The organism is Lentibacillus persicus (assembly GCF_900112705.1).
GTDB classification, from domain to species: domain Bacteria; phylum Bacillota; class Bacilli; order Bacillales; family Amphibacillaceae; genus Lentibacillus; species Lentibacillus persicus.
This window is the reverse complement of sequence record NZ_FOMR01000007.1, coordinates 115,344-173,014: the sequence shown is the minus strand read 5'-3', so window position 1 is coordinate 173,014 and position 57,671 is coordinate 115,344. Positions and strand designations below refer to the sequence as shown.

63 protein-coding genes, 2 pseudogenes and 2 riboswitches (2 of these 67 cut by a window edge) are annotated in these 57,671 nt (G+C 42.9%); of the genes and pseudogenes, 52 read left to right on the top strand and 13 right to left on the bottom strand.

The annotated features are described in order from the left end of the window. On the top strand, positions 1–193 hold the final stretch of the coding sequence (locus tag BMZ22_RS10925; RefSeq protein WP_090085438.1) for a metallophosphoesterase family protein. It extends 530 nt beyond the left edge of the window; 193 of the gene's 723 nt are visible here — the last part of the coding sequence; its start codon lies off the left edge, out of view; it ends in the stop codon at positions 191–193. A 75-nt stretch (positions 194–268) separates the two neighbouring features. Here BMZ22_RS10925 and betA read toward each other — a convergent pair whose 3' ends face one another. Together betA and menC are read right to left on the bottom strand one after the other, a co-directional pair. Continuing rightward, on the bottom strand, positions 269–1,954 hold the full coding sequence (gene betA, locus BMZ22_RS10920; protein ID WP_090085436.1) for a choline dehydrogenase: 1,686 nt from the start codon (positions 1,952–1,954) through the stop codon (positions 269–271). A gap of 321 nt (positions 1,955–2,275) precedes the next feature. After that, positions 2,276–3,391 (bottom strand): o-succinylbenzoate synthase, encoded by a 1,116-nt coding sequence (gene menC, locus BMZ22_RS10915; RefSeq protein WP_090085433.1) that lies wholly within the window; start codon positions 3,389–3,391, stop codon positions 2,276–2,278. A 116-nt stretch (positions 3,392–3,507) separates the two neighbouring features. Between menC and BMZ22_RS10910 the strand changes: the two genes are divergently transcribed. The 5 genes from BMZ22_RS10910 (at position 3,508) to BMZ22_RS10890 (ending at position 6,610) form a co-directional block, all read left to right on the top strand. Further along, entirely contained in the window at positions 3,508–4,290 is a 783-nt protein-coding gene (locus BMZ22_RS10910; protein WP_090085431.1) for a TatD family hydrolase, read from the top strand. 64 nt (positions 4,291–4,354) lie between these two features. After that, positions 4,355–4,921 carry a Dph6-related ATP pyrophosphatase gene (locus BMZ22_RS10905; RefSeq protein ID WP_090085428.1) on the top strand — a complete coding sequence of 189 codons (567 nt, stop codon included), beginning with the start codon at positions 4,355–4,357 and terminating at the stop codon, positions 4,919–4,921. Positions 4,922–4,963: 42 nt separating this feature from the next. After that, positions 4,964–5,512 (top strand): SLOG family protein, encoded by a 549-nt coding sequence (locus BMZ22_RS10900; protein WP_090085426.1) that lies wholly within the window; start codon positions 4,964–4,966, stop codon positions 5,510–5,512. 121 nt (positions 5,513–5,633) lie between these two features. Further along, on the top strand, positions 5,634–6,290 hold the full coding sequence (locus tag BMZ22_RS10895) for a nuclease-related domain-containing protein (protein WP_090085424.1): 657 nt from the start codon (positions 5,634–5,636) through the stop codon (positions 6,288–6,290). After that, positions 6,287–6,610: a hypothetical protein gene (locus BMZ22_RS10890; RefSeq protein WP_218144047.1), complete on the top strand. Its 324-nt coding sequence runs from the start codon at positions 6,287–6,289 to the stop codon at positions 6,608–6,610. Before BMZ22_RS10895 ends, BMZ22_RS10890 begins: the two co-directional genes overlap by 4 nt. 130 nt (positions 6,611–6,740) lie before the next feature. Here the strand turns inward: BMZ22_RS10890 and betB are convergent, their stop codons facing one another. Then, positions 6,741–8,210 carry a betaine-aldehyde dehydrogenase gene (gene betB, locus BMZ22_RS10885; protein ID WP_090085420.1) on the bottom strand — a complete coding sequence of 490 codons (1,470 nt, stop codon included), beginning with the start codon at positions 8,208–8,210 and terminating at the stop codon, positions 6,741–6,743. Positions 8,211–8,455: 245 nt separating this feature from the next. Here betB and cudC point away from each other — a divergent pair, with 245 nt between their 5' ends. From cudC to BMZ22_RS10830, 12 genes are all read left to right on the top strand, one after another. Then, the gene (cudC, locus tag BMZ22_RS10880) at positions 8,456–9,016 is read left to right on the top strand and encodes a choline uptake/conversion transcriptional regulator CudC (RefSeq protein WP_090085521.1); all 561 of its coding nucleotides are present in this window, start codon (positions 8,456–8,458) and stop codon (positions 9,014–9,016) included. A gap of 17 nt (positions 9,017–9,033) precedes the next feature. After that, positions 9,034–9,945, top strand: a complete 912-nt coding sequence (locus BMZ22_RS10875) for a glycine betaine ABC transporter substrate-binding protein (RefSeq protein WP_090085417.1) — start codon at positions 9,034–9,036, stop codon at positions 9,943–9,945. Positions 9,946–10,092: 147 nt separating this feature from the next. Next, complete coding sequence (locus BMZ22_RS10870; protein ID WP_245745357.1) at positions 10,093–10,725, top strand: YczE/YyaS/YitT family protein; 633 nt, start codon at positions 10,093–10,095, stop codon at positions 10,723–10,725. Between the two features lie 52 nt (positions 10,726–10,777). Beyond that, positions 10,778–10,930 (top strand): small acid-soluble spore protein P, encoded by a 153-nt coding sequence (locus tag BMZ22_RS10865; RefSeq protein WP_090085414.1) that lies wholly within the window; start codon positions 10,778–10,780, stop codon positions 10,928–10,930. Between the two features lie 322 nt (positions 10,931–11,252). Further along, positions 11,253–12,173 (top strand): nuclease-related domain-containing protein, encoded by a 921-nt coding sequence (locus BMZ22_RS10860; RefSeq protein WP_218144046.1) that lies wholly within the window; start codon positions 11,253–11,255, stop codon positions 12,171–12,173. 209 nt (positions 12,174–12,382) lie between these two features. Continuing rightward, positions 12,383–13,168, top strand: coding sequence for an ABC transporter ATP-binding protein (locus BMZ22_RS10855; RefSeq protein ID WP_090085409.1), 786 nt, complete (start codon positions 12,383–12,385; stop codon positions 13,166–13,168). Continuing rightward, positions 13,168–14,919 (top strand): putative ABC transporter permease subunit, encoded by a 1,752-nt coding sequence (locus tag BMZ22_RS10850; RefSeq protein WP_218144045.1) that lies wholly within the window; start codon positions 13,168–13,170, stop codon positions 14,917–14,919. Before BMZ22_RS10855 ends, BMZ22_RS10850 begins: the two co-directional genes overlap by 1 nt. A 33-nt stretch (positions 14,920–14,952) precedes the next feature. Then, entirely contained in the window at positions 14,953–15,144 is a 192-nt protein-coding gene (locus BMZ22_RS10845; protein WP_090085405.1) for a hypothetical protein, read from the top strand. A gap of 20 nt (positions 15,145–15,164) precedes the next feature. Continuing rightward, positions 15,165–15,683, top strand: coding sequence for a GNAT family N-acetyltransferase (locus BMZ22_RS10840; protein WP_090085518.1), 519 nt, complete (start codon positions 15,165–15,167; stop codon positions 15,681–15,683). A gap of 60 nt (positions 15,684–15,743) precedes the next feature. Then, positions 15,744–16,124: a nuclear transport factor 2 family protein gene (locus BMZ22_RS10835; RefSeq protein WP_090085403.1), complete on the top strand. Its 381-nt coding sequence runs from the start codon at positions 15,744–15,746 to the stop codon at positions 16,122–16,124. Between the two features lie 31 nt (positions 16,125–16,155). Next, positions 16,156–16,305, top strand: coding sequence for a hypothetical protein (locus BMZ22_RS16950; RefSeq protein WP_177183421.1), 150 nt, complete (start codon positions 16,156–16,158; stop codon positions 16,303–16,305). Between the two features lie 352 nt (positions 16,306–16,657). Continuing rightward, positions 16,658–17,461 carry an HAD family hydrolase gene (locus BMZ22_RS10830; RefSeq protein WP_090085401.1) on the top strand — a complete coding sequence of 268 codons (804 nt, stop codon included), beginning with the start codon at positions 16,658–16,660 and terminating at the stop codon, positions 17,459–17,461. 106 nt (positions 17,462–17,567) lie between these two features. On the opposite strand, the gene serA is transcribed toward BMZ22_RS10830, so the two are convergent. Both serA and BMZ22_RS10820 read right to left on the bottom strand, forming a co-directional pair. Next, the gene (gene serA, locus BMZ22_RS10825; protein WP_090085399.1) at positions 17,568–19,151 is read right to left on the bottom strand and encodes a phosphoglycerate dehydrogenase; all 1,584 of its coding nucleotides are present in this window, start codon (positions 19,149–19,151) and stop codon (positions 17,568–17,570) included. Between the two features lies 1 nt (position 19,152). Beyond that, positions 19,153–20,304: a pyridoxal-phosphate-dependent aminotransferase family protein gene (locus BMZ22_RS10820; RefSeq protein ID WP_090085397.1), complete on the bottom strand. Its 1,152-nt coding sequence runs from the start codon at positions 20,302–20,304 to the stop codon at positions 19,153–19,155. Between the two features lie 160 nt (positions 20,305–20,464). On the opposite strand from BMZ22_RS10820, the gene BMZ22_RS10815 reads away from it, so the two are divergent. Continuing rightward, complete coding sequence (locus BMZ22_RS10815; RefSeq protein WP_090085395.1) at positions 20,465–21,382, top strand: ketopantoate reductase family protein; 918 nt, start codon at positions 20,465–20,467, stop codon at positions 21,380–21,382. A 61-nt stretch (positions 21,383–21,443) separates the two neighbouring features. On the opposite strand, the gene BMZ22_RS10810 is transcribed toward BMZ22_RS10815, so the two are convergent. Then, positions 21,444–22,934, bottom strand: coding sequence for a glycine betaine uptake BCCT transporter (locus tag BMZ22_RS10810; protein WP_090085393.1), 1,491 nt, complete (start codon positions 22,932–22,934; stop codon positions 21,444–21,446). 361 nt (positions 22,935–23,295) lie between these two features. Then, a complete protein-coding gene (locus BMZ22_RS10805; RefSeq protein ID WP_090085391.1) occupies positions 23,296–23,739 on the bottom strand; it encodes a DUF5392 family protein in 444 nt (147 codons plus the stop codon). Between the two features lie 232 nt (positions 23,740–23,971). Between BMZ22_RS10805 and csaA the strand changes: the two genes are divergently transcribed. The 7 genes from csaA to BMZ22_RS10770 all read left to right on the top strand — a co-directional run bounded on the left by csaA (position 23,972) and on the right by BMZ22_RS10770 (position 31,275). Beyond that, positions 23,972–24,304 (top strand): chaperone CsaA, encoded by a 333-nt coding sequence (gene csaA / locus BMZ22_RS10800; RefSeq protein WP_090085389.1) that lies wholly within the window; start codon positions 23,972–23,974, stop codon positions 24,302–24,304. 246 nt (positions 24,305–24,550) lie between these two features. Further along, positions 24,551–25,915: a sigma-54 interaction domain-containing protein gene (locus BMZ22_RS10795; RefSeq protein WP_090085387.1), complete on the top strand. Its 1,365-nt coding sequence runs from the start codon at positions 24,551–24,553 to the stop codon at positions 25,913–25,915. Between the two features lie 269 nt (positions 25,916–26,184). Continuing rightward, the gene (locus BMZ22_RS10790) at positions 26,185–26,961 is read left to right on the top strand and encodes a 3-hydroxybutyrate dehydrogenase (protein WP_090085385.1); all 777 of its coding nucleotides are present in this window, start codon (positions 26,185–26,187) and stop codon (positions 26,959–26,961) included. Between the two features lie 53 nt (positions 26,962–27,014). After that, positions 27,015–28,298, top strand: coding sequence for a GntP family permease (locus BMZ22_RS10785; protein ID WP_090085384.1), 1,284 nt, complete (start codon positions 27,015–27,017; stop codon positions 28,296–28,298). 133 nt (positions 28,299–28,431) lie between these two features. Next, positions 28,432–28,818: a VOC family protein gene (locus BMZ22_RS10780; RefSeq protein WP_090085382.1), complete on the top strand. Its 387-nt coding sequence runs from the start codon at positions 28,432–28,434 to the stop codon at positions 28,816–28,818. A 15-nt stretch (positions 28,819–28,833) separates the two neighbouring features. Next, positions 28,834–30,216 carry an FAD-binding oxidoreductase gene (locus BMZ22_RS10775; protein WP_090085380.1) on the top strand — a complete coding sequence of 461 codons (1,383 nt, stop codon included), beginning with the start codon at positions 28,834–28,836 and terminating at the stop codon, positions 30,214–30,216. 186 nt (positions 30,217–30,402) lie between these two features. Continuing rightward, a complete protein-coding gene (locus BMZ22_RS10770) occupies positions 30,403–31,275 on the top strand; it encodes a cytochrome c oxidase assembly protein (RefSeq protein ID WP_218144044.1) in 873 nt (290 codons plus the stop codon). Positions 31,276–31,323: 48 nt separating this feature from the next. On the opposite strand, the gene BMZ22_RS10765 is transcribed toward BMZ22_RS10770, so the two are convergent. After that, a complete protein-coding gene (locus tag BMZ22_RS10765) occupies positions 31,324–32,430 on the bottom strand; it encodes a 5-methyltetrahydropteroyltriglutamate--homocysteine S-methyltransferase (protein ID WP_090085377.1) in 1,107 nt (368 codons plus the stop codon). Positions 32,431–32,621: 191 nt separating this feature from the next. Continuing rightward, a riboswitch (SAM riboswitch) is annotated at positions 32,622–32,718 on the bottom strand. A 130-nt stretch (positions 32,719–32,848) separates the two neighbouring features. Between BMZ22_RS10765 and BMZ22_RS10760 the strand changes: the two genes are divergently transcribed. Further along, positions 32,849–33,769: a DMT family transporter gene (locus BMZ22_RS10760; protein WP_090085376.1), complete on the top strand. Its 921-nt coding sequence runs from the start codon at positions 32,849–32,851 to the stop codon at positions 33,767–33,769. A 28-nt stretch (positions 33,770–33,797) separates the two neighbouring features. Then, on the top strand, positions 33,798–34,070 hold the full coding sequence (locus BMZ22_RS10755) for a hypothetical protein (protein WP_090085374.1): 273 nt from the start codon (positions 33,798–33,800) through the stop codon (positions 34,068–34,070). 56 nt (positions 34,071–34,126) lie between these two features. Here BMZ22_RS10755 and BMZ22_RS10750 read toward each other — a convergent pair whose 3' ends face one another. Together BMZ22_RS10750 and BMZ22_RS10745 are read right to left on the bottom strand one after the other, a co-directional pair. After that, complete coding sequence (locus BMZ22_RS10750) at positions 34,127–34,315, bottom strand: aspartyl-phosphate phosphatase Spo0E family protein (RefSeq protein WP_090085372.1); 189 nt, start codon at positions 34,313–34,315, stop codon at positions 34,127–34,129. A 262-nt stretch (positions 34,316–34,577) separates the two neighbouring features. Then, positions 34,578–35,279 carry an NAD-dependent protein deacylase gene (locus BMZ22_RS10745; RefSeq protein WP_090085369.1) on the bottom strand — a complete coding sequence of 234 codons (702 nt, stop codon included), beginning with the start codon at positions 35,277–35,279 and terminating at the stop codon, positions 34,578–34,580. Positions 35,280–35,390: 111 nt separating this feature from the next. Between BMZ22_RS10745 and BMZ22_RS10740 the strand changes: the two are divergent. The 9 genes and pseudogenes from BMZ22_RS10740 to BMZ22_RS10700 all read left to right on the top strand — a co-directional run. Continuing rightward, positions 35,391–35,591, top strand: a pseudogene (locus tag BMZ22_RS10740) (ArsR family transcriptional regulator); the annotation flags it as partial. Between the two features lie 131 nt (positions 35,592–35,722). After that, entirely contained in the window at positions 35,723–36,082 is a 360-nt protein-coding gene (locus tag BMZ22_RS10735) for a PadR family transcriptional regulator (protein ID WP_090085364.1), read from the top strand. Then, positions 36,069–37,112 carry an HAAS signaling domain-containing protein gene (locus tag BMZ22_RS10730; RefSeq protein WP_090085361.1) on the top strand — a complete coding sequence of 348 codons (1,044 nt, stop codon included), beginning with the start codon at positions 36,069–36,071 and terminating at the stop codon, positions 37,110–37,112. Before BMZ22_RS10735 ends, BMZ22_RS10730 begins: the two co-directional genes overlap by 14 nt. A gap of 158 nt (positions 37,113–37,270) precedes the next feature. After that, a complete protein-coding gene (locus BMZ22_RS10725) occupies positions 37,271–37,573 on the top strand; it encodes a hypothetical protein (RefSeq protein WP_090085359.1) in 303 nt (100 codons plus the stop codon). Positions 37,574–37,628: 55 nt separating this feature from the next. Next, positions 37,629–37,925 (top strand): TIGR04104 family putative zinc finger protein, encoded by a 297-nt coding sequence (locus BMZ22_RS10720; protein WP_090085357.1) that lies wholly within the window; start codon positions 37,629–37,631, stop codon positions 37,923–37,925. Between the two features lie 193 nt (positions 37,926–38,118). Then, the gene (locus BMZ22_RS10715) at positions 38,119–38,484 is read left to right on the top strand and encodes a DUF3870 domain-containing protein (protein WP_425434281.1); all 366 of its coding nucleotides are present in this window, start codon (positions 38,119–38,121) and stop codon (positions 38,482–38,484) included. A gap of 144 nt (positions 38,485–38,628) precedes the next feature. After that, complete coding sequence (locus BMZ22_RS10710) at positions 38,629–39,792, top strand: DUF819 family protein (protein ID WP_090085353.1); 1,164 nt, start codon at positions 38,629–38,631, stop codon at positions 39,790–39,792. 51 nt (positions 39,793–39,843) lie between these two features. Next, a complete protein-coding gene (locus BMZ22_RS10705) occupies positions 39,844–40,911 on the top strand; it encodes a dipeptide epimerase (RefSeq protein WP_090085351.1) in 1,068 nt (355 codons plus the stop codon). 20 nt (positions 40,912–40,931) lie between these two features. Then, a complete protein-coding gene (locus tag BMZ22_RS10700) occupies positions 40,932–41,957 on the top strand; it encodes a C40 family peptidase (RefSeq protein WP_090085349.1) in 1,026 nt (341 codons plus the stop codon). 139 nt (positions 41,958–42,096) lie between these two features. On the opposite strand, the gene BMZ22_RS10695 is transcribed toward BMZ22_RS10700, so the two are convergent. From BMZ22_RS10695 to BMZ22_RS10685, 3 genes are read right to left on the bottom strand one after another with little or no spacing between them, the layout of a single operon-like run. Further along, complete coding sequence (locus BMZ22_RS10695) at positions 42,097–42,882, bottom strand: hypothetical protein (protein ID WP_090085345.1); 786 nt, start codon at positions 42,880–42,882, stop codon at positions 42,097–42,099. Then, the gene (locus BMZ22_RS10690) at positions 42,875–43,756 is read right to left on the bottom strand and encodes an ATP-binding cassette domain-containing protein (RefSeq protein ID WP_090085343.1); all 882 of its coding nucleotides are present in this window, start codon (positions 43,754–43,756) and stop codon (positions 42,875–42,877) included. The genes BMZ22_RS10695 and BMZ22_RS10690 overlap by 8 nt, the downstream gene beginning before the upstream one ends. Continuing rightward, on the bottom strand, positions 43,746–44,093 hold the full coding sequence (locus BMZ22_RS10685) for a GntR family transcriptional regulator (protein ID WP_425434283.1): 348 nt from the start codon (positions 44,091–44,093) through the stop codon (positions 43,746–43,748). Before BMZ22_RS10685 ends, BMZ22_RS10690 begins: the two co-directional genes overlap by 11 nt. A gap of 307 nt (positions 44,094–44,400) precedes the next feature. Beyond that, a riboswitch (TPP riboswitch) is annotated at positions 44,401–44,507 on the top strand. An 88-nt stretch (positions 44,508–44,595) separates the two neighbouring features. On the opposite strand from BMZ22_RS10685, the gene BMZ22_RS10680 reads away from it, so the two are divergent. The 15 genes and pseudogenes from BMZ22_RS10680 to BMZ22_RS10605 form a co-directional block, all read left to right on the top strand. Beyond that, entirely contained in the window at positions 44,596–45,189 is a 594-nt protein-coding gene (locus BMZ22_RS10680) for a YkoF family thiamine/hydroxymethylpyrimidine-binding protein (RefSeq protein ID WP_090085338.1), read from the top strand. Between the two features lie 13 nt (positions 45,190–45,202). Next, a complete protein-coding gene (locus BMZ22_RS10675) occupies positions 45,203–45,808 on the top strand; it encodes an ECF transporter S component (protein ID WP_090085336.1) in 606 nt (201 codons plus the stop codon). Then, complete coding sequence (locus BMZ22_RS10670) at positions 45,795–47,381, top strand: ABC transporter ATP-binding protein (RefSeq protein WP_090085333.1); 1,587 nt, start codon at positions 45,795–45,797, stop codon at positions 47,379–47,381. The genes BMZ22_RS10675 and BMZ22_RS10670 overlap by 14 nt, the downstream gene beginning before the upstream one ends. A gap of 13 nt (positions 47,382–47,394) precedes the next feature. Continuing rightward, the gene (locus BMZ22_RS10665) at positions 47,395–48,147 is read left to right on the top strand and encodes an energy-coupling factor transporter transmembrane component T family protein (protein WP_245745351.1); all 753 of its coding nucleotides are present in this window, start codon (positions 47,395–47,397) and stop codon (positions 48,145–48,147) included. A gap of 174 nt (positions 48,148–48,321) precedes the next feature. After that, a complete protein-coding gene (locus BMZ22_RS10660; RefSeq protein ID WP_090085329.1) occupies positions 48,322–49,254 on the top strand; it encodes an aldo/keto reductase in 933 nt (310 codons plus the stop codon). A 195-nt stretch (positions 49,255–49,449) separates the two neighbouring features. Beyond that, positions 49,450–50,436, top strand: coding sequence for an acrylyl-CoA reductase family protein (locus BMZ22_RS10655; protein ID WP_090085514.1), 987 nt, complete (start codon positions 49,450–49,452; stop codon positions 50,434–50,436). 322 nt (positions 50,437–50,758) lie between these two features. Beyond that, positions 50,759–51,610, top strand: a complete 852-nt coding sequence (locus tag BMZ22_RS10650) for a hypothetical protein (RefSeq protein ID WP_090085327.1) — start codon at positions 50,759–50,761, stop codon at positions 51,608–51,610. A gap of 529 nt (positions 51,611–52,139) precedes the next feature. Then, the gene (locus BMZ22_RS10645; RefSeq protein WP_090085325.1) at positions 52,140–52,343 is read left to right on the top strand and encodes a hypothetical protein; all 204 of its coding nucleotides are present in this window, start codon (positions 52,140–52,142) and stop codon (positions 52,341–52,343) included. 65 nt (positions 52,344–52,408) lie between these two features. Beyond that, positions 52,409–53,956, top strand: a complete 1,548-nt coding sequence (locus BMZ22_RS10640) for a hypothetical protein (protein ID WP_090085322.1) — start codon at positions 52,409–52,411, stop codon at positions 53,954–53,956. After that, positions 53,934–54,609: pseudogene (locus BMZ22_RS10630) on the top strand (ATP-binding cassette domain-containing protein). Before BMZ22_RS10640 ends, BMZ22_RS10630 begins: the two are co-directional and overlap by 23 nt. After that, complete coding sequence (locus BMZ22_RS10625; RefSeq protein WP_090085316.1) at positions 54,596–55,114, top strand: stage II sporulation protein M; 519 nt, start codon at positions 54,596–54,598, stop codon at positions 55,112–55,114. The pseudogene BMZ22_RS10630 and the gene BMZ22_RS10625 overlap by 14 nt, the downstream one beginning before the upstream one ends. A gap of 10 nt (positions 55,115–55,124) precedes the next feature. Then, positions 55,125–55,658 (top strand): hypothetical protein, encoded by a 534-nt coding sequence (locus BMZ22_RS10620; RefSeq protein ID WP_143069977.1) that lies wholly within the window; start codon positions 55,125–55,127, stop codon positions 55,656–55,658. Positions 55,659–55,868: 210 nt separating this feature from the next. Continuing rightward, positions 55,869–56,963 (top strand): efflux RND transporter periplasmic adaptor subunit, encoded by a 1,095-nt coding sequence (locus BMZ22_RS10615; RefSeq protein WP_090085311.1) that lies wholly within the window; start codon positions 55,869–55,871, stop codon positions 56,961–56,963. Then, positions 56,960–57,658: an ABC transporter ATP-binding protein gene (locus tag BMZ22_RS10610; protein WP_090085308.1), complete on the top strand. Its 699-nt coding sequence runs from the start codon at positions 56,960–56,962 to the stop codon at positions 57,656–57,658. Before BMZ22_RS10615 ends, BMZ22_RS10610 begins: the two co-directional genes overlap by 4 nt. Beyond that, positions 57,655–57,671, top strand: the 5' end (the start) of a protein-coding gene (locus BMZ22_RS10605) for an ABC transporter permease (RefSeq protein ID WP_090085306.1). 1,174 nt of this gene lie beyond the right edge of the window; the window shows 17 of its 1,191 coding nt (coding positions 1–17); its start codon is at positions 57,655–57,657; its stop codon lies beyond the right edge, outside the window. Before BMZ22_RS10610 ends, BMZ22_RS10605 begins: the two co-directional genes overlap by 4 nt.

The following is a 57,671-nucleotide window of genomic DNA, read 5'->3' as shown; positions in this document are numbered from 1 at the left end:
GGGGAGTGTCGGCTTGCCATTTGATGGATTAAATCAAGCATCTTATTTGATGGCAGAAGGTGACGGAAATCAGTTTAATATTGGGATCCAGCGGGTTCGGTATGATGTGGAAAAAGTTAAGAAGCAATTAAAAAATGCGGACTATCCGAATTTGGCGTTTCTGACTGATGTGATTGAGCTTGGATCGCTTTAACATGGAAAATGGCCCCGAACGGAATTTGCCGATCGGGGCCATTGCTGTTTAACATGTATCTGCAAAATAAGCTTCTTATCTCTCTACGGTGCCTGCGTCTTTCGGATGTACACCATGACGATAATAGTCTTTATGCTCAGGTTTCATTGGTTTTTGTCCGCGAATAATGTCGGCAGCTTTTTCGGCAAGCATCAATACCGGCGCATGAATGTTGCCGTTCGTCGTATGCGGCATAGCAGAGGCATCCACTACTCGTACGTTTTCCAGGCCATGAACTTTCATGGTTAACGGATCCACAACGGCCATCGGATCAGAAGCAGGACCCATTTTGGCTGTGCAGGATGGGTGAAGTGCTGTTTCAGCGTCATTTGCTACCCATTCCAGAATTTCCTCATCCGTCTGAACAGAAGGCCCAGGCGAAATTTCACCAGTACTGTATTGTGATATCGCCGGCTGAGACAGAATTTCCCGCGAAACACGTATTGCTTCGATCCACTCACGGCGGTCTTTTTCGGTAGATAGATAGTTAAATACGATACTAGGATGCTGAAAAGGATTGCGTGAACGAATCTTCAAACTCCCTCTGGAATTGGAGTACATCGGCCCAACGTGTACTTGGAACCCGTGCTCGGTATCCGCTTTTTGCCCGTCATATCGAACAGCAAGCGGAAGGAAGTGGAACATCAAGTTTGGATAATCTACCTCTTCATTTGAACGGACGAACCCGCCGCCTTCAAAATGGTTCGTTGCTGCCGGGCCGGTACGTCCAAGCAGCCATTGCAACCCAATCCAAGGCATTTTGGCTTTATTTAAGCTGGGCTGCTCTGAAACTGGCTGTGGACAGGCATGTTGAATATAGACTTCAAGGTGATCTTCAAGATTTTCACCTACACCCGGCAAGTCAACGACCGGGTCAATACCAAGTGAGCTTAAATGCTCGGCATCACCCACACCTGACAACTGAAGCAATTGCGGCGTATTGAAGGCACCACCGGCGAGAATAACTTCGCCCGCATTTATCTGATATGTTTTTCCGTTTTTCTGGTACGTTACGCCGTTAGCTTTCGTATCATCAAAATTGATACTGGTCACAAAAGCACGTGTCTCGACGGTAAGGTTTTTGCGTCGCATAGCAGGGCGCAAATAAGCACGTGACGCAGAGACGCGCCGGCCGTTATGCACATGGCTGTCGAATGGACCGAACCCTTCCTGGCGAAATCCATTAACATCAGGTGTTCTTGAGTAGCCAGCCTCAACAGCTGCATCAAAAAAGGCTTGGAATAATGGATTTGTTGCAGGCCCACGCTTTAATTTGACCGGACCATGGTGACCGCGGTACTCATCAGATGGATCAGCGCCAAAGGTAGTCTCAAGCCGTTTGAAATAGGGCAGACAATGGGCGTAATCCCACGTTTCCATGCCTGGTTCAGATCCCCATCGTTCATAGTCCATCGGGTTACCGCGCTGGTAAATCATACCATTAATCGAGCTCGACCCGCCGAGCACTTTTCCTCTTGCGTGTGCGACCTTACGACCATTCATATAAGGTTCCTCATCCGTTGAATAAATCCAGTCATAGAAAGGATTGCCTGATGGGAACATCAACGCTGCCGGCATTTGAATAAACAAATCCCACGGATAATCGCTGCGCCCCGCTTCCAGCACAAGAACACTGCTTGATTTATCTTGACTTAAACGGTTGCCGAGTACAGAGCCTGCACTGCCGCCCCCAACAATTACATAGTCGTATGATTGATTCATCTGTAAAACCTCCTCGAAGATTGTAAATAGAATTTCTGTATCTTAAACCTGTTCACTTATGCCTTGTTATGAGATGACTTATCTAAGGGCAAAGCAACTGATCCATTTAAGTTTTATTTTGTTAAATATATTTTTAACGTTTGAAACAATATTAATATAGCACGGTTTTTTAACGTTGTAAACCTTAAGCTCTTGAAACTTAAGTTCAGATAGTTTTTGACAAAATAAAAAATCATCCATACTGTTATAGCAGATATGGATGGTTTCTTGTTCCTGATATTCATTTGTTTCAAGTGGAGGGGGGCCTTGTATATCCGATATTTAAATGGGGAAAATTTCCTTTTCAACAGTGAAAGATTCCAAGGCCTCTTTATCAATTGTGTAGCCGATACCTGGTTTGTCAGGTATGGGGATGATTCCATCTTGTACCGTAACTTCAGGCCTGATAATATCTTTTTCCCAGTAAAGTGATGAGCCGGCAGTGTCTCCAGGCATTGTAAATTGGGGCAGGGTAGTCAGGGCAATATTATGTGCACGGCCGACACCGGCTTCCAGCATCCCGCCGCACCATATATTAATGCCATGTTCATGGCACAGATCATGAATCGCTTTTGCTTCAGCCAAACCGCCGACACGTCCAATTTTCACATTAATAATTTGACAGCTTTTCAATTCAATCGCTTTGCGTGCATCGTCTGCCGAGTGAATGCTTTCATCAAGACAGACTGGAGTTTCGATTACCGATTGCAATTTTGCATGGTCAATGATGTCATCATGGGCGAGCGGCTGCTCAATCATCATTAAATTAAGTTCATCAAGTTTTCTTAGATGATCGATATCATCGAGTGTATAGGCGGAGTTGGCATCCGCCATAATTTGAGTATCGGGGAAGTTTTTGCGTACTTCTTTGAGAACGTCGTAATCCCACCCGGGTTTAATTTTGATTTTTATCCGTTTATAGCCTTCTTCAACGTGACGGCTGATTTTCTTCAGCAATTCGTCCACTGTTGGTTGGATTCCGAGACTGATGCCGACTTCAATCGTTTGTTTTGTGCCGCCGAGTGCTTGAGCGAGTGTGATATCCTGCTGTTTGCTGTAGAGATCCCATATAGCGCCTTCAACCGCAGCTTTTGCCATATTGTTGCGTTTAACGGGTTTGAACAGGTCGCGCACTTCGCTGGGGTGCTGGATTTTATTTGCCCTGATTATATTGATTAAAAAATCCTTGATCATATGTTTAGTTGTTTCAACCGTTTCTTCCGTGTACCATGGGCTTGAGAAAGCGACGGATTCGCCGAACCCTTTGTGGCCGTCATCATCAGCCGCTTCGATAATGAAAAAGCCTTTAGTTTGCATCGTGCCAAAGCTGGTGGTAAATGGGTTTTTCAGTTTCATATTAAGTCGTCTCAGGGTAATGGATGAAATAGGTAATACCATGAATAATGCCTCCTGTCTTATAAAATGTATCATGGGCCCGTTATTCGCACAATAATAATTAAATATCGCAATATTAAGATTGCAATATATAGCAATCTACCGGGAGTTTGATAATAATGTCTAACAAAATTATTGATGCGCATATTCATCTTGATATGTATAAGCCGGATGAGCGTTCAGGCATTCTTCGCGACATGGAAGTGAACGATGTGGATGCTTTAATTGCTGTTTCCAATGATCTGGCTTCAGCACAGGGGACCCTACGGCTGGCTCATGAGGACAATCGCGTTAAACCGGCGTTAGGCTTTCATCCTGAACAGCCGCTTCCCGCTGATGAAGAAGTCGGCGATTTGCTTGCGATGATTGAACAGTACAGCGACAGGTTGGTGGCAATCGGTGAAGTCGGACTGCCGTATTATATACAGCGGGAAGGTAAAGTTACAGCCCGGGAGCGGGAGGCTTATGTACATATTTTAGACGCATTCATTCAAAAAGCTGCCCAATTAAATAAACCGGTGGCACTGCATGCCATATATGAGGATGCGCCTGAGGTAGTCGGGCTTTTGGAAAAACATTCACTATCCAACGCCCATTTTCATTGGTTTAAAGGTGATTCAGATACAATGCTGCAAATGCGGCGCAATGGCTACTTCATTTCTGTAACGCCGGATATTTTATATAAAAATAAAACGCGGGAGCTGGCCAGGCAATACCCGCTCGATAAAATGATGGCTGAAACAGATGGCCCATGGCCGTTTGAAGGGCCGTTTAAAGGGAAAATGACGCATCCTTATATGATTCACCATTCCGTTCGTGAATTAGCAGCGTTAAAAAGAGTGCCGGCTGAAGATGTTTATAAATCGCTCTATGATAATACACGCCGTTTGTATAAATTTTAACTGTTGTTTTACAGGGGCTGGTGTTACGATAAAGGTATGATTGAACGTGAAGGAGCGGAATCAAATGGTCGAAAAAGCAGCATTATCGTTCAGCGGGGGGAAGGACAGCTGTCTTGCACTTTATTATTTGCAGAAGCAAGGGATTCAGGTGGCGTGTCTGCTCACGACGGTCTGGAAAGCGAGCGGGGATACGGTTGCCCATAACGAAAAACGGGAGCGTGTGCTGTATCAGGCGGACCGGCTTGGCATTCCGGTCCATTTTATCGAAACGGATTTTCATACATATACGAATGATTTTGTATTTATGCTTGGGCGTATGAAAGAACAATATGGCGTTGACGGAGCCGCGTTCGGTGATATTTATCTTGAGGGGCACCGCAAGTGGGGTGAACAGGTAGCGCAAAAAGCTGGCGTTGAAGTAGTTTACCCGTTGTGGCGGGGTCAGGTGGAAGCATTGGCTTTGCTGCGTGAATTTGTGGAAACGGGTTTTACAGCCGAAATTGTTAAAGCGGATTCGGAAAAACTGCCCGCGAGCTGGGTTGGCCGTTGGATTGACGATTCATTTATTGATGACATTTTGAAATATGAGGATGTGTGCCCGATGGGTGAATCCGGTGAATACCATAGTTAGGTTCATGATGGACCGATTTTTCAGGATTGAGGAGGCAGCAGGGTGAAAGTGCTGACAGTTACCGGCTACAAACCGATGGAGATCAATATTTTCAAACATGACGATGAGCGCATTGACATTATCAAAGCAGCGATTGAAAAGCGGCTGGTCAGTTTTATTGAAGAAGGACTGGAGTGGGTGCTTATCTCAGGGAAAATGGGTGTGGAACTCTGGGCAGGTGAGGTAACGCTTGGGCTTCGGGAACAGTATGGCGTGAAGCTTGCCTTCATTCCGCCATTTGAGAATCAGGAAGAACGCTGGCCTGAACCCATTCAGCAGGTTTATCAGCAGCTGACGGCATCAGCCGACTTTTACAAACCGCTGTACAAAGGTGGTTACAGTGGTCCTTATCAGTATCAGGCAAGCAACAAGTGGCTGATCGATAAAAGCGATGGCTGTCTTATGCTGCTTGACGAAGAATTTACCGGGAGCAACCGCTATATTTATGACGAAGCGAAACAAGCTGAATCCCCGATTTATGTGATTACGCCGGCTGACCTCGAGGACATGGTCGAGGAAATGCGCATGACCGATCCGGATTATTGGATGTGAGGGAGGTGGGTGGCTCAAGTACTTGCTGAATTTGCTAAAGTTCACAAAAAAAGCAGGAATTTTAAACGTTTTGTCGAAATAAGTAATTGGATTAAAACTGAATAAGAAAGGGCGTGCCTCATTGTATATCAAGCCTCCAGAAATCCCCAGGCATATTCTCGCTGCTCAGGCGCTGGACGTACGTACCCCGGCTTCTCACCTCTTTAAAGAAAAAATTCGTATACGTGCGGCTAATTTACTTTCCGGTTATAAAGGTGAAAATGTTATGCATTACCAACTCCAATTTTTGCCCGAAGATGATTTTTTGATTTTCCACTACATCCGCCTTTCCGATGAATACAAGCACTTCCAAATTGACTACTTGCTGCTTTCCCGCTGGTTCTATTTGATCATCGAAGTTAAAAATATTTATGACAACATTAGCTTTGACGATCTGGGACAGGCTTACCGGAAAATTGACAACAATGTAGAAGTTTTCACAAACCCGGTTGAACAAATCAGCCTGCAGCATAGAAGGCTCCTGAGCTGGCTCAGCACGTTTGATTTTCCTTCAGTTCCTATCGAAAAAATTGTCGTCTATAGCCGTGATGACACCTACCTGCGAAATCTCACCAACGATAAGAACATTTCAGATATCGTCATGCACCGCGACAAAGTCCTTTCCAAAATAGATTCGCTTATTGATAAACATCAAACGGCACGTGTATCTAAACAACAGCTGCTCGATCTTTCCAGGCATATACTAAATGAACATGTGCCTGAAAAAATGACGGCATGAATCAATTTAACGTGAATGATAATGAATTAATAAAAGGTGTCCTCTGTCCTGACTGCGGGGTTGGACCAATGCAGTGGAAAAGTGGAAAGTGGTGGTGTGATTTGTGTGATTGCACTTCAAAAACAGCTCATCGCGGGGCGTTGATGGATTATGCTTTGCTGGTGGGGGAGCATATTAATAATCGGAAGGCGCGGGATTTTTTACAGTTGGAATCCATCCATACAGCTAAGCGGCTTCTCCAGAAGGAACATTTTCAGGAATTCGGAAAAACGAGCGGTAGAAGATACAAAATTGACGTTGATAAATTGTTAAATGCTTAAGTTCACAATAGATTCGCTAAAGTTCACAGAGAAAACGCTAAAGTTCACAATGAATCCGCTAAAGTTCACATCTTCAGCCCGGCCAACCAATCAAAAGAGCAGCTTGGCGCCATGCCAAGCTGCTACATCATTAAAACCAATTAACAGATTCGGGCTTGAGATTTTGGAAAATATGTTTGGTTTCCTGGTACTCTTCCAGCCCTGTCTTGCCGAGTTCACGGCCGATACCGGATTGTTTATAACCGCCCCATGGTGCCTGAGGAAAGTACAAGTTGACGTCATTAATCCAAACCGTGCCCATCCGCATTTTCGCAACACAGCGTTCTGCTTTGGCAATATCATTCGTGAACACACCGCCGGAAAGGCCATAAATTGAATCGTTTGCCAATCGGACCGCTTCTTCTTCAGTCGAAAATTTTTCTACCGTTATTACCGGCCCGAAGCCTTCGTCCTGAACAACGCTCATATCCGTTGTGCAATCGGTCAACACCGTCGGCAGATAGAAAAAGCCATTTTGCAGTTCCGGCTCTTCCGGGCGATCGCCGCCGACAGCAACTGTTGCGCCTTCTTTTTTACCGTTCTCGACGTATTGAATAACCTTATTTAAATGGTCTTCGGAAATGAGCGGGCCCATCTGGGTCGATGCGTCAAAACCGTTGCCAAGCTTGATTTTTTTAACTCGCTCGACTAATGCCTCCACAAAATTATCGTGAATGCTGTCTTCCACAATCAGACGTGTGCCCGCTGAACAAATTTGCCCGGCATGGAAAAAGACCGCGTTCATCGCCTGATCAACAGCGGTTTCGAATGCGGCATCGGCAAAAACGATGTTCGGATTTTTACCGCCGAGTTCGAGTGCCAGATTTTTCACGTTGGAGCTGGCAGCCTGCATAATCCGTTTGCCTGTTTCAATACCGCCTGTAAACGAAATCAAGTCGACATCATTATTTTCGGAAAGCTCCGCGCCAACAGAATTGCCGGGTCCGAGCACCAGATTGACAACGCCTGCCGGAACACCTGCTTCTTCCATTAATTCAAACACTTTAATCGATGTAAGCGGGGTGATTTCACTTGGTTTCATCACAAGTGTATTGCCTGCTGCCAGTGCCGGTGCCAATTTCCAGGATGCCTGCAGCAATGGATAATTCCACGGTGTAATTTGCCCGCAAACACCAACCGGCTCATGAACAACCCGACTCGTTGAGTTAGGTATAGGCGATTCGATGATCTCACCGCCGTCTTTATCGGCCATGTCGGCAAAATAACGAAAAACGCCAGCGATGTCATCCATGTCCCAGCGGCTTTCTTCCACAGTTTTACCGGTGTCGATTGATTCGAGTTCTGCCAATTCTTCTCTGTCACGTTCAATTAATTCAGCGATTCGCCGCACCAGCCCGCCGCGCTCGATAGCAGGTGTCGAAGCCCAGTCACCATCATCAAATGCTTTGCGAGCTGCAGCAATCGCAGCTTTTGTATCCGATTCATCACTCTCGGCAACTTTAGCGATGACTTCTTGATTAAAAGGATTAATAATTTCCCGGACAGCACCCGATTCGGATGCGACCCATGCGCCATCAATAAACTGTTTTTTTATGTTCATTGGTTAATCACCTCTTTATTAATTTCATTAAAAATTTATTTAATAATTTGAACAAGTCATACTTTATCATCCGGTTTTTTGTTTGTCAAAATATAGTGCTGCGCTCACTCAAGGATGCCTTTTTGTTCATCAACGTTAAAAATATATTCGTTTTAAAGTTTGACATATTTATAAATTTCGTTATGATTAAATTTGTAAACAATATATTTAACGTATTTAATTTAATAAAAAAGCGAGGTGACACAATGAGTGGTTCCAACGATGAAATGGCCAAGGAGAAATTGGAACAAGCAAAAGGATACGTTATCGAAACAATTGCTGAAACAATGGATGTCTATGGGGTGACGCCTGCTGCCGGTAAATTGTATGCCACGATGTATTTTGAAGATCAGATGAATCTTGACGAAATGCGTGAACAATTGGATATGAGCAAACCGAGCATGAGCACAAGTGTCCGAAAGCTTCAGGAAATTGAAATGGTAAAAAAGAAATTTCAGCGTGGATCGCGAAAGCATACGTATGCGGCTGAGAAGAACTTTTTTAATACATTTATGTCCTACTTCTGTCAGATGTGGGATCGTGAAGCTAAAATGAACATAGAAGCTGTTAAACAAGCTGAGTTTGAATTGGATCAGATTTTTGAAGATGATGATGTATCGGATTATCTAGTAGAGGAAGCGCGGAAAATTTATCATCAGCTCGATCAGTCCAAAACTTATTATCGCTGGCTGGAACGTTTGGTGGCAAGTATCCGGTCAGAAGAAATTTATGAATTCTTGCCCGTACATCCAGAAAACAACAATTAGGAGGAAATAACTCATCTATGAAGTTCACGAAAACTAAACTTATCGTACTAGGACTCGCACTAATCGTGGTATTAGCAGCTTGTGGATCAGGTTCCGACGCTGAAGAAAGTGAAGGTTCAAGTGAATCTGATAACGAATCAAGTGAAAACAAGGGAACCATCGATATGGCACAGATTAACTGGGCAGAAAACATTGCTGTTTCGAACATGTGGAAAGTCATTTTGGAAGAAAAAGGTTACGATGTCAATTTAAAACTTCTTGATATGGGCGTTATCATGCAGTCACTCGCATCAGGTGATTTGGATATTAATTTGGAAGTGTGGCTGCCGATCCAGGACAAAGCTTATTTGGAAGAGTATGAAGATGAAGTTTTCTTTGCTGAGAATGCATGGTATGAAAATGCTAAAGTAGGGCTTGTCGTACCAGAATACCTCGAAGACATTAATAGTATTGAAGATCTTAACGCCAATAAAGAAATGTTTGATGGTGAAATCACTGGTTTCGATTCAGGGGCTGGAACGATGGAAGTGACTAAAAGTGACATGATTCCGGAATATAACCTTGACTATGAGTTGATACCAAGTTCCGAACCGGCCATGATTACTGCTATTGACGATGCGATTACGAATGAAGAACCAATCGTGGCGCCGTTGTGGAGCCCGCACCGTGTATTTTCTCAATATGATTTGAAATATCTTGAAGATCCGAAAAACGTCTATGGTGAGGCTGAACAAATATATCACGCAACGCGTCAAGGATTTGCTGATGATTTTCCAAAGGTTAGTGAATGGATGAAAAACTGGAAAATGAATGACGATCAAATTGGTGAGCTTATGGTATATGTGAACGAAGCTGAGGAGCCGATTGATGGTGCTGAAAAGTGGGTTGACGAAAACCAGGAGCTTATTAACGAATGGACTGCTGAATAAACTCGGCAGTGTCCCCAACACGGCCCGGCGCGATATGTGCGTCGGGTTTTCTTTTTGCTTATAAAACCCGCTTTATTCTATTGTGAACCTTTGTTAAACTGGATTAATAGAAGAGATGAGCGACAAACAGGGGAAAGGAGTGGCATTATGCGGCTGATGCGTGCAGGCGTTCATTTTTATTTAACCGGCTTAATTATTTTAACGCTTGGAATTGCACTGACGATTCAATCTACAATGGGAGCTTCACCGTTTGATGCGCTTCTTGTAGGGCTTCACCGGACATTTGGTTTGACCGTCGGCAGCTTTGAAATTGTCGTTGGTCTGACGATGATTCTGGGTAACGCGCTGGCTGAACGTAAGCGCCCGGAATTTTTTGCGCTGATTACGTCATTGGTAACTGGCATCGGTATTGATACATGGCTGTTTCTGCTTCGAGAAGTGGTGGTGCCTGTGACATGGTATGGCGAATGGGGAGCCCTATTGGCCGGAACTGTGCTTATGGCACTCGGAGTAGCATTTTATTTGCAGTCTGATATTGCACCGAACCCGCTTGACCGTTCCATGCTGGTCATCTCGAGTTTGACCGGATGGAATGTATCTTATTCCCGGGCTGCCATCAGTGTTGTGCTGGTTATTTTGGCCATTAGTTTTGGCGGAGCAGTCGGCATCGGCACGTTGATCAACGCCTTATTCGGCGGATTTATTATCAGTTTTTTCCTGCCGTACGTCAAAATGTTAAAAACCAGCCACCGAAAACACAAGGAAAGAAACGCCGTATAGATTTTTTTCTTCCTCAAACACTATGTGTGACATGACAAAGGAGGAAAATACGATGAGCGGAAAACCAAAAGGGCCGAAACAGCAAAAGAATCCTGACTTGCCAAAAGGGCCAAAACAACCATACGGCGAGCCAATGCAAGGTTCCCACAAGGTGAAACAGCGAAATCATTCAAGGCAAAAACACAACCCGCATCATGATATGTAACTCTGGCACGCACTCCGGTGTGTGCTTTTTTTGTAGATCGCTGTAGATTGAGGAAGAATCGCTGTAGTCTTCAGCGCATAGCTGTAGATAAGCGCAGAATCGCTGTAAATTGACCTGCAATCGCTGTAGAGCGAACGAGAATCGCTGTAGTTTCAACAAAAATCGCTGTAGATTCGACAGCATTTGAAAATATTTTTCAAAAAGCAGGAATCAGGAGGCACAACAGCGAATATATTTATAAATTAAATAGAAAGGAAGTGCCTCATTATTGCAACCCTCATTAGTTGTTAAACCCCGTGACATTCCTGTCGAACTTTTCAAGATGGAGGCTCTGAACAGACGCCTGAGAGCGGAACATTATAAAAAGGACCAGGTCGAACAAAAGGCAAGAAATCTCCGGGCAGGCGTTAAAGGAGAAGAGTCATTAGAATTTACGTTAAGTTTTCTCCGCGACGATTCGCTTCAAATTCTTCACAACTTGCGCATCCGCGACCAAAACGAATTCTTTCAGATCGATAATCTTATCCCTTCCACAAAATTTATTCTCATTAATGAAGTTAAAAACATTGCCGGTACTGTGATCTATGATGAGTTTGGACAAGCAATCCGTGTTTCAAAGAACGGAAATGAAGAGAATCTCGGCAACCATATTGAACAAGTAAATCTTCAGCACATTCGTCTGCTGGAATGGATGCGAAATAACAATTATACCGGTATTCCGATTGAGAAATTGATTGTTCACAGCAATCCGGCAACTATTATAAAAAATCCTGCCAACAATCGTGCAGTGACAGATACGATAATTCACAAAGAGCAGTTGCTGACTAAAATTGATGCGTTTGTTCATAAACATAATGCTCAAGTCCTTTCGATAAAGCAGCTTAATCATTTATCTTCACTTTTGATTAAGGCTCATACCCCCAAAGAAGTAAATGTTCTGGAAAAATTCGAAATCCATCAAAATGATATAATGTGCGGTGTTTTTTGTCCGGGATGCGGCGCACTGCCGATGATGCGACTAAAGGGCTGCTGGATATGTCTTCAGTGTCAATTGGTCTCGAAAAATGCCCATCTACCGGCATTAAAGGACTATTTTCTGTTGTTCGGCAATAAAATTAATAATCGTGAAGCACGACGATTTTTAAATGTGGAATCACAGCATGTGGTGAAACGTATTTTACATAAAGAAGGCTTTGAATTTACTGGAAATACGACTAAGCGATTTTATTTTCTGCCTTTTTAATGAAAAATCGCTGTAGATATAGGAAGAATCGCTGTAGTCTTCAGCGCATAGCTGTAAATAAGCGCATAATCGCTGTAGATCGACCTGCAATCGCTGTAAAGCGAACGAGAATCGCTGTAGATTCAACAAAAATCGCTGTAGATGGCTAATAAAGGTTCTTCCACTCTGCTATAATTGAACCCGAGTCACTTTTTAGGGGGGGAAAAACGATGGAGGACCAGTCAATTAAACTAACCGACTTGTCAAAAACGTATAAAAGACATGAAGCGGTTAAACAGCTCAATCTGCATGTTAATAAAGGAGAACTGTTTGGCTTTCTTGGACCGAATGGTGCCGGTAAAACAACCACTATAAAAATGCTGACCGGACTGCTTGAGCCGACAAGCGGATCGGCTGAAATTAATGGGATCGACATATGGAAACATCCGCTTGAGGCGAAAAAGCGAATTGCCTATGTGCCTGACCAGCCTAATCTTTATCCGAAATTGACGGGATGGGATTATCTCGAATTTGTAGCGTCTGTTTTTCGAATACCGAAAGAGCAATTTCAGAGAAGGGCGGATGAGTTGCTGAAAATTTTCGGATTGACTGAACAGGCCGCGGATTTAATCGAAAGTTACTCACACGGCATGAAGCAAAAGATAGCCATATGTGGGGCGCTTGTGCATGAACCGGATGTACTATTTATGGATGAGCCGACGGTCGGCCTTGATCCGAAAAGTGCGCGCAGCTTGAAAAATTTGCTTCGTGAGCTTTGTGATAATGGCATGACGGTTTTTCTGTCAACGCACATTCTTGAAATTGCTGAGCAGATGTGTGACAGGGTCGGAATTATTTTTGAAGGTGACATCATTGCGCTTGGCACGATGGATGAACTGAAGGCAAGCGGAGGCCACACGGATCAGAGCCTGGAGGATATTTTCCTTGAGTTGACCGGCGGAGAGGACCAGCAGGCGATTATTAGTGAAATATCTGATCATGGTGATGTCAGATGATGAAGGCTCTTTTAAAAAATCAATGGAAACTATTTATTAATTCAATGAAAGCCCAGCCTGCTAAAAATTACGTCGGCTATTTTGTCATGTTTCTTGTGTTCTCGATCGTACTGTATTGGTTTTCTGTTGGGATTTGGGCCTTATCCGATGCTATTACGGAACCGGTTTTTGCCGGCATTTTATCATACGGCTTTTTATTGGTTATTGGATTTATCATTCTGCTCGGTCTGCCGCAAATATTCAAGCATTTGTATTCGGCGACCGATCTCAATCTGCTGTTCACGATGCCAATCCCGACACGCTATATATTCTGGCTAAAATATATGCAAAGTTTTGCCGGTATGCCGTCATTGGTATTCGTGTTGTATATCGTGCCGCTGTATGTGTACGGACTGGTGACGGGGGCAAATCTGTTATATTATCCCGTTGTGCCGGTTGTCCTCCTGGTAGTCATCGTCATAGGGCTGTCAATTGCATATATGTTTAATTTGCTGCTCGTGCAGATTGTTCCGGCCAGCAAAGCGAATGAATTCATGACGGTAATGAGTGTGCTCTCAGGGATTTTTGTTTATTTAATCTTCATGGCGCCGACTCTGGCGAACGACCAGCCGTTATCTGAAATGATCTTAGCAGGGCTTCCGCTATTTCCGGATTGGGTGCCGGTGACGTGGGCGAGTAACGCCATCATTGGAGCGGCAAGCGGATCGATCGATTGGCTTGTACCGTTCGTTATGATTATTTTGCTCGCTGCAATAGCTTTCATCGTGACATCCACCCTGGTGGAAAGAGGCTTTCGGACCGGCTGGATAAAGCTGAGCGAAGGCAGCGGGAAGAAGCGGAAGAAAAAATCTGCTAAAATAGCCGGACCGCAATTGTATCATCCGGTTATCGCTATCGGAAAAAAAGAATGGTATGCGATTAAACGTGATCTGCGTGAGTGGCTTGTATTTTTGCCGTTCGTATTTTTCTTTGTATTCGGGTTCGCGGGGTTGCTTTCAGGCGGCGGAAATCTTAGTGATCTGCGCGGGCCGAATGACGTAACCTGGCCGATTGCACAGGCGATTCTATTGTTCGTCTATGCGATGTTCAATGGTCAAATTGCCAGCTCGACGATCGCCAGGGAAGCTAACTCAGTTTGGATATTACGGATTTTACCCCTGTCCGGAAAAGATATCGCATTTGGGAAATTATGGATTAGCTGGCTGCTGCCGTTTGTTATTTTAACTGTAGTGGAGATTGCTGCAGGCCTGTTCTTCGGCTGGACGCTCTTCCAATTTGCTGCCGGAATTGCCATGAAAGCTGTGATAACGATTGGCATCAGCGGTATCGGTATGTGGCTCGGTACAATTGGTGCTAAATATAACCCGGCCAACCCACAGAACCGCTTAAAGTTTGGAGTAGCAGTCGTTCTTATGATTGCTTCGTATGTGTATTTGTTTTTTGCGCTGATTCCGTTTGTGATGCTGATTTTGCCGGTTGAGTTGGTGGAATTCGCACAGATGGTCAGTCAGGATTCAAGTGGCTTATTTGGATTTGCAGCGGGATTTGTTTACACCGTGTTAAGCTGGAAAACGGCGAGCCCGGTTATAGTTGCAACCGTGGGGATTCTGCTGATGCTTGTAATTTCACTGGGGGTTGCATACCTTTTCACCATGATGAGTGCGCGGAAAATCGATCAGGGCATAGAAATCGACATAGCTCAGGATACCGGTTCAAAACCGGCACTTGGTAAGAAACCAGGCAGTTTGTAAAAGTTTGAAAAAATACTATTTGGAGGGATAAAAATGGGGGGGTTTGGAATGGGGCTTATTATGAACTTAATCTTTTTTGCAGCAATGTTGTACATAGCCTATCTGATTATCTCGGTTGCAGTAAGGCACGGAATTGACAATTCGGAGCTCGGAAAATTACTGAAGCAAAAACACGGGCATCAGGAAGAAAAATTTCAGCCCAAAGATGATTTGGATAAAGATTAGAAATGGAGGGAGCTTGCATGATGAACATCAGAAAAGCGACCCAGGGCGATGCGGCCGGTATTGCTAAAGTTCACATTGACAGCTGGCGGACAACTTATAAGAATATTGTGCCTGATGACTATCTGGATAGTTTGAATTACGAGGAGCGCAAAAAACGCTGGAAGCAAATTGTGTATGAAGGAATCGTTTATGTTGCAGAACACGACGGTAAGATTGTTGGATTTTCTTCAGGCGGCAAAGAACGTGAAGGAAAGTACAATCATTATGACGGGGAACTTTATGCAATCTATATCTTAAAGGAGTATCAGGGAAAAGGCATCGGCAAAAAGCTTGTCAAACCAATCGTTGATGAGCTCACAAAAGCCGGTTTTCGTTCAATGCTGGTGTGGGTGCTGAAAGATAATGATGCCACGTATTTTTATGAGAATCTTGGCGGAGAATATGTTGATTCAGCTGTTATCACTATTTGCAGTGCGGCCTTGAAGGAAATAGCATACGGCTGGCCGGATATTAATGCCTTGAGACAGAACGTGATTTGACTGACGTGCAGCTGAATCTGAACGGCAATCCAGCTAAAATCATTTAGGAGGAGCATTTTTATGACTAATGATATAAAGATTGTATGCCCTGAAGACTGCGGTAATTCACCTAAGAAAGAAATTTTAAAGCAAGTGACGATCGCTTTTGCTGCTAATGACACAGACATCATTGATAGGATGTTTGCTGATAATGCAGTCTGGGAGATTGTTGGTGATAAAACAATTGATGGAAAAAATGACATGATCGCTTCAATGAAAAATAACAATACGGCGGAATTACACATAGCAAACATCATAACTCATGGGAAGACTGGAGCTGTAAATGGTACGGTCATTAACAAAGATGGAAAACGTATTGCTTTTTGTGAGATATACAATTTCAGCAGTGCAGGCAAAAAAGCAAAAATAAAGGAAACGAGGTCCTATTTCATTAATTTATAAAGATAAATGAACATATTGGAGGTGAACGAGCGTGAAAGTTAAAATTTTGGATGCCATGAGTACAAGCAGACTTGAGAAGAAAGTGAACAACTTTATTGCACGCGAATATCCTAACGTTATTGATATTCAACTTTCAGCCGGCTTTGGCAGTTATGCCGCCTTGATTAAATATGAAAATTAATTAAATTACAGCGGTTTTTGTTGAGTTTACAGCTATTCTTTATTAATCTGCAGCGATTGCCGGTCAATTTACAGGGATTATCCCTCAAACTGCAGCGATGTTTTAAACTATCGCAAAAAAGGAATAATAGAACCAATCATCCCAGCGGAGGCGATAGTGTGAAAAAGCTTATCAAACGAGCGATTAAGTACGGACCGGTTATTTACCCGATGGTGCGGAAGTTTTTGAACAAACGAAAAAACAAACAATATACACGATAGTTAATTAAAGTGGCATAACTTATTTTATGCCGCTTCTTTTATTTCCTGGAACATGATAATATGAAGCTATCATTTTAAAAGGGGACAGGTTTATGCTTAAAGCAATTATGTTTGATTTGGATGATACGTTGATTTGGGATGAAAAAAGTGTCGATGAAGCGTTTAAAAAGACTTGTCGTTTGGCCGAAGAGAAGGCAAATGTCAATCCGGAAAAACTTGAGGAGCGCATCCGTGAGAATGCCCAAAAACTTTTTGCTGCGTATGATACATATGAATTTGCGGAAATGATTGGCATTAGTCCGTTTGAAGGGCTGTGGGCTGAATTTGATGATGAAGGGGAGTCATTTCGAAAATTAAACGAGATGGCGCCTGAATATCGGAAAAAAGCCTGGACACGTTCACTGAAGGAAGCGGGGGAGGATAATCCTCAGCTGGCCATTGAACTTGCTGAGACATTTAAGACAGAACGCGGTAAAAATCAGTACATCTACCCTGAAACGTTTGATGTGCTTAATAAGCTTCAGGGTAAATACCGGCTGCTTATGCTTACAAACGGCTCACCCGATCTGCAGCAGACCAAGTTGACTATTACGTCTGAGTTAAAGCCTTATTTCGAACATATTGTCATCTCAGGCGCATTTGGGAGAGGAAAACCGGATCCGTCGATTTTTGATCATGCGATGGAGTTACTGAACGTTGAAAAAGACGACGTACTGATGGTGGGGGATAATCCAGGCTCGGATATTTTAGGCGCATCAAAAGCCGGGATTCAGTCTGTTTGGATCAACCATGAAAAATATGATCCCGGTGATGTTAAACCAGGATATGAAATCTCGCGTTTGTCGGAAGTACTGGATATCATTAACCAATCGACTATTCAAGGAAAAGAAGTGTAACATGACAAAAAGCGCTTGCAGCAAGCGCTTTTTGAATGAGTGAATAGATCGGGAGCGTTTGAAGTAACCCCAGTTTAACCAGGAACGCTCCACCTTATAGACGGTATTACAAATCAACCGCGGTGACTTCTTCTATTTCCTCCAAATCTTTTAATGCACCGAGTTCTTCTTGTTCGGCATATTTATCGATTGTCAGAATCATGATAGCATTGCCGCCGATGTCGGAACGGTCAACTTGCATAGTGGCAATATTGATATTGCGTTCGGCCAAAAGGCTACCCATTTTACCAATAACACCAGGGAGGTCCTTATGGTGGATGACGACGATATGACCCTCTGGCATAACATCGACACTGTAATGGTCAACACGCACGAGACGTGCCCCCAGCCCATTCAGAAGTGTTCCGGAAACACTGCGGACGCCTGATTTGGTTTTGACCTCAACCGTCATTAAATTGGTAAAGCCTTTCGTTGTTGATGTCCTGTTCTCATGAATTGTGATGCCTTTTTTCTCAGCAAGATAAAGTGCATTGACATCATTCACATGGCTGCCAAGGTGCCGTTCGAGCAAGCCTTTAACAGCATTCCGGGTGATTGGGGCAATTTCAACATCCGAAAGTTCTCCGGAATAATAAATATTGACCTCTTCCGGTACATCGTCAGTTAACCGGATCAGGAACATGCCGAGTTTTTCGGCCAAATTGAAATACGGTTCGATTTGGCTGAGAACGTCACTCGGAACAGATGGCAGATTAACAGGATTTTTGACCATGTCACCACTCAGGTGATTGAGCACATCATGACAGACATCGACCGCCACACTTTCCTGAGCTTCTATGGTGCTCGCACCTAAATGTGGTGTCGCTACAACTTGCGGCAGCTCCAGCAGTTTATGATCCTGGAAAGGCTCCTCTTCAAGCACGTCAATGGCTGCACTGGCAACTTTTCCGGAAACAAGTGCATCATAAAGCGCCTCTTCATCAATAATACCGCCGCGCGCACAGTTAATCATAAACACACCGTCTTTCATTTGCTTGAAGGCACCGGTGCTGATCATATGCCGTGTATCCTTCAACAGCGGAGTGTGTACCGTAATGTAGTCCGCCTTCTGCAAGACATCTTCAAATTCACCATAATCAATGCCCATTTGATCCGCTTTTTCCTCGGTCAAAAACGGATCATAGGCGATAACATTCATGCGCTGGCCTTTGGCTCTGTACGCCACTTCAGTGCCGATTCGGCCAAGACCGACGATGCCGAGTGTTTTATTTTTGACTTCAAACCCGACATACTTCGAACGCTCCCATTTTTGCTCTTTTAAGGCAGAATGGGCCTGCGGAATCTTGCGGGAAAGTGCCATCATCATGGCCATCGTATGCTCGGCCGCTGAATTGGTATTCCCATTTGGTGCGTTAACGACAATAATCCCATTTTCGGTAGCTGCTTCAAGATCAATATTATCAACACCGACGCCGGCGCGTCCAATGATTCTTAAATTGTCAGCTTTTTCGATGACACTCCGGGTTACTTTGGTCTGGCTGCGCACAAGAAGCCCATCGTACGCGCCAATCCGGCTTTCTAATTCTTCAGGTTTTAAGCCGGTTTCTTTAACCACCTTTACATCCTCACTGTTATAAAGGACGTCAAGACCTTCATCGCTGATAGGATCTGCTACTAATATATGAAACACGTTATGAACCTCCTAGCAAAATTTCTTGAGCAGCACGTGTGCCGCTTCCTAGTTCGATAGGCTTGCCTATTTTATTCAAAGCTACTTCGATGATGCCGATGGTCTGTAACATGTCAGCAGGAGAGCAGTAGCCCATATGACCGATGCGAAATATTTGGCCTTTTAAATGCTTTTGCCCTCCTGCAACGGTCAGATTAAATTCGTTCTTGAGAACTTTTCGCAGTGCCTCCGGGTCAAAGTCAGTCGGTGCAATGGCTGTGACCGTAGGAGAAGCTGCCTTGTCACTCGTCAGGAGGGGAATGCCTAGTTCTTTAAACGCCGCTCTTGTCATGTTCATCATAGTCAAATGCCGGTTGTATACCGCCCCAAGTCCTTCTGTTTCTATCAGACTGAGGACTTGTTCCAGCCCGAATAAAAGTGATATAGCCGGAGTGAATGGTGTCGAATCATTTTCCAGCTGGTCACGGTATTTCGTTAAATCAAAATAAAACGATGGGCGTTTATTGTTTTCGATAACATCCCAAGCTCGTTCACTAACGGTTGCAAAGGTCAGTCCCGGCGGCAGCATCATTGCCTTCTGTGACCCTGTAACGAGAATATCGATTCCCCAGTCGTCCATTTTCATTTCAGCACCGGCAATAGCGGATACACCATCGACAATAAATAAAGCATCCGACTGCTGCTTGATAACCTGGGATAATTCATAAACAGGGTTTAGTACACCGGTTGACGTTTCGCAAAATGTTGCAAATACGGCTTTGATTTCAGGGTGTTGTTTAAGGTATGTTTCAACAGTTTCCGGCTCTGCGGCTTCTCCCCATTCCACATCAATGCGATGCATGGTTATGTCATATTCTGTGCAGATTTGAGCAAATCGATCACCAAAAGCGCCTGTGACAATCACAAGCACCTCATCTCCGGGTCTGACGGCATTCACGACCGCCGTCTCGAGACCGCCCGTACCGCTGCCGGCTATCATTAATATGTCTTGATCTGTTCCAAAAACAGGTTTCAATTTGGGTTTGATTCTATGTAATAAATCTTTTGTTTCCTGATCCCTGTGTCCGATCATTGGCTGATTCATCGCACGCTGAACACTGGGCGGGACAGGCGTTGGCCCCGGGATTCGCAAAAAAGGCTGATCTGCCAGCATCGTATGACCCCTTCCTGTACCTTCCGTTATTTGATTTATCTATCATAGCAAAAATGTTGTTTTTGTCAATTATTGCGAAAATTAATTTTGTCAGGTGGACAAAACTGGCAATAAAGATTATTCTTAAAATTAATAACTGATTTGGAAAGGGGAGAGGTCTGTGAATATTGTAATACTGGGCGCCGGCGCGTTAGGTGTTTATTTTGGCGGTCGCTGGCTTGAATCAGGTGCGGAGGTATCCTTCCTGGTAAGAGAAAAAAGAGCTGCTCAAATTGAAGCGAATGGGTTAAAGATTAATAGTACGCACGGAGATTACGAATTGAAAAATCCTCATATCACAACGGAGCCGGACAAAATTGAGTCACCGGATATCGTACTGGTTGGTGTGAAAGGCTTTCACCTTGAAGGAACATTTAATCAGCTGCAAACATTAACGGAAAAAGGCGCTTACATATTGCCGGTTTTAAATGGAATTGAACACATTGAGATTTTACAGAATAAATTTGGTAAGGATCGGGTGCTCGGCGGCCTTTCGTATATTTTTGCTGCACTGAATGATAAAGGTCATGCAGAACAGGCGGGTAATATGCATCATCTTTATTTTGGACCGCTCGATCCTTCGCAGGAAGCAATTTGTGAGAAGCTTGAGCATATGTCGAAAAACAGTGGTTTCATTTCGAAAAAAAGCTCTGACATGATGTATGAACTTTGGAAGAAATATATGTTCATCTCTGCACTGTCAGGTGTGACCACAGCGGCCAACCTGCCAATCGGAGCGGTCCGGGAACACGGCGAAACATTTCATATTGCTAAAATGATTATGCGTGAAATCCAGTCGCTCGCAAAACACTATGGCACGGTTATTTCGGATGATGATGTTGAAGCGGCGTTGCAAAATGCCCGGTCATTGGACAGCGAAGCGACTTCTTCGATGCATAAAGACCGCCGGAAGGGTCTTCGTCTGGAAGTTGATCATATTCAAGGGGGAGCTGTCAGGATGGCAGAAGAAAAAGGCTTGGAAGTCCCGTCTCTCCGAACAGTTCTTGGCCTTATTAAACCGTTTGAAACGCCTGAATGAAATAATAAAGCCAGTCTGCTTGCTGAATGTATCAGCGGCAGCTGGCTTTTTTAATTATACTTCATTCCCGACCTGTCATTTCTCTGGCTTCCTTCTTGAGTGCTTTAAACAGTGCTATAATCATAAGTATCATTACAAACGAAAATGGGAGCGCTGCAACGATGATGGTATTCTGAATCGCTTGAAGGCCGCCAACATAAAGCAGAATCAGCGCGACTGATGATTGAGCGATCCCCCATACGATTTTGACTTTGTTTGCCGGCTCAAGTGAACCATGTGTGGACTGCATGCCAAGAACGAAGGTAGCCGAGTCAGCTGACGTAATAAAGAATGAGCTAATGAGCAGTATCGCGACGACCGACAAAATAAGTGACAATGGAAGCTGATCAAACATATTGAACAGTACCAATTCTGTCGCGTGTTGTGTCAGTTCGGTGCCGTTGTTTTGCACGTCGCCGGCTGTTGTGCCGAATGCCGCATACCAGATGGCAACAAGCAAGGTTGGTAAAATCAGCACACCGGTCATAAATTGGCGAATAGTACGTCCACGGGAGACGCGGGCGATAAACATGCCGACAAACGGCGCCCATGACACCCACCATGCCCAGTAGAAAATGGTCCATGCATCAAGCCAACCTCGGTTATCACTTTCAAGCGGTGAAGTCCGGAAGCTTGTCTCAATGAGATTTTGCATATACATGCCGAATGTTTCGGTAAACATGTTAAAAATGAGCAACGTCGGACCAATAATCAATACAGCGATCAGTAAGATAATGGAAAGCACCATGTTTGTATTGGACAAATATTTGATGCCTTTACTCAAGCCTGACCATGCTGAAATCAAAAACAAAAGCGTTACAACGGTGACAATGATAAATTGCGATGTGAAACTAACTTCAAAACCGAACAAATGTGACAGACCGCCATTAATTTGCACGGCACCAAAGCCAAGCGAGGTGGCTACGCCAAATACAGTTGCAAACACAGCAAGTACGTCAATCAATGTGCCAAGCGGCCCATTCATCTTTTTACCGAATAACGGCTTCAATGTTGTTGAAATCAGACCTGGCTCATCTTTGCGGAATTGGAAAAAGGCCAGCGCTAAAGCGGTGACGCCATACATCGCCCACACATGGAGACCCCAGTGGAAATAAGAATAAACCAAGCCTTCTTTAAATGCCTGATCGGAACCTTCGTTTGCTGTCGGTGCGTCAGACATATAATGGAAGAGCGGCTCGGCTGCACCATAAAATACAAGCCCGATCCCCATTCCTGCCGAAAACAGCATGGCAACCCATGTTGGCGTTGAAAAGTCAGGCCTGTCATGATCTTTGCCAAGGCGAATTTTCCCAAGCGGGCTGATTGCAATGAAAATCGCTACGATAACGAGGGCGGACATAAGGAGCATGTAATACCAGCCGAATGTTGTCGCAACGTAGGATTTAATGCTCTCGGTTAATTCTTCAAATTGAACCGGAAAAACGGCCCCGAATATTACGGTTATGATAACTAAAGCAATTGTAATATAAAAAACTCTCGATACGCTTTTCATGTAACCTCCTGATGAAATTTTGTTGTTATGTATCATATTAGAAAAATGCTACTCTAAAGAAAACGCTGTGTTTATCCCCGTGCCAAAACCCCGCTTAAGGAAGTTTCACTTTTAGTATTATACTTAATTCATAAAGAAATACAACTGTTATCTCAGTCAAGCTATTGCAAAGAGGGGACATAACAGTAAAAAAAGGCTGCTCCAAACCTACAATGGAGCAGCCTCCGAAGCTTGGCTTCTGATTTATCGCCTTTTCATTATAAGATGAAACAAATGGCCAAATAATTCATAGGCACTATTAGAAATTTTTCGGTTCAAAAAAAGAAGAACCCTCCGTTATGAAAGGTTCTTCGTTCAGTTATTAGTTCTCCATCATTTTTTTCCGCTGATGTTCTTCTGTCAGGAAGTTAAAAAAGGTTTGCATGCTGAATCTTGGTTTGGCTTTGACGTTATTAATATACTTATCTTTCATGTAATCATTAACATGTTCGCTGTTTTTAATCCGCTTAATGATATGGTCGAGGCCAATATCACGAATTTCTTTGTTCACATGCTTGGATTCCTTGTAAACGGCAGCACCGATTGCGCCAACCAGAGCATAAATTCCAAGCGCCAACAGCATATCCTGGGTATAGCCTGTGATAACAAGCATGAAAAACAGATTGATAATGGAAATGCTTAATAACGGAATTGAAATAAACATATATAACGAACTCTTCTTCAGTTTGGGCTTAACCATTTCATCGATAATCTCCAGTTCTTTCTCGATGAAACTTGGCATGCCTTTCGGTGTATTAAAATTCATACAGATAATCCGCTCCTCAAATAAATCATTTATATCATTACGAGGCTGCAATCAGCCTGCCAAATTAAAATTGTTCTAATCTAATTATACAATGATACCCCTTTAATTGTCATGTTATAAGCTCGGAAGTGAACTTGTGTAAAAAATGAAGGAAATAGCGCTTTTTTGGCGAAAATAGTTATAATTGAAATCAAACGTCTAGTGATATTAAAAGTAGATGGAGGCGATTAGAGTGGCAACGATTGAAGACTTTATGGAATTGGACATGCGCATAGGCACTGTTTTAAAAGCTGAGCCATTTCCGGAGGCGAAAAAGCCTGCGATTAAACTGGAAATTGATTTTGGAGAAACTATTGGAACGAAGCAATCATCAGCACAGATCACCCGGCGATATGAGCCTGAAGCGCTTGTAGGACGCCAGGTGATTGCTGTCGTCAATTTTCCGCCGATGCGTGTGGGCGGCTTCAAGTCCGAAGTGCTCGTGATCGGCGGTGTACAGGAAGAGAATGATGTCGTGTTATTGAAGCCCGACGAGCCTGTTGCGAATGGCACCCGAATTTCCTGAAGTTTTGAAAAGGGCAGAAGCCGATTATGAGCGGGAAATTTGTGAACTTGAGCCGACTTTGTGACAATTTGAGCCAAATTTTCGTCAGTTTGAGCCAAATCTGTGACAGTTTGAGCCAAATTCAATTTTAAGAAATGTTTATCCGGCAACAATGCTATGATTTTACCATACGCAGTTATCCTATGCTTGAAATTTTTGTATAATAATAGCCAAGGGACAAATTTATGAATTAAGGAGCGGCCCGTTATGCTGTCTACAATAACGCGAAATAAAGAAGCCATTATTGAAACCGTTTTCGAGAAATCGCACTATTGTTTTGTAGCTGTCGATGAAAATGGCGTTGTAACTTTTTTGAATGATAGTTATTGCCGGTTTCTTGAGGTTGACAGGGAGAAAGCGATTGGAAAACATGTGACAGAGATAATCGAGAATACAAGAATGCATATCGTCGTTGAAACAGGTGAGGAAGAGATTGCCGATCTTCAATATATTCGCGGAAACCATATGATCGCGAATCGGATACCGGTTTTTTCGGGCGGGAAAGTCGTCGGTGCGGTAGGGACGGTGTTGTACAGGGACACTAAAGAATGGATGCAAATGAACACCCATATTAAAAACCTTCTGCTTGAACTTGAAAACTATCGTAAACAGTTACGGAATCAAACAGGGGCCAACTACTCACTTCATGATATTGTCGGCAGTTCGATTCGATTAAATGAAGTAAAGGAAAAGATTATTAAAGCCTCTTCTGGAGATGTTTCCATACTTTTGACGGGTGAAAGCGGAACAGGCAAAGAATTGTTCGCCCACAGTATCCATCAATTGAGCGAGCGGCACAATCAACCGTTTGTAAAAGTGAATTGTGCTGCCATTCCGGAACATCTACTTGAATCAGAACTGTTTGGTTACGAAGCGGGAGCGTTCACGGGCGCCAAAAAAGAGGGCAAAATGGGCAAATTCGAAATGGCGGATGGCGGAACGCTTTTCCTTGATGAGATTGCTGACATGCCGTTGAACGCACAAGTTAAAATCCTCCGTGTTCTTCAGGAAAGAGAAATTGAACGCATTGGGTCAGAAAAAACCCGGAAGGTTGATGTCAGAATCGTCGCGGCTACCAATCAATCTTTGGAAAAACTGATTGAACAGGATGATTTCCGCCAAGATCTCTATTATCGTATCAATGTTGTGCAAATAGCCATTCCACCACTTCGCGAGCGTCCTGAAGACATCCGTGTGCTGGCAAAATATTATTTGCGCAACATATCAAACCGCACCGGCAATCGCGTGACTGATTTTGAGCAGGAAGTTCTCGATTTTTTCCTGCATTATGACTGGCCGGGTAATGTGCGAGAGTTGGAAAACGTCGTAGAGTCCGCCGTTCATCTGTCAAGCTCGGAGGTTATTACAGTGGATGATTTGCCTGACCATATGCAAGTGGAGACCTATTATAACTATCAAACCAATGACCTTAAAGATATACTTGAAAAAGCAGAGATAACGGCGATCCGGAACGCATTGCGGCAAACAGACGGGGATAAGTTAAAAGCTGCAAAGTTGCTTGGAATCGGGAAATCCAGCTTTTATGATAAGCTGAATAAATATGGCCTGTAGAATATTCCGATTTTCCGGAATGAATTCCGTTACTCCGGAAAAGCCGTTAAATAAGTAACTATTGACCAACAAAGATTCTTAATTCCGTAACCCCGGAACTAAGAATCTTTTTTTAATATTTAAACCTGGTCATGGCGGAGATCGGTATCATTTTTCTGGTTTGGCATACTTTTTGCATTATTAATCGTTGAGGAGGTGGTTTTTAAAAATAAAATGAAAGCGTTTTATAAATTTGATAACGCTGCAAACTTTAAAAAAATCAGGAGGTAATTATGAAAAATAAAGTTGTATTTATAACAGGTGCAGCAAGTGGTATTGGGTATGAAATTGCTGGTGAATTTGCCAAAAACGGTGCAAAAGTGGCCTTATCTGATATGAATAGCGAAAAACTGAAGGAAGCAGCTGAATCACTTCGAAGCAAGGGCCATGAGTGTATTGAGCTGACGTGTGATGTCACAAATGAAGATGACTTGAAGCAATCCATTAATCAAACGGTTGAGACCTATGGAAGGTTGGATGTTTTAATCAACAATGCCGGATTGCAGCATGTGGCTTCACTTGAAGACTTTCCTACTGAGAAATTTGAACGCATAACGAAAGTCATGCTGGTAGCGCCATTTATGGCCACGAAGCATGTCCTTCCGATTATGAAACAGCAAGGGTCCGGTCGTATCATCAATATGGCTTCCATCAACGGACTGATAGGTTTTGGCGGAAAAGCAGCCTATAACAGTGCGAAACACGGTGTGATTGGCTTGACTAAAGTAGCTGCTTTAGAAGGTGCTGAAGACGGTATTACGGTTAATGCGATGTGCCCGGGGTATGTCGATACGCCGCTTGTACGCAATCAATTTGAAGATTTAGCCAAAAACCGTAATGTTCCAGTGGAAAAAGTTTTGGAAGAAGTATTGTATCCGCTGGTGCCGCAAAAACGTCTTCTGGATGTGCAGGAAGTTGCGGATTATACGATGTATCTTGCAAGCGACAAAGCAAAGGGGATTACCGGTCAGGCAGTAGTTCTTGACGGCGGCTACACAGCCCAGTGAACCGGAAAATAAAGCAATAAATAAATAATTTTTTATGATCACGGAGGGGTATAATGATTGGTATCATACTTGGTCTTGCCGTTCTGATGGGGCTTGCCTATTTAGGCTGGTCCATCCTTTGGGTAGCACCCATCGCTGCCGGTGTAGTGGCACTTACCGGAGGGCTTGATTTACTGGATGCTTATAAAGACACCTATATGGGCGGGTTAGTTGGTTTTGCAAAAAGCTGGTTTCCGGTTTTTATGCTTGGCGCTATTTTTGGGAAGCTGATGGAAGACACCGGGATGGCAAGGTCAGTTGCGGTTGCACTGACAAAATTGATTGGGACAGAACGGGCGATTTTGGGGGTCCTCGCATCAGCAGCCGTACTTACCTATGGCGGCGTCAGTTTATTTGTTGTTGTATTTGCCGTTTATCCGCTGGCGCTCACGATGTTTAAAGAGGCAAATATCCCGAGAAGGCTTATACCGGCAACTGTCGCACTTGGTGCATTTACGTTTACGATGACAGCAGTACCGGGGACGCCACAAATACAAAACCTGATCCCGATGGAACATTTTGGAACAGATGCCATGGCGGCACCGATAATGGGGGTTACAGCCACAATTGTAATGGCAGTGGGCGGTTATCTCTATTTGCGCCGGCGGGAGAAAAAATTGAAAGCTAACGGCGAGGTGTATACCGAGCCTAAAGATAAAAATGTGCTCGATTCAGAGGGGAAGACACCTCATTTTATCTTGTCACTTTTACCACTATTGACGGTTTTGATCACGCTTAACGTATTTGGATGGGATGTTATTGTAGCTCTTATTTCAGGGATTGTTCTGATTATGCTGCTTAACCTGTCGAAATTCAAAGGGTTTGTCAGCGCGATCAATAGCGGTGCAAGTGGATCTGTTTTAGCAATTCTTAATACGAGTGCAGCAGTAGGATTTGGGACGGTAGTCAAGGCCGTGCCGGGTTTTGATCGTCTGACTGAAATGCTGATGGGTATCCGCGGCAATCCGCTGATTTCTGAAGCCGTAACGGTTAATATTTTGGCAGGGGCTACCGGGTCAGCTTCAGGTGGTTTGGGGATAGCACTTGAAGCACTTGGGTCAAGATATTATGAAATCGCAATGGACACAGGCATCAGTCCGGAAGCATTTCACAGGATTGCTTCTTTGGCTTCCGGCGGTTTGGATGCCTTGCCGCATAATGGCGCTGTTCTGACATTGTTTGCGATAACCGGCATGACACATAAAGACAGCTATAAAGATATTTTTATCGTAGCGGTTTTAATTCCGGTCATTGCAGCAGCGGTAGCGATACTAATTGCTTCTATCGGTATATACTAAGTTTTTTAATACGTCTCCATAGCCATCCCGGATGGTTGTGGAGACATTTTTGATGGCTGACCAGACAACCTTCTATTAAAATTTTTTAATATTACTGCTATAATGAACCTAATTGAATGGAGGATGAATTGATATGCGAATTAAAATAACGAGTGTTTTTGTGGAAGATCAAGAAAAAGCGTTGCAATTTTACACGGAAGTTCTTGGGTTTGAGAAAAAAATGGATATGCCCGCCGGAGACTTTAAATGGCTGACCGTCGTTTCGCCGGAAGAACCTGATGGCGTGCAGCTGCTTTTGGAACCGAACGATAATGACGCAGCGAAAACATATCAGCAAGCTATCTATGAGCAAGGCATTCCTATGACTTCGTTTGTTGTCGATGATATTGCCTCAGAATATGAGCGCTTGAAGGAACATGGAGTGAAATTTTCAGTGGAGCCGACTGAAGCAGGCCCTGTGACATTCGCGATTTTTGATGACACGTGCGGAAACTTTATACAGATTTCAGAGGCACGATGAAAGGAGAAAATTAATATGGAGGGAACCGAAACAATCACACAGCTCGTTGAAGAATTGGAACGGAAACTGTCCAAAGAACGTGTCACGACTAATGAGACAATGCTGGAACAGCACAGTTCAGATGAATCTTACCACACACCACACCTACCTGATGTAGTTGTTTTTCCGGAAAATGCGGAAGAAGTAAGCGAAATCGTTAAGTTGGCAAATAACTTTCATACACCTGTTGTGCCGTATGGGTATGGGTCGAGTCTTGAGGCAAATGTCATCCCTGAACACGGGGGCATCGTCATCGATTTTGCCAACATGAATAAAGTGCTGGAAGTGCGTGCGGATGATTTTCTTGTACGTGTCCAGCCTGGTGTTACCCGGTCACAGCTGGAAAAAGAATTGAAAAAATACGGATTGTTTTTTACAGTTGATCCAGGGGCAGATGCGACGCTGGGCGGTATGGCTGCAACAAATGCAAGCGGCACAACATCGGTCAAATATGGCATCATGCGTGATAATGTGCGCGATTTGGAAGTGGTGACTTCAGATGGCTCGATTATACATACCGGCAGTATGGCTGCGAAATCCTCGTCAGGTTACAATCTGAATGGTCTGTTTATCGGTTCGGAAGGGACGCTGGGCTGTTTTACCGAATTGACGCTGAAAGTTATCGGCATTCCTGAACATATAATGGCGGCACGGGCTGAATTTGCGAATGTGAATGATGCAGTCGATGCGGTAATTGCGGTCATGCAGGCCGGTATACCGATTGCGCGTGTTGAACTGGTGGATGAGGAATCAATTAAGCAAATGAACCGGTATAGTGATACGACGTACAACGAAGTGCCGACATTGTTTCTTGAGCTGCACGGCAATGAAGCAGGCTTAAAGCATGATATTGATTTCATGGAAGAGATTGTGCAGGATATGCATTGCCGCCAGATTGAATTTGAAACGGAAACCGCCGGCCGCAACAAGTTGTGGGAAGCACGCCACAATGCTGCCTACGCGTTTATTCATAACCATCCGGGGAGAAAGCAGATGGTGACTGACGTTTGTGTCCCGATATCTGAATTGGCCGGAGCGGTCAGAGATGCACGGGCTGCTGTTGGTGAATCCGGTCTTTCCGGTGGCATTGTCGGCCATGTCGGCGATGGCAACTACCATATTTTGCTGATGCTCGATCCGGACAATCCCGATGATATTGAACGGGCAAATCGTGTGAATGAACGCATCGTTAACTATGCGCTTGAGCGGGGCGGAACGTGTACCGGCGAACATGGCGTCGGTACCGGCAAACAGAAATATCAAAAGCGCGAGCACGGCGAAGCGCTGGCTGTTATGCGAAAAATTAAACAGGCACTCGACCCAGAAGGCCTTCTGAACCCAGGTAAGATAATTGGGTGAAGCGGAAACCTTGGCACTGCCAAGGTTTCCGCTGAAAAACGAGCGAGCCGGCCCGAAACTCGATTGAAATCTGAATTGTCAGCGCCTAACTCTATAGACAATTCGCTATCTATATTGAGGAGAATTTGTTAAACTATAAGGAATAATAACCGGGAGGCGGAGGAATGGTGGTGATTCAGAATGCGTATGCTGCTGAGTAATTATGCATGGTATGAGCTGCTTGGCCCTTTGACACTTGCAGCTGCTGTAATGCTTTCTTTCTGGTATGTCAGAACAATTATCAAATCACCTCATTATCATACGACAAAGACACAAACGAGCTATTTCTTTACAGCTGTTGCACTTTTTTATCTTGCACAAGGTTCGCCTTTTGATATTATCGCGGAAGATTATTTGGTCAGTGCACTTATCTTGCAATTGTCGATAATGGCCTTTATAGTGGTGCCGTTTTTTATTCTGAGTTTGCCAAAAGCGTATTTGAATATCTTTTTCTGGCGTCATAAGCGGGCGAGAGTTGCCGCTTTTATGTTCAAACATCCATGGCCGCTTGCGATTATTTTTAATGGGCTTATTACGGTATATTTGATCCCGTCAGTTTTCAATGTCGTCAGCGGAAATGTGTTGCTTCAGTTTATATATGAAGTTGCGATCGTTCTATTCGCTTTTCTGACATGGTGGGTCATTATTCAGCCGTCAGATGAAGTGGCTGAACACAGTTATTTTATGCGTGTGGCGTATGTATTTTTCACAACGTTGTTTCTTATGCCGATTGGTATATTCCTGCTTGTTTTACAGGATCCGGTGTACACGACCTACACAGGTGTTGCAGGTGAACTTATCCCGGCATTAACCGCTGTTTATGATCAGCAGGCTGCCGGGGGATTGCTTAAATTCGTCCAGATTACGTGTTATTCCATTGCTTTGTTTCATTTGCTTAAAAAATGGGGACTGCAGGAAGAGGAAAACGAAGGCAAGGTAGATGAAGATACACGTGTTGTTCAAGGTGTCGTCATTAAATTGAACGACCGGAACCGCCGTAAAAGTCGAAAGAAACGCTAAAAAGAAGCAGCTTGCAAAATCTCTTCCTGCAAGCTGCTTCATTGTATATTAAGCCCAAATTTCGTTTGCTGTATCGACGACAAATTTCAACTTTGCCCATTGCTGTTCTTCTGTCAGCTCATTGCCATGATGGGTGGAGGCAAATCCGCATTGCGGGCTTAAGCAAAGTTGGCCCAGCGGCACAATTTCAGATGCCCCTTTCACACGATTGATGACCTCATCTTTATCTTCCAGTTCACCCGATTTGGAAGTTACAACACCAAGGACAACGCGTGGTCCGTTTTCCGGAATGTGTTTAAGCGGATTGAAACTTCCGGACCGCTCGTCATCATACTCAAGGAAAAACCCGTCGACATTGCCTTTTGCAAATAGTTTAGGAGCAATGCGGTCATAACCGCCTTCAAATGCCCAGGTGGATCGGTAATTCCCGCGACACAGGTGAACCGTCACAGTAAGGTTCTCGGGCTTTTCAGCCAGGCTTTCGTTTAAAACGCGTACCGCCAGGTCAATCAAGTAGTCACGTTGATCACCGATGTCTTCATTCCAAGGCACCGAGTCAGCAGCAAGTCCCGCAATATAAACGTCATCGAGCTGCAGGTAGCGCAGACCGGCATCATAAAACGCCTGCAATGCTTCCTGGTATGTTTTGATAATGTCTTCTGCGTATTTCTCAATGTCCGGATAAATTTCCGGGTTGCGAATGCCATCGTTAAAGAACATGTTGGGGCTAGGGATAGCAAATTTAACGTCAGACCGGCCATCGACAATAGCAATCAAATCTTTGACGTCCTGCAAAAATGGATGGTCCTGGTTAAACGAAATGGTGCCGTTGTTCCGAACGTTGTATTTTTCTGCTTCTTCACCCTTGAACGCATAACCTTCTTCAGGTACATACCCTTCAAATCCGTTCAGGTGCTCCATGAAATCCAGGTGAAACCATGTGCGGCGGAATTCCCCGTCTGAAACTGCCTGCAAGCCACTCTCAATCTGCTTGTCAACAATGCGTTTGATTTCTGAGTTTTCTACCTCGCGCAGTTCTTCAGCAGATAGATTACCTTGTTTAAATGCCTGTCTTGCTTCGTGCAGTCTCCGGGGACGCAATAGGCTCCCAACGTGGTCTGCGCGGAATGGTGCTTTTTCAGTTGTTTTTGTCATATTATCTACCTCTTTCGATTTGTTTTTTATACCTAAGGCAAAATCGCCAACGAATGAACCGGAAAACCGGTTGCGCCTATTGCTTTAGTTGCGTTATTGAAGATGGCGGGCTACCATCTAACAGTAACTGAATAAAAATCTAAAAAAGCCTCTTCATATAAGAAGAGGCTCACATTACAATGATTTTGCTCTTCTTATCTATCAAGCAGACGCTTTCTGGAATTAGCACAGTCATTGACCGATGCTGAGGTTTCAAAGGGCCAGTCCCTCCACCTCTCTGGATAAGAATGTTTCTATTCAGTTATGTGTTAATTTACACGTTACACCTGAAAATTTTTATTGTCAAGTTTTTAAAAAGTTTACGTTAATTGATTAATTGATTATGTTAGTCTATGAATAGATTTAAAAGGGGAATTCCATGCTCAAGGCTTATATTTTCATGCTTTTTGTCGTCATTTTTTATGCGGGGAATATATTAACGGGAAGAGCCATCAATGAACTCCCACCATTTACGATTGCGTTTTTTCGTTTGTTAATCGCTTTTATTGTGATGCTTCCCTTTGGCTTGCGGGGTGCCTGGCAATACCGGCATACATTTTTCAATTATAAAAAGCCCTTATTGATTATGACACTGACAGGCATTACGTTTTTTAATACATTCATATACGGCGCGCTTCAGTTTACAACATCCACGAACGTATCAGTGCTGGAGAGTGTCATTCCGGTTGCAACAGTTATATTAAGTGCCATATTATTAAAAGAGCGGCTGCGAAACACACAAATAGCGGGCGTTTTGATTTCGTTTTTCGGTGCTGTCTGGGTTGTTCTGGACGGAAATATGCTTTCAATCGCGCAGATGAGCTGGAACATAGGCGATATCATTATGATTGGGGCAATTGTCACGTGGGCGGTTTATTCGATATGGGTTAAACAATACATGCACTTGTTTCCGCAATTTGGCGCCCTTGTGTTAATGAGCGGCATCTCTGTTGTTGTGCTCTTGCCTTTTGTCCTGATTGAATGGTACGTAACAGGTGTGCCGTCTGAATTGACGTACGCACCGAACTTCATTGGTTTGGCTTATCTCGGCGTATTTCCGTCATTCATTGCACTAATTTTCTACAACCATGCAGTTGGTGTGCTTGGAGCTTCGCAGGCTTCAATATTCCTTAATTTCCTGCCGGTGGTTACGATGGCCGGAGCATACTTTTGGCTTGGTGAAACAATTACGATTATGAAAATCATCGGTGCGCTGCTTGTGATTGCTGGTGTAATTTTAACGACAAAAACGAGAAAGCCCCGCTCGGCTCATAAAAGGGTGTACAGCCGCACAAACTAGCAGTATCATTAATTTCAGGAGTGACACAATGACGCTGCGTGGAGAGATAATATCTGGAGAATTCGATGAAAAAGCAAACGCTTTTATGCTGCGGGAGGTAAAACATTTTGTCGCAGAAACAAGTCTAAACGAAAATCAGCTGACAAATCTGCTTGACTATTTGAGCAAAAATAAACATGATATTGACGGGCAAGTGCTTACGTTGTATGATCAGATGCCCGTCCGTTTAAATCAAGAAGAAGTCGGGCAGTTTTTGAATGACCTGGAAGACATTAAATCCCGTTATTATAACAACCATTAAAAAGGGGCGCGCTATATGGCACTTCTTCGGAAGAATGTGAAGCAATGCCATATAACTTATCCGGTCATACTAAAATTTTTATTGCCTGTATACAAATTCAAAAGATGATCAAGGTGCTGACTGCATTGAATTGTTCTAATATCGGTTAAACCGTAAGTCATCCCCAAGTCTATCATTTCTTTTTTTTTGACAGCAATTGCAACGCCTAAAACTTGGAGAGTTGGCTCAGGTTTAAAATCTTGCATACTAACACTTTCCTTTCTTTCAGCCCCATACTTGGGACCTTTTCCCTATAAACGCGCACAAACATTATTATGCCATGATTAAGATAGAATGCAATGGTTTCAGCAAAAGTAGTCAAAACCTTACATAAACCGACATAGATTTTCGCCGAATAAGAAAGAATTGTGTTAAAGTTATTGTCAAAATAGTTTAAAAACATTGGTTAGGGTCAAACTGTCCGAGCCTTAATTGAACTGCCCAAATCTGCGGCGGATTAGCTATTTACTAGTTATCCCATTCCTCCAACACTTCACCGATTTCGCGTTCGTGAATGACCTCATCAGCAAACCTGTCAAATTCAGTCGGCTCTCGGTTGACGATGACGAGCCGGGCACCATTATCCTTGGCGATCAGCGGAAATTGGTTCGCCGGTGTGACGCTGAGCGAAGAGCCAAGCACAATGAAAAGGTCAGCGCGTTCTGCTTCGGATTGTGCCAGCTGGAAAGCATCCTGGGGCAGCATTTCCCCAAACAATGTAATTGAAGGGCGTAATACGCCGCCACACTCACAATTGTAGGTCTCATTCACGTACGCTTCATTTTCGTATTTCTTCCCGCAAGTCTGACAGTGCACTTTTGTCAATGTGCCATGAAGCTCGGCCACGTTTTGACTGCCTGCAGTTTGATGAAAGCCATCGACATTTTGTGTAATGATTGAGTTGATCAAACCTTTTCTTTCCCATTCAGCCAGAATACGGTGGCCTTTATGCGGTTTATAGTCTTTTACAGTTAACACTCTGCTGCGGTAAAATTCGATAAATTCATCAACATTACTGTTCAGAGCCTCTGTGCTGGCAATCTTGCTTGGATCTTTTTGCTTCCACATCCCCTTGTTAGCTGAACGGAAATCAGGCAGTCCGCTTTCAGTAGACATGCCGGCACCTGTGAATACAACAGTATGATTCGACTCATTTAACCACTTTTTCATACAGAATCATTCCTCCTTAAGAAAATGTATCATGGATTACAGTCACCTCACAATTAAGTGCTATAACGTAACCCAAGGAACCATAATCATTAAATTAACAAAAAATAAAAATTGACTCGACATACGGACCAAAAACGTGATGTTTTTGTTGCTATTGCAGATCCGACAAGGCGTATATTAATACGTTTGCTGGCAGATGAGGACGAGTTGCCTCTTCACAAAATAACGCCTCATTTTCAAATAGGGCGTGCTGCTGTTTCTAAACATTTGTTAATACTCAAAGAAACGAATTTAGTAACCAACCGTAAAATGGTTTTTTTATTTGCTTTAACCCTTTTGTCCCAGCCGAACCTGTGTGAGGAAAAAAGATAATTTAAGTACATTAATTTGTCATTTACAATAGTGTATGTCATACAGTATAATAACTTCAGGAGTTGGTTAATTTGAGCGATGCACATGAACACATAGACAAATTAATGCAGGAACTGAGGCGGGGAACCATTACAATTGGGGCTTTGAGCCAACTGTACGAACCCCAATATGGATATTCGCTTGTCACAACATTAAAAGAGAAAGGCATTCAGGTAGAACCGGGAACGTTGTATCCCCTCCTTAGAAGGCTTGAAAAGCAAGGTCTTTTGGACAGCAAATGGGATACGAATGAGTCACGACCAAGAAAGTATTACTTATTAAGTGATACTGGCAAAGAAGTATTGGATTTATTACGTGTGGAATGGCAAAGCATTGTCACAAGTATGAATAATGTTATGAATGGAAGAGGGGAATCAGATGGAGATGATTGAACGGTATATTTATGCGGTCACCAAAAGGCTGCCAGAAGCCCAAAGAGACGATGTAGCAGAAGAACTTCGCGGTTTGATTGAAGATATGCTGGATGAGCGTCGCCAGAACAGGCATGTTACAGAGGCAGATGTGGAGGACGTATTGCTGGGACTAGGCCATCCAAGGAATCTGGCACGAAAATACAGAGGGAATAATAAGTATCTAATCGGCCCGGAACTGTATGATTTGTATATATTGGTGCTGAAAATAGGTTTGATTTCTGTTGTAATAGGATTTTCTGCTGTTTTTGTAATTCAAGTTATTTTAAACCCGGTTAATATATTGGATTATTTTATTAACTACATTGTTTCTTATTTCACGACCATTATTCCAATGGTTATCGGCTGGACGACATTTGGTTTTGCGTTCGTGGAATATTTCAGCGCAGGGAAGTTAGAAAAAATCAACATAGACAAAGAATGGAAACCGTCTGATTTGGCACCGATCCCCGACCAGGGAAGGCAAATTAAACGAAGTGAGACGATTATAGGGATTACATTTTATGTGCTAATCATAATGTTTCTGGCCTTTTCGAGTGATTATTTTGGGATCTGGATCTTCCAAAATGGAGACTTTTCCGGCGTGGTTCCTTTCTTAAATCAAGAAATATATAGTGCAATTCTGTTATTGGTTCTAATCGTTTTCGGATTTGGAATTGTTAAGGAATGTTTGAAGTTTAAATATGGAAAGTGGACTGTTTCACTTGTCGTGATTACCTCTATTGTTAACCTGATTTCGATAACATTGATTCTATTTATGATTACAAGTACGCAGTTTTGGAATCCGGATTTTATGAGCGAACTTGTGCAACATGGCATTGTAAACGAAGGTAGCGAGGGATACGAAGTCGTACGCCAAATTTGGGAACAAATGACACTTTGGATATTGGTTCTGTTAATAATTGGTTTAGTCTGGGATATAATTGCCGGATTTATAAAGGTTCGTAAGGCTAAGTTAAAAACCAAAAAACACTCAAAGATTTTGGGGTAGTCTTTAATGTTTTAAACTTATATCCAGTACCATTTGCGCAGATTTTTACAAAAATTAGGCTGTAAATATTTTCTGAATAATAGTACAATGAAGTCGGGGAGAATGATGAATTCACCAACCAGGGAATATTATTTTCTAAAATGGGGTGGGTTTGGTTGATGGGTATGATTGGTGTATTGGTACTTCCATTTTTTGTATATGCTCTTGTAATGGCTTTTAAATTTTCAAGAAGTAATCTCTCAAAAGATAAAAAAGAACAAATATTAGCTTATTCATCTAAATACGCACTTGGTGTATTTCCACTCGGATGGCTTATTCTCCAACTATATCACGATTTTATTGCAAGCATTCCGTATGATATTTACATGGATGCAATGTGGATATTAGTATTATTGCTATTCACTATACAAGGGTTTGCCATCAATTATTATAAAAAACAAACGGAAGCGAATCAGGGATAGCTACTGTTCTTATACATGTAGTGGCCATTCTGGAAGAATAGAAGGGAGAAGAAGTATGGCTTTGCCTGTATGTTGGTCATGTAATTATATTTTTAAATGGAGAGAAGTGTTATTTATAATTGATGGCCGGAAGAAATGTCCCAATTGTGGGGAAAGACAATACATTACAACACAAAGTAATCGCGAGTCGGGTCTCTATGGTGTTGTGCTGCCAGTGATTCCTTTTGTACTGAATGTGTTCGGATTATCCTGGATTTTAACTGGGTCGATTGCTTTTCTTGCGATGATGATTTATTTATCAGTTATCCCGTTTAAATTACAATTTACCAACTACAGAGAGCCATTATTTTAAGGCCAATAAGAAGCCTTATATCAATCTAGTCCATTTTATTTTTGAAAAAAGGTAAGTCTAATACAATGAAAATTAAGTCTTGAAAATACTTAATTTTTATTAAATTACACCTTGACAATCATATTACAATACTCTATTATTTTAAGTGACTTAGAAAGCGCATACATTCTGCTATGGCTCTCACTTTTTCCGAGTGAGCTCCCTTGCGGAAGATGTAGGAGAATTTTTGGAGTTGAATGCTGTGTATCATCAAGAAACTGTTTACGTTATCGGAGAGGCAAAATCTCCGTCCAGTAATCCCATAACCAAACAGTTTGAGACTTTTTTTGTTGGTTTTGTCATCGATAAAACGAATGGAAGGATCATTGATGCAGAGTGTACAGCCATTATTGATCTCACAAAAAAATTTGTACAATCATTGTTTGTTGATCAGTATATAACTGACAGTGAGCGGATACATGAAATCATAACAAACCGTTATTTAGGATCTTCACAGAAAGCACTGCTTGTTGCTTATAGGCATGCTTTGAAAAAATTTGAAGAAACGTTTAATGAATAAGGATTAACTTAAACTGCTTTATCTATCAATAAGTAGATAAAACCCAGTTGACCAGGAATTTATTCTGTCAGCTGGGTTTTTCTGCTTTTATTAGGGTTGGTGACATAAGGTTCAGTAACAATACCATGGGGAAGGGGAGCTTTCATGATTCAAGATGGATTTTTATACTTGGGGTTGATGATTGGCATAGCCGGGCTTATCGCATATATTGAAAAAAGTTCGGACAGCAAGCTGTTTAAATACGTACCTGGGATAGTTTTAATTTACATTGTTGGAGCAATTTTAAAAACAACTGGGGTCATTGGTGATACGGAAGCGATTGATAATACATATGGTACAATTCGGGACGCAATTTTACCCGCTTTGATTTTGTTGATGCTACTGAACTGTGACCTGAGAAAGCTGGTCAAACTAGGCCCTAAAATGCTGATTGGTTATTTTACGGCAGTGCTGAGTATTATCATCGGTTTTACAGTGGTTTACCTTCTGTTCCAGTCTTTTTATGCACCTGAAACGTGGCAAGCATTTGGTGCATTGGCGGGAAGCTGGACAGGCGGGTCTGCCAATATGGTGATTATCCAGGGTATTCTGGAAGTTCCGGAAAATATATTCGGTTATGCACTCGTGATGGATACGATTAACTATTCAACATGGGTTATGATTATGTTCTGGCTTGTGCCGTTTGCGGCTGTGTTTAACCGTTGGGCAAAAGCGAATACATCACATCTCGATGAAGTCAGAATGGAACTGATGGAAGAACAGGAAAATAATAATGAAAATACATCGTTTGTCCATTTGATGGGTTTGTTTTCGATTGGGATTTTTGGTTCCGCGGTGGCAACAAAAATTGGGGGCTTATTGCCGACATATGGCGATATCGTCAGTGCTCTGACATGGACAATCTTTATTGTGTCGGTTGTCGGTGTATTGCTTGCCATGACACGTGTGTCCAAAATTCCTGGTTCCTTGGATGTGGCCAATGTTCTGTTGTATGTGGTAATTGCATTGATTGCGTCCCGTGCGGATTTCACACAGCTGTTTCAGGCGCCGATATACATTCTTTCAGGGTTTGTAATCCTGTTTATCCATGCATTGTTCATGGGACTGGCGGCCAAAATCTTCAAGCTTGATTTGTTCACGCTTGGGGTATCCAGCCTGGCAAATATTGGGGGCATGGCTTCAGCGCCACTGCTTGCCGGTACCTATAACCGTGCATTGATTCCAATTGGAGTCGTAATGGCCCTGGCTGGATCATTTCTTGGAACCTATTTTGGTTTACTGACAGCACAAATTTTATCGATGCTCTAAGATAGGTTGGGACAGAGGGTCTGACCCCTTGTCCCAAGAGGGGGTTGTTTTTTGGAAATTACTGAAGTCCACACAAATAAGAAAACTATACCATTAGGAAAAGTATTTAAAACGTCGTTGAGAGAGGTTACTGAAATTGAAGTGATTAATATAGAGATTCAATTGGAAAATGGTGTTTTTGGAATTGGGTCTGCTGCGTCCACTTGGCAGATTACGGGTGAATCACTCGCCAGTATTCAAGCAGCCATTGAGGGACCTATAAAACAAGTCATTCTCCATCACCATATTGAGGAACTGGAAGATATTTTAACAAACGTAGTGACAAGCTGTGCCGGCAATACAAGTGCCAAGGCTGCGGTTGATATTGCGCTCCACGATGCTTATTGCAAGTATTACGGTTTGCCGCTGTATCAGTATCTTGGTGGCGGATCAGTGTGCCCTGAAACTGATATAACAATAAGTATAGATGAGCCGGAAGTTATGGGACAGGATGCAATAGAAAGGCTCAGACAAGGCTATAACACGCTGAAGATTAAAGTGGGTAATGACGAACGATTGGATATCAGCCGGATCGAGAAAATACGGGAAACGGTAGGTGATAAGGCAGCGTTGCGTCTAGATGCCAATCAAGGATGGGACCGAAAGCAGGCTGTTAAAATCATTCGCTATTTGGAGAAAGAAAATCTGATGGTGGAATTGGTTGAACAGCCAGTGGCGGCACATGACTTCGAAGGGCTGAAATATGTTCGTCACAATGTTGATACGCCAATTATGGCCGATGAAAGTCTTTTTTCTCCGTTTGATGCGTTTCGATTGATTAAGATGGAGGCTGTTGATTTATTGAATATTAAACTGATGAAAAGCGGTGGGATTCGCCAGGCTAGACAAATTGCCGATACAGCGCAGAGCGCAGGCATTGAATGTATGATTGGCAGCATGATGGAATCATCTTTATCTGTTACCGCAGCGGCTCACCTTGCTTTTTCTCATAATAACATTACGCATTTCGATTTGGATGCGCCACTTTGGCTTAAGCAGGAGCCAGTAGAAGGGGGAATGCAATACGATGGGAAAACAGTAATACTGTCGGAGGGCCCTGGACTTGGATTTATAAACTAATTTTGCGGAGGTGCCTTTGAATGCTTGAAAAATATCGCTCAGTTTTGAAGTATGCACTAATTGTTGTTCTTGTTGCAAGTACGTTCGCCCCCGTTACAACTAACGCACATCCAAAAGGCAAGGATACCGATTCAAAGACGGATTTTATTGACGTAGCTGTAGCAACGCTGTGGTCAGAACCTGATATGAATCGTACTATCGATAGGCCTTCAACTACAAATCCGGTCGATATGTGGGAATGGACGACACGTATGTCGTTAGATCAAAAGCTATGGCTGGTGGGTAATCTTCAAACACAGGCGTTATATGGACAAAAAGTAACGATTTTAGAAGAACAAGGAGAGTGGGTGAAAGTTGCCGTACATGGACAACCGACACCTAAGAATGAAATCGGTTATCCAGCTTGGATGCCAAAAACTCAATTGGCGAATAATAAAAGATTTGAGCATGTAAATCACCATTCATTCGCACTTGTTACAGAGCCGACAACATGGCTTTATGGAAATGCTTCCTTGGAAAAAGAGTTTAAAGAAATCAGTTTCAATACCCGTTTACCTGTCATCAATCAAAAAACAGATGCCATCCTGGTAGCGACGCCAAGCGACGGAAACAAATGGATCAGTGCTGAAGATGTTTCCATTTATGACTCAGAAAGTGACATTCCTGAGCCGACTGGGGACGACCTTGTAAAATCGGCTAAGAAATTCTTGGGACTACCTTACCTTTGGGCAGGTGCTTCCGGTTTTGGTTTCGATTGTTCCGGGTTTACCCATACAATCTATAAGGCAAATGGAATCACAATTCCACGTGATTCATCTGTTCAGGCGACGCACGGAACTCCGGTAGAAAGAGAGAATCTGGAAAAAGGAGACTTGCTTTTTTTCGCCTATAATGAGGGTGAAGGTTCCGTTCATCACGTCGCCATGTATATTGGTAATGGAAAAATGATCCATTCACCAAACTCCAGCAGTACGGTCGAAATAATCGAGCTTGCCGATTCAGCATATGAAATTGAATATGCCGGTGCAAGGCGATATATTGATTAAATAGTATACTATAAGGCGGTCGGCATCCAAATTTTGTTAATTGATTGATTTGACGCTGTCTAGTAAAATTTGAAAAATAATGCCCCATGGACTTGTTGTCGTCCATGAGGCATTATTTATGTCTGTACGGTTATTCTGCTTACATTTTAATGGGCGTGTGCCGGATGGCTAGGCGGATCAGAACAAGCATAACACCAATCATTATAAGATTGTATAAAAATGACACATAAAACGGTAAGCTTATAGAGCTGAAAGGCAACCAATTAGACAAGGGTTCTCCCAGTTCTATTCCCCAAATCAAGTCACCGGTTACCATGAATAAAAGTGACAGGACAATAAAGCCTAATCCGATAACCCAGCCAAACCGGTAAAACCCGGAACCTATGAGCCATCCCGCAGCAAAATAGGTAAGAACGTTCAACGAAAACAAAAACAAGGAAGCAACCCAGTTAGTCCCATGTAGAAGCACCGATGATTGAAATATTATGTCCGGCAATTCAACACTGATGCTGTTGCTGGTAATATCGACAGCTGAGAGTGAACGTTCCAACACATCCTGAGTTCCCGTCATTTCTATCATCACGTATTCAATTCCCGTTACTGCTGCTGCGATTACAGCAATTGCAAGCGCAACGCCAATTGCAGCGATAAAAGCCCCTTTGAAATAATCTTTTCGTGTCACGCCATGGTGAGCAAAATGGGTTAAAAATCCATATGTTGAGATGATACCGATAACAAGCATGTAAATCTTGGCAGAACCATGTGAAAAGAATAAAAAGTCTCCAATTGAATCATTTATATTTACAGCCAAAACAACCATCATGATGTGAACGGCTAATAGTGATCCGAGAAAATACAGAGACCATACCATTTGCATGGTAAACATATCAAATGCGACTTTTGGAAAGAATGTTTTCTTATTCATACCGGGCCTCCTCGCTTGTCAGATAAATGAACAAATCCTGCAAAGAAATTGGACCGACTTCGAGCCCCTTTCGCTGAGCTTCCGTCCGGCGTGCATCAGCTAACTCACCATAAACCATTACGGCTTTCGTGTTGCCCAATTCCTGTTCATTCAGCTTTGTCATACCTGTGACAAATGCGTCAACTTCTTCGGCGGCACCAGTAATGGACGCCCCTTTGGAAACGAGCGTTTCATAATCCTCGTGAAGGATTATTCTGCCTTGGTCAAGTATAATGACATCATCAAATAAATAGTCCATTTCGGATACCAGATGGGTTGATAGAATTATAGTACGTGGGTGAGATGCCTGATCTTCAAGCAATTCTCTATAAAAGATTTCCCGTGCAGGTGCATCCATCCCCAGATACGTTTCGTCGAAAATGGTAAGGGGCGTACGGCTGGCTAATCCCAGCGTCACCTCAAAAGCTGACTGCATGCCTCTTGACAGTTTTTTGATTGGTTTTTTCAAAGGTAGCTTAAAACGATCGGCCAGGTAATGTGCATAGTCACGATCAAAATATGGACGGTAGCGTTCAGCGCTATTAAGCATGTCTTTTATATTTTCCGTTAATTCACTGTAGTCCGCTTCGTAATGGAAAGCAATGTGCTGCATGACAGCTGCGTTTTCAAACGGATCTTCCCCATCAATTTGTATTGAACCTTTTTTAACCTTCCGAAAAGTTGCCAGTAACGTAAGAAGCGACGTCTTTCCGGCACCGTTTCTTCCCAGCAATCCATAAATCCTGCCACTTTCCAGATTCAATGAAATATCGTTTAACGCTGTAAATTGCCTATAATACAGTGACAGATTTTTTATTTCGATATCAAACGTCATAATGGTCACTTCCTTTTACATGTTTAATGAATGCGATGATTTCGCTTTCGGATATTTCCAATTTGTCAGCTTCCCGGACAAGTTTGAGAACGTAATCATCTATAAAGGCTTCTTTCCGCGATTGAATCAATTTTTGTTTTGCGCCATCAGCAACAAACATGCCGACTCCCCGTTTTTTGTATAAAATGCCTTCCTCAACGAGCTGTGTTATTCCCTTAGAAACCGTTACGTGATTGATTTTATAAAAATTGACCAATTGATTTGTTGAAGGCGCCTGATCACCTTCCTTGAGCTGGTTATTTAAAATCTGGTCTTCTATTTCTTCACGTACCTGCATGAAAATAGGCTTGTTGTCATCAAATGGTTTAGCCAACGTGTATTCACCACCTCACCAGTTTTAACGTGGCACGGTTATATAGTTATGTATATAAGCATAATGGTTAAATAATAATTCGTCAATAGGTATAAGTTCGATCTGATATTGTCTTTGGTTTTACATCCTACAGGGAGTCATTGTTTTAAAGCCAATAACAGATAAATTGGTTTTTTCAAGGTTGAAACTGCTCATAAATAGGATGTAACCCAAGGCCTTTACAAAATTCACAATATTATTTATGATGAAGATACAAGAAAACTGCATAACCGATAAGCACTAGGGGGGCTGCCGAAAAGGTGGCTGAGAGGATTTTGTATCTGACCCTTTGAACCCGAACTGGATAATACCAGCGTGGGGAAGTGCAGTGCACGATACGAATTTAACTAAACTAAACGTGTGAACTGCATTCCCGAGGGAGTGCAGTTTTTTTGTGATAAAAATCGATGGAGGAGGAGAAAGAAATATGCCTGATAATAGTTGTGGCAACAGCAGAATCGCGGGGTGTCAATTCACGTTGTATCCGATGAGCGACAGATTCGTGGATATTATTCTCGGTGCACTGGAAGAAGTCGATACCTCAAAGGTGTGGAAGGAAACGGATGATGTGAGTACTTGTGTACGTGGGAAAATGGTGCATGTATTTGATGTGAGTAAAGCTCTTTTTCTGCATGCGGCAAAGACGGGCGAGCATGTGGCGATGAGCGGGACATTTTCAATCGGTTGTCCGGGAGATACGGAAGCGGATGCCTATATGGATGAAACGGATGCACCGCTTAATGAACAAAGGTCGAACGAAATATCCCAGGAAGCAGGGTGCAAATTCGCTTTGTATCCGATGGGGCGTGACGATTATATGAATGCAATCTATGAGCAGATTGATCTTTCCAAGCATCGTAAGGTAAAGGTGAGCGGCACTCATTACGCAACAAGACTTGATGGGGATGTGTCAGATATTTTTAGTGCCCTGCAAGCGTCTTTCACCAGTGTGCAAGAGAAAGTATCTCACGTGACGATGACATTTACCATTTCGGCAAACAGTCCATCAAATAAGGCATAAAGGAGGAGGGTTCGTGACCAAGCAATGGAAATTGAAAGAAATTGTACTAATGTCTGTCCTGGGCGTTGTCTTTGGGGTTATTTATTTACTGTTTTTCCTGGTTGGCGAGGGTCTTCGTAATATTCTCGTGCCATTTGGACTGGCACCATTAGGCTATGAGGTTATCTATGGTGTATGGTTCATTGTCTCGATTATGGCGGCCTATATTCTGCGTAAACCCGGAGCCGCCTTTACTGCTGAATTCATTGCAGGGGTGGTTGAAGTTCTGCTTGGCACGGCAGCAGGTCCCGGACTGCTTTTATCAGCAGCCATTCAGGGAGCGGGGGCAGAGCTGGTATTCGCAATCACCAAATGGAAGGATTACCGGCTGCGGATCCTTATTCTAGCTGGTGTATCCACTGCCATAATCAGTTTTGCCTGGCATCTCTATTTTGCCGGTATGATTGCTCTTGCGCCATGGCTTCTGGCCTCCGCATTAAGCGTCCGGATCATCAGTGCGGCGCTCATCTCGGGAGTCTTTGGGAAATGGCTTAGTGATCAGCTGGCAAAAACCGGCGTCCTCCGCGGCTATGCTTTAGGAAAAGAATTACAAAGGAAGCAAAAACATGACACAGCTTAATCGACGCCAACAGGCACTCCTTGAGGTGAAGGATTTTTCCTTTTGGTATGAAGAAAACATTGCGCCATTATTTCAACACTTGAATGTCACCTTGAACCAGAATGAGGTCACACTCTTGATGGGGGCAAGCGGTACCGGCAAAAGCAGCCTGGCTCTCTGCTTGAATGGATTGTATCCGGAAGCTGTTGAAGGCATAGCTTCCGGGGAAATCGTGTATAACGGGAAAAATATTATGGAATTTGAAAAAGGCGAGCTCACACAAGAAATTGGCATCGTTTTTCAAGACCCGGATAGTCAGTTCTGCATGATAACAGTAGAGGATGAGTTGGCCTTCACTCTGGAAAATATAAAAGTCCCCGCTCTTGAAATCCATGCGCGAATCAAAAAGATATTGAAAGCAGTGGGGATGGAAGGTTTTGAGCAACATAAAATCCACGAGCTCTCAGGCGGACAAAAGCAGAAAATCGCGCTCGCTGCGGTGCTTCTGCTAAAACCGGAAATGCTGATTCTCGATGAACCGACGGCGAATTTGGATCCGGTATCGAGCCTGGAATTTATACAGCTGGTGGAAAAGATTCAAAAAGACCACCAGATCTCTGTCCTTATTATTGAGCACCAGGCTGATGATTGGCTCGAGCTGATCGACCGGGTGCTGGTGATCAGCCGGGATGGTCGTTTGGCGGCAGATGATGTACCAATGCAATTATTTACGAAACAGAAGCAGCTGTTAGAACAGGAAGGCGTATTTTTGCCGGGTGACTATTCGAGCCAGCCCACGTTACGGGAGCGGTGGATACAAACAGAACCATCACGGAAACGTATTCTTTCCATCCGCAGTCTGTCTTTTTCTTATCGTAATCATGAAATACTAAGGAAAGTAACTTTCGATGTCTTTGCCGGGGAGTTTTTGGTCATAGCAGGAGAGAACGGTGCAGGAAAATCCACGATGCTTCAGTTGATGGCTGGTCTTCTGTCCCCCAAAGCAGGCAACGTTTGCTTGTTTGACCGTCCGCTTGCTAAATGGAAAGAAAAGGCACTACGAAAGAGGATAGGGTTTGTTTTTCAAAATCCTGAGCACCAGTTTATCACTGATACCGTTTATGATGAATTGACCTTTGGTATGAAACTTAATGGTGTATCGGATCAAGAAATGGAGAAAGCGGCGGCTGACTTGATGGAGCAATTCCATTTGACACCGTATCGACTTAATAATCCTTTTTCCTTAAGCGGTGGCCAAAAGCGCAGGCTCAGTGTAGCGACGGTTCTTGATGAGACACCGGATATTTTGTTGTTCGATGAGCCGACATTTGGCCAGGACGCCGGTACTACAAGTGAATTGATGGATTATGTGATGGACCTAAAGGCAAAGGGGACAGCAATTGTGTTTGTTACCCATGATATGAATATTGCCGACACTGCCGATAACATTGTCGTTCTCAAAAAGGGGAAGGTGGCATTTTCCGGAAGCCCTGATTCCCTTTGGAAACAGAAAGGGCTTCTATATGAAGCGAGGTTGCGGATGCCGGCAAGCGTACGAAAAGGTAAAGGTGAACTGCATGGTCTCATCCATTAACCCGTCCCTCAAGATGTTTACTGTGTTGATTCCCGGCATTGTCCTCGGATTAACTTATGATGTCTTTACACCGCTTGTGTATTTAATGTTTATCCTGGTTGTTACTTTTACGATGACCACGATTCCGTTGTTGCGTTGGCTGAAGTTTTTCAGCCCATTTCTTCTCATTGCGGCAGGTTTTGCATGGATGACCATGCTTTATACCAATCAGGCGTTCTCCGGCGGCGAGGTAATCTTTCGTTTATGGATGCTTGAGGTGACAACCGGGAGCCTTCAAACCGGGTTAAGCGTTGGTTTCAGGTCGCTTTGTTTTGGTGCGCTGTCTTTAATGTTTATTCTGACAACCGATTCGACGAAACTTATGCTGAGTCTTATGCAACAATGCAAACTTCCGCCGAAACTTACGTATGGCATCCTGGCCGGTTATCGGTTTCTGCCGATATTTCGGCATGAACTGAAAATTCTTCAACAGGCACACCGGATCCGCGGTGTTGCCAGAGCACGCGGTATCAAAGGAAGGGTGAATCAATTCCAGCGTTATGCCATCCCGCTTTTAGCTAATGGCATCCGTAAAGCCGAACGTGTCGCCATAGCAATGGAATCTAAAGGCTTCACCGGGGATCCTGATCGTACACATTATCATAAAATGATTGTCGGAAAGCGTGACTGGTTGTTTTTCACATTAATGATTGGCGCCTTAATCACAGTATTCGTGCTGTCGTATCATTTGGGTTACCTGGAAATATTCGGGAGGTCTTTTGGATGAATAGATCGGATGAGTTGACTTTTTAATTTGATGTAACTATGGTGATTACGTCAGGAGAATACACAAGGAAAAATCAGTAGCCGATTTACCGTTTTTTCAGAAGCAGAGTAAAACTAGACAATGACTACTATAGGAGATTAAAAGTATATATTTGATTGAATTGGAGGCAATAGATTGAAACAACAAACACAGCTTGGAAAATCAGGTATATATATCAATCCAATTGGACTTGGAACAAATGCAGTTGGAGGGCACAATCTTTATCCTGATTTAGATGAAGAAACAGGTAAAGAGCTTGTTCGCACAGCAGTTGAAAATGGTGTGAATTTTATCGATACAGCGTACCTGTATGGTCCCGGCAGATCAGAAGAATTAGTTGGAGAAGCAATTAAAGAAACCGGGAAAAGGAAGGACCTTATTCTTGCAACGAAAGGATCTGTGAAGTTTGTCGGCGAGGAAATGCAAAACGATAATACACCGTCCTTTTTAAAACAAGAAGTTGAAAATAGTTTGAAACGGATGCAAACGGACTATATCGACTTGTACTATATTCATTACCCGGATGGCGTTACCCCGGGATATGAGGCTGTGGGCGCTTTAAAAGAATTAAAAGATCAAGGAAAAATCAGAGCGATCGGTTTATCCAACTTTTCACCGGATCAGTTAAAGGAAGCGAACACCGATGGGTATGTCGATGTCTATCAAGGTGAATACAATTTAATTAACCGTTCAGCTGAAAAAGAATTATTGCCTTATACATCTGAACAAAACATTTCATTTATTCCATTCTTCCCGTTTGCATCCGGATTACTGGCAGGAAAATACAATAAAGACATGACATTTAACGATTTTCGTGCCGGCATGCCACACATGCAGGGTGAAGCATTTGAAAAGAATTTGGAAAAAGTGGCACAGCTTCGGGAGATTGCAAATGCAAAACAGGCTGAGACAGCACATATTGTTCTGGCTTGGTACTTAACGCGCGATTCGATTGATGCCGTTATTCCTGGTGCTAAGCGTGCAGAACAAGTACTTAACAATTTGAAAACATTAGATGTTCAATTAACGGCGGACGAGGTTGCGAAAATTGATGGTATCTTCCAATAAGTCGTTTCTCGTCATTTGCGGGTGAGAGGAAGTAGCGTGTCGCCAAATGAACAAATAGACCTCCCTGAGTTTAGCGGCCGGGAGGTCTATTTTTTAGTAAAACTCAGTTTTGACATGGGTCTGCAGGTTTTACATACAACCGCACAAGTTATATGCTACACATATAAGATTTTCGGAAAGGAGCCATTAGAAGTCATGGATACATTTAAAGCGCTTGTGCTCGACAAAAAGGGCGAGCAAACGAATTTGGATATTAAACAATTGCAAAAGGATGACCTGCCGGACGGTGATTTAACGATCCGCGTTGCGTATTCGAGTGTAAATTTCAAAGATGGCATGGTGGCCGTTAATAACCAGCTTGTTGAATCGTACCCGCTAGTCCCGGGGATCGATTTAGCTGGAACAGTGATGGGATCTCAGGATAACCGGTTTAAAGAAGGCGACGAAGTTATTGTGACAAGTTATGAATTGGGAACAGGTCATTGGGGCGGCTTCAGTGAAGTGGCACGCGTTCCTGCTGATTGGGCTGTACCTCTCCCGGAAGGCCTCTCTTTAAAAGAAGCAATGATTCTCGGAACTGCAGGATTCACAGCCGGATTATCTGTGCAGCGACTGGAAGATAACGGCTTGGAACGAGGACAAGGGTCTGTATTGGTCGCAGGTGCTACAGGCGGTGTAGGCAGTCTGGCGGTCAATATGCTAGCCAAGCGTGGTTATGACGTAACAGCCAGCACCGGTAAATCGGATGAAAAAGATTATTTAAAAAAGATCGGCGCAAGCGAAGTGGTTGATCGTCATGAAGTCGAGGATACCGAACAAAAACCGGTGCGCAGGAAACAATGGGCCGCTGCAGTTGACCCAGTGGGCGGCAAGACGCTTCAATATATTTTGAGCACATTAGATTACGGCGGCTCTGTCGCGACAAGCGGTTTAACCGGTGGCACAGATGTCGCAACTTCCGTCCTGCCGTTTATTTCACGAGGCATCAATTGGCTTGGTATTGATTCGGTCAAATGTCCGATGGAAAAACGTAGGGATGTGTGGCAGCTTCTGGCGGACGATTTTAAACCGGATATGCATGACGAATTGGTCAATGAGGTCACGTTGGAGGAACTGCCGGATGTCCTGAGAGATATTATGGAAAGCAAAGTGCGCGGCCGGACAATTGTCAAGCTGGGATAAATCGGCCTAATGGGTCCAGTCTTGGAAAATATATAAAATAAAGTAAACCTTAGGGGATGCAAATCGCAAGTGATTTAGTATCCTTTTTTTGATATTACAGTACTCAAGGCTATTTGGGGCCTTCACTCATTGTGTAACCTCCTAATATAGTTGAGGTATGTTTAGTATTTACCTTAAAGTAATCTTAATAAAAATGGCCAAAGTTATTTCAATGGATGATTTAAAATATTCAATGTTCTGAAATTGAAAATTTTATATCACAAGTGTGTTACCATACAGACAATTAATCTAGGAGTATAAGTTAAAAGGGGGGGGCAATTACATGAAGAAGAAATTTGTCGCAGGAGTTTCGGTTGTCGTTTTAGCGGCTTCGATGTTCGGATTCGCCCATGTATTTGCAGGGGGAAACGGACAAGATAGCGGTGGGGAAACGCAAAAAGAAATGAAAAACGCCCCGAAGATTGAAACGGTCGAAAAAGTAATGGAAAAGGAAATAGAAAAATCAACGAAACCCGCTTTACTTGAGCTTGTTGACGGGATAGAAGAAGAAACAACAACGAAAATGGTATATGGAGACACTTACGAAAGAGAAGTCGAAGTGACGTTCAACGACGAAGGTGAAAAAATCGCAAAAGTGGAAGGAGCGCCGTCAGTAAACATAGACGAATATAAGAAGAAATATAAAGAATCCATCAAAAACGTTAAAGAAAAACTTTCCAAATTCTTTGCGGAACAATCCGAAAGTTTTTCGGAGCTAGCGGATTATTCAAAATGGAAACAAACAAGTTATGACGAAGGTTTCAACTATTATTTGAAGGTGCAGGAGTTTTATGAATCATGGAATGACGCAAGTATTAATATAACGGGTGAAAGCGAATCGTTGCAAAATGATTTTAGGAATATTGGTCATATGAAAGCAATTATCAATCATAATCAGTTTTCCAGGACGTCGCACTTAGGGAGACAAGGACAAGCAAAAGAAGACGTTGAACGTTCAGACCAATGGAAAGAAACACCTGAAGAAATGCGTCAAGCATACGAATATATGAAGCAAATTGTTCACGACCTTGACGTTGCTTTTAATCATGACGGTGAAGGTGAAACGTATGGCGTAACATATACATTGAATGGCGACAAGGCTTCTAAAGTCGAATCCCTTTTCAACGGTAAATAATAACGGATGAGATCATAAACAGGGGTTCAAATTTGAAACACATTTTATCAGCAATTATGATGTCCGTCTTTCTCTAATGAGAGCAGAGCTCCCCATTGCTGATTTATAAAGAGCATGTTTTGATAAAAACTTTTCAAAACATGCTCTTTCTGCTGTTTGTAAAAGTTGATGTTTAAATCATAGGTCTGGTGTCTTTTTTTGTTGGAAGTAAATAGGAGCTTTCCATATCAAACGCGCTTGGCATATTGTGACAAAGATCATCGCTTGCTTAGAAAAATATGGAAACACTTTGGGCTATAAACATGCTTTTAAACTGAAAATGGTGAAAAACAAAACTTTTTGCCTGTTTTATTTTATGTAATTTGTAGTATTCTGAAATTAACATAATTTTACTCATATTCATTTAATTGGTAGTTGTTAGACACCAATTGTGTATGTTTCACTCCAGAGTATCATTTGCTGAATTTGTGCAGCCGAGAAATTATATATAAATACAGCAAGACAATCTAAAAACGCGGGAGGTGAGCGAATGAATCAAATTATGAGTCTGACAGGTCTGTCTTTCACAGCTGCAGGAACTGTGCTGGCATATCTCAATGTGGCCACTTTCCTTGGCTTGCTGCTGTCTTTGACAGGTATAGGAGCAGCTGCTGGCGCTACAATTATGGCTTATAGAGCTACGATTTTGGCTACAAAAGCTGCAGCTGGCAGGGCTGCGGCTATTTCGCTGTGAATGAGTGAGATACGGAAAAAGTTTCTTTTTCCGTATCTCCTTCTTTTATCAGGAAAGGAGTCACCATGTTCAAAGCTTGGAAGTATGTTCGATATGACCAGCTCATGGAATACCGAAGAATGAAAGATATGATTGAAATTTCCATGAAAACGCTGTTTAATTTGATCCTTGAACCGGATAAAAAATGGTTTGTCCGATCCTTTCTGGTCTTGTCCACTATGGTGCGAGTGTTCTTTGTGCTGATCGGGATTGTTTTGTATATGACGCTATCTTTTCTATACGGCGAAGCAGGTATTATTTTTTTATTGGGATTCTTTTGTTTGGCTCACCACGTTTATTTAATGATAACGAAAATGACGGAGGGGCACTTGCACCATCTTAAAACCGAATTCAGTTATCTTTTAAGAATCGGTAATTATAAAGGAACCAGTCTAATTAGGAAACGATTATCCTATGAGATTATTAAAAAATATCTGCTGTTTTCAACGCTTCCTTTTTTGTCGGCTTTCCTGTTTATCTTGCTCATCGACCCTGGAACGTATGGCATGTTAGGGGTAGCTGTTTTGTTTGCGATCTTGAATTATCTTCTTTCGTATCTAATGCTGTACGGCCGTTTGTCAAAATCAGATTTCCCCCATATGAAAGGGCTAATTATTTTTACCGCAAGCATTGTGATAGTCCTATTGGTGACGGCAGTGGGAGCTTTTGATTCTGCAAATGTCAATATGACACTTGAGGGAATCTCCGCCCATTATGGTTCTGGTTTATTTCTGCTTTCATCCAGTTTACTAGTCCTGCTGGTAGTGGGGATACTTGGTTATATGCTACGTTATGCCGTAACGGCTAATAGCGTTCGGGATATGGTTATGATTCGTGAGCAAAAGGATAAATGGCTGGTCCGGGCCGATAAACCGTACCAGAAGTTGCTGGCAAGGACATTTCGATTTCATCATCGGCTGACAAAATTGAAAATCATGTCGCTTATCCTAATTACCGGTGTGATGGTTGCTTACCCTTTTTTACATGAACAGCCTGCAGTATCAGCTGCAATCAATTTGCTGCTATTTTGTTATTTGCCATGGCTTTATGTATTTTCGTACTCTTATTATTTATATGAGGACTTATTGAGCAAAAATAATATTTATACAACCTATTATTTGCAGAAACGTTATCGTCTTAAGCCGTACATAACCAAATTAACGTATAACTGGACTGTCTATCGAACGGCATTTTATCTGCTTTTGCCAGGGCTTCTGTTTGTACTCATATATCAGCCGATGAATCTGGCTGTGGCACTTGGCTGCTATTTGATCGTTTACTTTGCTAGTGTCCGGATTATTGTATTGCGCATCTATCAAACAGAGCGATTTTCGATAGAAGAACTGATGGCGCTTGATCCGAAAGTGATTATTTCCAAATTGCCCGATAATATTTTCCTGTTTGGACTGCCGATCGTGCTTGTCGGCCCGACGCTAACCGTACAAATTATACAGGATAATCTTTTGTATACGCATGTTTATTTTCTGGTCTACACTTTCTATATGTTGCTGTATGTGACAGCGGCTCTTTATACTGCAAAGAGTAAGGAGCATGTATATGTTAACAGTCGATAATCTGACAAAACGTTATGCCACTCAAACCATATTTGACGGTATATCGTTCGAGGTACCGGATGCCTCCTTTGTGTCGCTCACCGGCAAAAATGGAATTGGAAAAACAACTCTGTTAAATATATTGGGGGGGTCTGACCCCCTTTCAAGGTGATATACGGCTGGATGAATGGCGTTTGAAAGAAGATTTTGAAGCCTATATCAAGCATACATCACTAATTCCTAATCACCCGTTTCTCTATGATTACTTAACCGTTCGTGAGTCGATTGATCTGGTTGCAGATATAGCGGAACGAGCTGATATTAAAGAGAATGCAATGAACCTGATGAAAAATTTGGAGCTGGAAAGATATGAAGCGGAATTGGTGAAAAACCTGTCATTGGGGACGAAACAGAAAGTATCTTTTATCACATCGGTGATGAATGAACCGAAGCTAGTGTTGATCGATGAACCTTTCGTAAATTTTGATAAACATTCATTAAGTGTGATATTAGCGTTTATTCGTGACTACATAAACGATACCAAGGCCACTGTTATCTTTTCAACGCACTTGCAATATAATCAAATCAAAGAACTGGTATCGCACAATATTCATATTATCGGCAGTAAGCAAATTGAATCTGTGGAGGCAGTTAAAGCGAATGATTACCTATAAACATACGTTATGGCTTACGTCCATTCTGGCTGCCATTATCTTTATTACAGGTTACTTCATACCGCTGGAACCGTCCGGAGCCGAAAACTCATCCGATATGTATGCAGACCGGATGAGTTTTGGCGAATTACTGTCAAATAATTTAAAAGTAAGCCTTTCCGTTATCATCTTTGGCGGGCTGACGCTTGGTTTTTATTACTTAATGTATTTATTGCAAAATTTCTTATCCATGGCGATGATTATCTCTCATTTGAACAGCGAGCATTCCGTATGGAATACGCTCAGTACGTTTGTAATTCATGGGATATTTGAAATTCCCGCTATGCTGATGTCAGCATCACTGGGGCTTTATATACCAGTCAAAATTGTATATTTGCTGATAAAAAAGAAGCCAATCATCGCCGAACTGAAAAAAATACCAGCGCTGATCGGCATTATTATCCTGCTGATTGTGGCCGCTGCTGTACTGGAGGCGTTTGTGTCACCAATATTTATGAAAGTTTGAGGTGCTGCCTGTGATAGTAACAAGAGTGAAAGGCCGTTACATTTTCATCAGTCTGGTCGTACTGATGATTCTATCAACCTATATCAATTTAACGTGGGCTGGCAATACACTTCCGGAGTACAGTGAATTTATTGTCACACACAAAACGTCATTGTTTATTATTCTCGTTGTTTTCCAACTGTTCACATTGCTTGTAGTACTGCTGTTGGAAATGCTGATTTTATTTTTTATAGTCAGGATAGCATTGAAGAAGGAGACGTACATCCGAAACTTTTTAAAACCGGTCTTGATCGGGACTCTGGTCGCCAATGTGCTCAATGTTACAGTTGCCTTTTTTTATCTATCATCTGTTCAGGACGTGAACTCCATTTATCAGCTGGTTCTAAGTTCGCCGGTTAATTATGCTCTAAAACCGCTCATTATTTGTTATTTATTATTTAAGCAGGATTTGATATCCAAAAATATCCTTGATTGGATTATTGTAGGCGGTATTTACGTTATTGTTCTATATATACCAAACTTTATTTTAATCACATTTTTATAATTTCCGAAATCCGGAAGTTTAAAAAATATAAACAAAAAAGGAGAGATGAAGATGTCATCAAAAACATCCCTTTATGCCAGTATTATCATTCTAGTTATTTGCTTAATTTTGTTCGGGTACGTGGTCATTAATTATTTCTTAATGTAGACAGATGATCTACTCATGCCGGAATAACTATTACAGTCGTATAAAAGGTTGTGTCAAACGAACATGAAACGAAAAGTCGTGATAGCTGCAGTTGTCCTGGTGGTTCTGATAGCTGCAGGATTCAATTTGGCCATCAGCAATGCAAAAGAAAATCATCCGGTGGAGGTCACGACATTACAGGAGCAAACCATTTCGGATACAGTGATGACTTCAGGCACACTGACCTTCGCCGAGCAGCAATCTGTCTTTTATTCACCCGAACAGGGCGTGATCGATGAAATCATGGTTGAGGAAGGGGATGAAGTAGAAATAGGCACTGTCCTCTTCCGTTATGAAAACGAAGAGCTGGAATTTGAAAAGAAACAGAATGACTTGCAAATTCAATCGTTGCAACTGCAGCACAATGATCTATACGAGCAACACCGTAAATTGGATGAAGAGCTGGAAGAAGATGACGATAATGAACAGCTTCAACGGGAACATGATGACATTTCTTTGCAAGAAAAACAAGCGAGCTTGGAAAAGGAGCAGGCTCGCCTGCAGCAGGAGGCTCTTGAAGAGGATATCGCAGATTTAAACGTCACGAGCCAAATAGAGGGAACGGTACTGACAGTCCATGATCCTGCCCATTTAAATTCGGATCAGTCTCAGCAGAAACCGCTCCTGGAGATTGGTACGTTAGATGATTTGCGCGTCGAAACGACCATCTCCCAATATGAAACAATGAAAGTCCAGAAAGGTCAAACGGTCATCTTTACATCCGATGCTCTTCCTGATCAATCGTGGGAAGGGACAATCAGTGCGATTTCCTCATTGCCGAATCAGACGAACCAGCAGGATTCAGATGTCGTCCAATACCCAGTGGAAATTGCTGTAGAAGATGATATGAAAGGGTTAAAAGCAGGGTTCCAGATTGTTGCCGAGATTCAAACAAACGAATATGAAGCGAAAACACTGCCGCCACAAGCGGTCATACGCGAAGAGGACGCCTATTACACCTACGTAGTGGAGGGTGGACAAGCGATGCGACGTGAAGTCCAGGTCGGTACTATGACTGAAAATGCGATGGAAATAACAGACGGCCTCAGGACCGATGATCCGGTTATTAAACAGCCTGATGCTCAACTGAATGATGGAATGGACGTGTCGGTGGAATGATACAACTGCAATCTATCAGTAAAAGCTATCCAGTCGGACGTAATGTTACTGAAGTGTTGAAAGACATTGATCTGATAATTCAACAGAGCGAATTTGCGGCCATAATGGGACCGTCGGGATCAGGCAAAACAACTTTAATGAATATTATAGGCTGTCTTGATCATGCCACAAGCGGCAGTTATTACTTAAACGAAAAACTGGTTACTGGTTATAGCGAGAAGGAAGTCGCACATATACGGAATCGGGACATCGGCTTTGTGTTTCAGCAATTCCACCTTTTGCCTCGCCTCAGTGCATTGCAAAATGTAGAGCTTCCGATGATTTATGCGGGTATCCGAAAGAAAGAGCGCCGGCAAAAAGCCAGGGATGCGTTGCATCAAGTGGGGTTATCGGACTATGCGGTATACGCCCCTAATGAATTGTCAGGCGGTCAGAAACAGCGTGTCGCCATTGCCAGAGCTATTGTGAACCAACCGGATCTGATACTGGCTGATGAACCCACGGGCGCTCTTGATACGACGACAGGCAAGCAGGTCATGGCCCATTTTAAGCAGCTTAACAAAGAAGGAACGACGATTATTGTGGTAACGCATGAGCCGGGAATAGCCGGATATGCTGATCGGGTCATTACAATCCAGGACGGTTTGCTTCTGGACGGAAATGATATCGGACGATCGAGGGAGACGTTAACGTGAGTGTGCTGGAAAA

Coding starts and splice junctions, on each gene's coding strand:
- betA (WP_090085436.1), bottom strand. CDS start 1,954: ATGAATCAATCATACGACTATGTAATTGTTGGGGGCGGCAGTGCAGGC.
- menC (WP_090085433.1), bottom strand. CDS start 3,391: ATGGTATTACCTATTTCATCCATTACCCTGAGACGACTTAATATGAAA.
- BMZ22_RS10910 (WP_090085431.1), top strand. CDS start 3,508: ATGTCTAACAAAATTATTGATGCGCATATTCATCTTGATATGTATAAG.
- BMZ22_RS10905 (WP_090085428.1), top strand. CDS start 4,355: ATGGTCGAAAAAGCAGCATTATCGTTCAGCGGGGGGAAGGACAGCTGT.
- BMZ22_RS10890 (WP_218144047.1), top strand. CDS start 6,287: ATGAATCAATTTAACGTGAATGATAATGAATTAATAAAAGGTGTCCTC.
- betB (WP_090085420.1), bottom strand. CDS start 8,210: ATGAACATAAAAAAACAGTTTATTGATGGCGCATGGGTCGCATCCGAA.
- cudC (WP_090085521.1), top strand. CDS start 8,456: ATGAGTGGTTCCAACGATGAAATGGCCAAGGAGAAATTGGAACAAGCA.
- BMZ22_RS10875 (WP_090085417.1), top strand. CDS start 9,034: ATGAAGTTCACGAAAACTAAACTTATCGTACTAGGACTCGCACTAATC.
- BMZ22_RS10870 (WP_245745357.1), top strand. CDS start 10,093: ATGCGGCTGATGCGTGCAGGCGTTCATTTTTATTTAACCGGCTTAATT.
- BMZ22_RS10865 (WP_090085414.1), top strand. CDS start 10,778: ATGAGCGGAAAACCAAAAGGGCCGAAACAGCAAAAGAATCCTGACTTG.
- BMZ22_RS10860 (WP_218144046.1), top strand. CDS start 11,253: ATGGAGGCTCTGAACAGACGCCTGAGAGCGGAACATTATAAAAAGGAC.
- BMZ22_RS10855 (WP_090085409.1), top strand. CDS start 12,383: ATGGAGGACCAGTCAATTAAACTAACCGACTTGTCAAAAACGTATAAA.
- BMZ22_RS10850 (WP_218144045.1), top strand. CDS start 13,168: ATGAAGGCTCTTTTAAAAAATCAATGGAAACTATTTATTAATTCAATG.
- BMZ22_RS10845 (WP_090085405.1), top strand. CDS start 14,953: ATGGGGGGGTTTGGAATGGGGCTTATTATGAACTTAATCTTTTTTGCA.
- BMZ22_RS10840 (WP_090085518.1), top strand. CDS start 15,165: ATGAACATCAGAAAAGCGACCCAGGGCGATGCGGCCGGTATTGCTAAA.
- BMZ22_RS10835 (WP_090085403.1), top strand. CDS start 15,744: ATGACTAATGATATAAAGATTGTATGCCCTGAAGACTGCGGTAATTCA.
- BMZ22_RS10830 (WP_090085401.1), top strand. CDS start 16,658: ATGCTTAAAGCAATTATGTTTGATTTGGATGATACGTTGATTTGGGAT.
- BMZ22_RS10820 (WP_090085397.1), bottom strand. CDS start 20,304: ATGCTGGCAGATCAGCCTTTTTTGCGAATCCCGGGGCCAACGCCTGTC.
- BMZ22_RS10810 (WP_090085393.1), bottom strand. CDS start 22,934: ATGAAAAGCGTATCGAGAGTTTTTTATATTACAATTGCTTTAGTTATC.
- BMZ22_RS10805 (WP_090085391.1), bottom strand. CDS start 23,739: ATGAATTTTAATACACCGAAAGGCATGCCAAGTTTCATCGAGAAAGAA.
- BMZ22_RS10795 (WP_090085387.1), top strand. CDS start 24,551: ATGCTGTCTACAATAACGCGAAATAAAGAAGCCATTATTGAAACCGTT.
- BMZ22_RS10785 (WP_090085384.1), top strand. CDS start 27,015: ATGATTGGTATCATACTTGGTCTTGCCGTTCTGATGGGGCTTGCCTAT.
- BMZ22_RS10780 (WP_090085382.1), top strand. CDS start 28,432: ATGCGAATTAAAATAACGAGTGTTTTTGTGGAAGATCAAGAAAAAGCG.
- BMZ22_RS10775 (WP_090085380.1), top strand. CDS start 28,834: ATGGAGGGAACCGAAACAATCACACAGCTCGTTGAAGAATTGGAACGG.
- BMZ22_RS10770 (WP_218144044.1), top strand. CDS start 30,403: ATGCTGCTGAGTAATTATGCATGGTATGAGCTGCTTGGCCCTTTGACA.
- BMZ22_RS10765 (WP_090085377.1), bottom strand. CDS start 32,430: ATGACAAAAACAACTGAAAAAGCACCATTCCGCGCAGACCACGTTGGG.
- BMZ22_RS10760 (WP_090085376.1), top strand. CDS start 32,849: ATGCTCAAGGCTTATATTTTCATGCTTTTTGTCGTCATTTTTTATGCG.
- BMZ22_RS10755 (WP_090085374.1), top strand. CDS start 33,798: ATGACGCTGCGTGGAGAGATAATATCTGGAGAATTCGATGAAAAAGCA.
- BMZ22_RS10750 (WP_090085372.1), bottom strand. CDS start 34,315: ATGCAAGATTTTAAACCTGAGCCAACTCTCCAAGTTTTAGGCGTTGCA.
- BMZ22_RS10745 (WP_090085369.1), bottom strand. CDS start 35,279: ATGAAAAAGTGGTTAAATGAGTCGAATCATACTGTTGTATTCACAGGT.
- BMZ22_RS10730 (WP_090085361.1), top strand. CDS start 36,069: ATGGAGATGATTGAACGGTATATTTATGCGGTCACCAAAAGGCTGCCA.
- BMZ22_RS10725 (WP_090085359.1), top strand. CDS start 37,271: ATGGGTATGATTGGTGTATTGGTACTTCCATTTTTTGTATATGCTCTT.
- BMZ22_RS10720 (WP_090085357.1), top strand. CDS start 37,629: ATGGCTTTGCCTGTATGTTGGTCATGTAATTATATTTTTAAATGGAGA.
- BMZ22_RS10710 (WP_090085353.1), top strand. CDS start 38,629: ATGATTCAAGATGGATTTTTATACTTGGGGTTGATGATTGGCATAGCC.
- BMZ22_RS10700 (WP_090085349.1), top strand. CDS start 40,932: ATGCTTGAAAAATATCGCTCAGTTTTGAAGTATGCACTAATTGTTGTT.
- BMZ22_RS10695 (WP_090085345.1), bottom strand. CDS start 42,882: ATGAATAAGAAAACATTCTTTCCAAAAGTCGCATTTGATATGTTTACC.
- BMZ22_RS10690 (WP_090085343.1), bottom strand. CDS start 43,756: ATGACGTTTGATATCGAAATAAAAAATCTGTCACTGTATTATAGGCAA.
- BMZ22_RS10685 (WP_425434283.1), bottom strand. CDS start 44,093: ATGCAGGTACGTGAAGAAATAGAAGACCAGATTTTAAATAACCAGCTC.
- BMZ22_RS10680 (WP_090085338.1), top strand. CDS start 44,596: ATGCCTGATAATAGTTGTGGCAACAGCAGAATCGCGGGGTGTCAATTC.
- BMZ22_RS10670 (WP_090085333.1), top strand. CDS start 45,795: ATGACACAGCTTAATCGACGCCAACAGGCACTCCTTGAGGTGAAGGAT.
- BMZ22_RS10665 (WP_245745351.1), top strand. CDS start 47,395: ATGTTTACTGTGTTGATTCCCGGCATTGTCCTCGGATTAACTTATGAT.
- BMZ22_RS10655 (WP_090085514.1), top strand. CDS start 49,450: ATGGATACATTTAAAGCGCTTGTGCTCGACAAAAAGGGCGAGCAAACG.
- BMZ22_RS10650 (WP_090085327.1), top strand. CDS start 50,759: ATGAAGAAGAAATTTGTCGCAGGAGTTTCGGTTGTCGTTTTAGCGGCT.
- BMZ22_RS10645 (WP_090085325.1), top strand. CDS start 52,140: ATGAATCAAATTATGAGTCTGACAGGTCTGTCTTTCACAGCTGCAGGA.
- BMZ22_RS10640 (WP_090085322.1), top strand. CDS start 52,409: ATGTTCAAAGCTTGGAAGTATGTTCGATATGACCAGCTCATGGAATAC.
- BMZ22_RS10625 (WP_090085316.1), top strand. CDS start 54,596: ATGATTACCTATAAACATACGTTATGGCTTACGTCCATTCTGGCTGCC.
- BMZ22_RS10615 (WP_090085311.1), top strand. CDS start 55,869: ATGAAACGAAAAGTCGTGATAGCTGCAGTTGTCCTGGTGGTTCTGATA.
- BMZ22_RS10610 (WP_090085308.1), top strand. CDS start 56,960: ATGATACAACTGCAATCTATCAGTAAAAGCTATCCAGTCGGACGTAAT.